Here is a 50,079-nt window from a genome sequence, read left to right as displayed (position 1 = left end):
CTTGCGCAGGGTGGGCGCGCGCTCGACGACGGTGACGGAGAAGCCGTGCCTGATCAGCCAGTACGCCAGGACGGGGCCGGCGACGCTGGCGCCGGAGATGAGGATCCGCATGAGCCTGCCTCCTCGTCATGGATCGGTCTCCTCCACTGTCGCCCGGATGCCCGCCGGCGGCTTGAACGAATGTTCCTCCCACCCGAAACTGACCAAAAGAACCGATCTGGTCAGTTCGTCGGATAGCATCGTGTTCACGAGGCTGTGAGAGGAGTCGTCATGACACACAACGGCAGGACCGGGCGCCGCGCCCTGGTCGTCGGCCTGGGCATCGCCGGCATCGCCACCGCCCTGCGGCTACGGCAGGTCGGCTGGGAGCCCGTGCTGGTGGAGCGGGCGGCCGGGCGCCGCTCCGGCGGGTACTTCATCATGCTGTTCGGCACCGGCGTCGCCTCGGCGCGGCGGCTGGGCGTCCTGGACGCCATCGGCGACCGGAGTGCCGCGAACCTCACCATGCACGAGGTCGACCGGGCCGGGCGCCGCCGCCCCGGCATGAGCCCGGCCGCGCTGCCCGGGCGCCCCCGCCAGCTGCTGCGCGGCGACATCGAGCAGGGCCTGTTCGCGGCGCTGCCGGACGACGTGGAGATCCGCTACCGCACGGTGCCCGACGCGATCGTCCAGGACGACGCCGGAGTGGACGTCACCCTGCGCGACACCGCGACCGGCGCCGCCGTCACCGAGCGGTTCGACCTCGTCGTGGGCGCCGACGGCATGCGCTCCACCGTGCGCGCGCTGGCCTTCGGGCCGCAGGAGTACCTGCACCCCCTCAACTACATGATCGCCGCCACCGTCCTGGACGAGCCCGTCGAGGGGTTCGCCCGCCACGAGGGGCTGGTGCTGGCCGAGCCGGGCCGCTCGGTGTGGACGTTCCCGTTCGCCGACCACGCCCCCGGCCTGCTGTTCTCCTACCGCACCGCGGACATCGACGCCGAGTTCGCCCGGCCGCCCGTCGCCTCCGTCCGCGCCGCCTTCGGCCCGAGCCCGCCGGGCCCCTCCTGGAGAGCCTGCTGCGGCGTTTCGAGCAGGCGCCGGAGTTCCTGTTCGACTCCGTTCACCAGGTCAGGATGCCGCGCTGGCATCGCGGCCGCGTCGTCCTCATGGGCGACGCCGCCTGGTGCCTGACCCTGTACTCCGGCATGGGCGCCTCCAGCGGCATCGCCGGCGGCGAACTGCTCGGCACCATGCTGCAACGCCACGGCGACGACCTGCCCGCCGCCCTCGACGCCTGGGAGGCGCGGATGCGGCCGTTCATCGGCCACCAGCAGGACACCATCCTGTCCATGCGCCGCCTGTTCACCCCCGACGACCGCAGGGAGCAGCTGCTGCGCACCGGCATGCTGCGCCTGATGCGCGCCCCGGGCATCGGCCGGGCGATGAGCAAGATAATGGCCAAGGACATGCAGGCCAAGAACCTGGACGTCGCCGCGGCCTGACCGCACGCGCGGCCCGGTTCGCCGCCACCATCCGAGCATCCGAGCCCCCGAGCATCCGAGTTTCCGAGGAAGAGGACCACCGGTGACCACCCAGCTGATCGAGCTCCAGTCGCGCAAGGCCGCCCGCATCCTCGACAGCGCGCGCGAGCTGGTGGCCGAACACGGCGTCCGCAAGGTCACCGTCAGCGAGATCGCCGCCGCGGCCGGGTCGGCAAGGGCACCGTCTACCTGTACTGGGCGACCAAGGAGGACCTCATCCTCGGCCTGTTCGCCCGCGAGCTGCTCACCTTCCTCGACGAGGTCATCGCCCGCCTCACCGCAGACCCCGCCGCCGTCCTGCCGCACCGCCTGGCCCCGCTGCTGATCCGCACCGGCCTGCGCTCCCCCCTGGCACCCCGCCTGCCCGTCCGCGACGCCGAACTGCTGCGGCTGCTCACCGGACGCGACGACGACCGCGCCCTGTTCGAACGCACCCGCCCCAGCGCCATGTGCCAGGCCGTCATGCCGGTACTGCGCCGCCACGGCCTGCTCCGCCAGGACCGGCCGCTGGCCGACCAGTCGTACGCCATGCACGCCATGCTCGTCGGCTTCGGCACCGCCATGGCCGAGCCCGGCTCCGCCCCGCCCAGCGCCGGCGACCCCGCCACCGTCCTCGCCGACACCGTCGCCCAGCTCCTCGAACCCGCGGACGCGCCCGCCGAGCAGTCCATCGCCGCAGCCGCCACCGATACCACCGCCGTCTTCCACGCCACCAGGAACGCCGTCCTGGACCTCATCGCCCGCAGCCAGGCACCCCAGCAGTAGCCCGCCCCGCCCCCGCATGGCGATCCTAATCAGGCTGCATGCCGCCACCCAGGGGGTGCCGCACCCATTCTGGAAGGGCCTCACCGACCTCGATGCTGTTCTCATCCAGGCCGTTGGCGATACAGAAGCGGCCCCTGTCGAAGACGAACTCCACGGCGACGGTGCCACCCGCCATGTCGTCACGCGACGATGGATGCCACACGAGCAGAGCGACCTCGCGCAGTTCCTGGCCGACGAACGGCTCAAGCCGTTCGTCGGTGCTGGACCAGACCGGGGTGGGGGCGTCATCCTCCTCCCAGCCGGTGATCGCAGCCGCTGTGTCGATGGTGTTCCAGCTGATCGACAGCTCATCGAACTTCCAGTGGCTGATCTCCACCTGGACGCCGTCGAAGTCCAGGACGACGGGACAGTCGGCATACCAGTCCCCGTTCTCGATGAAACGTACGAGCGCGAAGCCCGTCAGACGCCGACCGCCGAGCGCGGCCAGGCCCTGCCCGTGTTCATCGCGGATGGCTTGGAGCCCGACGAGAAAAGTCGGCTCGAAGCCGGAGATACCCATCATGACAGGCGATTGTCCCGGCTACTCGATCCAGAAGTGAGCTCCCGCATGGGCGGGAAAGACCCGGTGAACCGTGCCGGCCCGGCCCCGGTCCTCAGGCGATCGGCGGCCACGGATCCGGTTCGCGGACTATGTCCGGAGGGTCGCCAGGCTGGCCAGGAGCTTGAGCCATTCCTCAGGATTTGCATGGTCGATGGTGAAACGAGTAACCGCCTTTACGATGTAGATCAATTTGCCTCCATCCGATTGTTGATCAGGCGGTCGATCGCTTCGTCCCGGGGCAGGCCGGCGCCCCGCTGATAGGCGGTGGTGTAGCCGGTGTGGCCGAGCCGGTCCACGAGGGTGGATACGAGGGCGCTCAGTTCCAGGTCGCCGCGGTCGAAGGTGCCGCGGATGGCCTCGCTCATGCCGAGCGCGGTGGCCGCGCCCGCCGGGTCGTCCTCCAGCAGCAGCAACCGGGCCAGGAGCTGGGCGGCCAGCGGGAGGTCCATGTTGACGTGGGCCGCCTGGATGGCGGCCGGCAGGCTCTGGCGCGCGCGGGTGGCGTCGCCGGCGGTCAGGAGGTTCGCCGTCCTGGCGGGCAGCAGCAGGCTGCGGCTCGTGTCCGGGGGAAGGGACGACGCGCGGGCGGCGCTCTCCAGCCGGCCGAGTTCGCGATCGGCCCGGTCGATCTCGCCGCGGCGGCGGTACAGCTCCGCCGCGCACGCATGGACCTGGATCTCCAGCAGGGGCAGGCCGCGCTCCCAGGCCGCCTGTCGCGCGGTTTCGAGGTCGTGCTCGGCGCCCTTCATGTCGCCGGCGCGCATGCGCTCCACGGCGAGCCCGAGCCGGGACGAGATCTCCTCCTGCCAGGCGAGGCCGGCGCTGATCGCGATGCCGCGCTCGTAGTCGGCGACCGCTGCGTCGTGGCGGCCCTCGACGGCGTGGATCTGCGCCGTGCCGTTCAGCATCATCGCCGTCCACCACCGGTCGCCCGCCTCCTCGAACGCGCGCAGCGCCCGCACCGCCGCGCTCGCCCCTCCCTTCCAGTCTCCGCGGGTACGGCTGCGCAGCGCCTCCACCACGTGGGTGTGCGCGACGGCCCAGCCGTCCGAGCCGGACCGGACCCGGGCGATCTCCCGGTCCACCAGATCGTCCAGGCCGGCCATGAAGGCCGCCGTCAGCGTCATCGTCAGCAGCATCGGATAGCGCAGCAGCGCGCCCGTCCGCGCGCAGTCCTCGACCGCCGCCCGCAACCGCCCGGCGTCCGCTTCACCGGCCAGCAGGTGGATCACGGTGAACGCGGCCCTGGCCGCCGGGGGCAGCGCGTCGCCGAACTCCAGCACCCTGGCCACGTAGCCGTCGGCCCGGCCGTCATAGCGCAGCGTGTCCCAGTACCAGTACAGCGGGCCGAGGATCCGGGCCGCCGCCTCGGCGTCGCCGTCGTCGATGGCCGACTGGAGGGCGTACAGGAGGTTGTCGTACTCGAGGTCGAACACCCGCAGCGACTCCGCCTGCCGGTGCGAGCGCAGCAGCGGCTCGTGGCGGCCGGCCAGGCCGGCGTAGTGGCGCGTGAGCTCCTGACGGACGGCCTCGTGCTCCCCGGCGGCGCGGAGCTGCTCGGCCGCGTACGCCCGGATGGTCTCCAGCATCCGGTAGCCGTCACCGGCCCGCTCCACGATGGACTTGTCGACCAGGCAATCCAGCAGCAAGGCGACATCTTCCGCGGGGTCGTCCGAGCACACGGCCGCGATCGGGCCGAGTCCCGTCCGCGCCGGGAAGATCGACATCCGGCGGGCGAGCGTCCGCTCCTCGTCGGTGAGGAGGTCCCAGCTCCAGGTGATGACCGCCCGGAGCGTCTGCTGCCGCGGCTGGGCCGTCCGGTTGCCGGTGGCGAGCAGGCGGAAGCGATCGTCCAGCCGGCGGGACAGCTCGTCGGCGTTCATGGTGCGCAGCCGCGCCGCGGCCAGTTCCAGGGCGAGGGGCAGGCCGTCCAGGCGGCGCACGATGGTCACCACCGGGCCCGCCGTCGACGCGTCCAGCGTGAAGCCGGGCCGCACGGCGGCCGCCCGGTCGAGGAACAGCCGCACCGCGCTCCCCTGGGCGGCGCGAACGGGGTCGGCGTGTGCCGGAGGCAGGGCGAGCGGCGCCAGCCGGCACAGCGCCTCGCCCATGACGTCCAGCGGCTCCCTGCTGGTGGCCAGGACGGTCAGGGACGGCAGGCGTTCGAGCAGGTGGCAGGCGAACTCGGCCACGGCTCCGGCGATCTGCTCGCAGTTGTCCAGGACGAGCACGCCCTCGCCGCCGGCCAGCAGGGTGACCGACCGATCGAGCGGTGTGCCCGGCGGCAGGGCCTCCGTCGTGGCGATGGCGCCCAGCACCGCCTCGGGCAATCCGTCCGGCGTGGCCACCCCGGCCAGGGGGACGAGCCAGACGCGGCCTCGCCGATGGGCCGGGTGCCGGCGCGCCGCCTCCACGGCCAGGCGGGTCTTGCCCACTCCCCCGGGACCGACGACCGTGACCAGCCGCGCGTTCTCCAGCAGGCCGGCCAGCAGGCTCAGCTCCTCCTCCCGGCCGACGAGTCCGGTCAGCGGGGCCGGCAGCCGGCCCGGCGCCGCCCGCCGGTGCTCCGGCGGCCCGCTCCTGCCGCGCGGCACCGCCAGGTGCTCCGGCGGCCCGCTCCGGCCGCGCAGCACCGCCAGGTGCGTCCTGCGCAGGTCCTCGGAGGGGTCGACGCCCAGGTCCTCGGCGAGCGTGCGGCGCACCTGCTCGTACAGGGCCAGCGCCTCGGCCTGACGGCCGGCCGCGTGCAAGGCCCGCATCGTCAGGACGGCCAGCCGTTCGCGCAGCGGATGCGCCGCGGCCGCCGCCTGCAGATCGGCCAGGATCTCGCTGTGCTCGCCCAGCAGCAGCTTCGCCTCGAACCAGTCCTCGGTCGCCGCGGTACGCAGCTGCTGCAGCCGGGTGGCGGCCGCGGCGGCGAAGGGAACGTCGAGCACGTCGGCCAGCGCGTCGCCGCGCCACAGCGCCAGCGCCTCGCCGAGCAGCGGGGCCGCCTTCCGTCCGGCGCCGGCGGCCAGCTCGCCGCGGCCTTGCCTGGCCAGCTTCTCGAAGCGGCGGGCGTCGACGTCCTCGGCGCGCACGTGCAGCCGGTATCCGCCGGAGGCCAGCTCGACGACCTCGCCGTCGCCCAGTGCCCGCCGCAGCCGGTACACCAGCGCGTGCAGCGCTCTGACACTCTCCCGCGGCGGGCGCTCGCCCCACAGCGCGTCGATGAGCGCGTCGGCGGGCACCACCTCGCCACCCGCCAGCGTCAGCCTGGCCAGCAGCGCACGCACCCTGACCCCGCCGACGTCGATCGGCGTCCCGCCGTCGCCGTAGGCCCGCACCGGCCCCAGCACCTCGATCCGCATGGCCACCAGGCTATGAGGGCCCGCTCACAACGATCACGCCGCCTGTCGTAGCGCTGTAAGAGCGCTGTCACCGGCGGCCCGCATCGTGGAGACCGTCCAACGACGGATATGTGAAAGGCAGGACATGCACGACAAGACGCAGCAGGTGCTCGAGTGGGCCGTCTCCGAGGTCGGCGTCCCGGGGATCGTCGCCGAGGTCAGCAATCCCGACGGCACCACCTGGTTCGGCACCGCCGGCGTGGCCGATCTGACGACCGGCGCCCAGCGGGTGCCGGGAGAGCTGGTGCCGATCGGCAGCGGCGACAAGGCCTTCATCGCCGCCGTGATCCTCACCCTGGAGGCCGAAGGCCGGCTGGACATCGAGGACCCGGTCAGCACGTGGTTGCCCGGCGTGCTGGACACCGGCGGCTACGACGGCACCGAGATCACCATCAGGCATCTGCTCAGCAACACCGGCGGCCTGTTCTCCACGGGTCTGGCGCCGGAGCTGGTGGCCCGCTACACCAGCCGGTCCGCGTTCGCCCGGCACCGCTTCGACGCCTGGACCCGGCAGGACCTGCTGCGCCTGGCGGTCTCCCAGCCGCCGGTCGGCCGGCCCGGTGAGCGCTTCGTCTACTCCAACGGCGGCTTCGCCGTGTGCGTGGCGCTCATCGAGCAGGTCACCGGCAACACCTACGCCCAGGAGGTCGAGCGCACGCTCTTCCAGCCGCTCGGCCTGACCTCCAGTTATGTGCGGCCCGAAGGGGAGACCACCTTCCCCGGCCCGCACCCGCGCGCCTACTCCACCCAGTTCTACAAGGACGGCGTGGACCCGGCCGGCGTCACCCCGGAGAACTGGGAGTCGATGGTCGAGGAACCCGGGCTCGCGCCCCTGGACGTCACCGAGTTCGACACCTCCTGGGAGCCCGGCAACATCGTCTCGACCACCGGCGACATGCTGCGGCTCATCAGCGCGCTGGCCGGCGGGTCCCTGCTGCCGCCCGCGCAGCACCGCAAGATGTGGACCACGGTCTCCACCGAGGGCGCCAACTGGCTGCCGCACACCCGCTACGGGCTCGGCGCCTTCGAGCTCGACCCGGCGGCGACCGGCGGCATCCCGGTACGCGGGGTGGCCGGCAGCTACTGGGGACACATGTTCGGCGCCCTGGCCACCCCCGACGGCGAGCGCGCGCTCGCCTTCCACACCAACACCGAGGCCAAGAGCTGGGAGCTGCTGTTCGAGCTCGCCCGGACGGGCCTCGCCGGCTGAGCCCCAGGCGCTCCTCCCGCCAAGGTGCCGGACGCCCGGCGGGCGTCCGGCACCTTCAACAAGGACTCAGGCCGGCTGGCCGGCCAGGTTCTCCTTGCCCGCCTCCTCCGCGCTGCGCTCGCCGCCCTGCGCGCCGGAGGCGTGCCGCGGGCCGCGGTCGCGCTGCCTGGTCACCACCACGTACAGGGTGGGCACGCGCAGCCTTGCGACAACCGTAATCGTGATGTGATCCGGCGGTGCGCCGGTACACGTCAGCCGAGCATCCCGTGTGGAAATGTGTCATTTGTGTGAGATAGTGACGGTGTGACTACGCGCGCCGAAGCACTCTCCGCCGCTGGCCGCACACTCGCCCAGGCGCGGCCCGGCGCGACGCCCTCTCTCCCGAAGACGCCGCACGCGCCGCCTACGCACCTGGGGGACCTTCCCTTGAGGAACTCGCGATGCTGATCCGTCAGCATCGGGCTCTTGCCTCTGCTGCGGTCTTTGCTGCTTGATCAAGTGATCAATCAATAACGAACTCGGCACCTTTACAACGTAGATCAATTCCGACCGCTCTCTCCTGCCGCGCCCTCGCCACAGCCGCCTCCGCGACAGCTCCCGCGCACCGATCGGCCTCTCATAGGCCGACGACAACAGGCCCCAGCGGCGGCCGCACCTCCGGACTGTCGTCGGTCATCATCACCACCGCCCGCTGAAGCTCATGGGACCGTCGAGCCTGTTGTTTTGGCTGGCCCGCTTACCCGCTTCGCGGCGGGCGCGCTGCTCGGCCAGCAACGCCGCGTGCTCGGCTGCCCGCCGCTGGACGGGCCACGGGGCGACGAGCCGCCCAGCCGGGGTGATCCACGCGGTCAGGCGGTGCCGGACCCAGCCCGGCAGCGATCGCGGCCGGTGGGTATTGATCCATGCGGTCCCGTCAGGCCGATGATCGAGCGCATGCCGGATGTCGCTGATGGTCGCGCCGAGGTCGAAAACGTCCCGCAGGACGCTGCGCAGGTGCCGAGCTGAGATCTTCCGGAAGGGCGGTAGCTCCGCGATCAGCCGCTCGCACGCTGCGAGCCGGTCTCTTCTGCTGACCGGCGTGACGGTCGCGGGCCACAAACTGGCCGGTGTCGCTGGCGCGGCCAACTGTCTCGCGCGCGCGGTACGGGGAGTCTCCTCACCTACAGAAGAGAGTGGGGGTTTGGGGATGAAAGATCTTTCCACAGGGTCGTGAGCTGAGGAAACATCGGGCACTGCTTCTGGGAGCGGGCGGGTCAGCCCGGTCACGCACGGCCAGGGAAAGTCTGCCTGGCTCTCCACGGTCGCGCTCGGGGGCGGTGTCTCCTCGCCATCCTCGGCCTCGAGGATCGCCTCCGGGATGATGAGGAGGTACTGAGCGGCTTCGTTGCCGCGACCGTCGTCGTCCAGGCCGCCCCGCGTTCCTTTCCGGTAGCGGACGGTCGTGCCGGGCACGGCGCGGGCCAGGAGGCCGGCATCGATGAACCACGCGTACAGCGCGCCGATCGTTCGCTGCGACAGGCCGAGGTCGGTGGCAAGGTGCCGCCAGGTAGCGCCCTTCTTCGGCGCGGTCAGCATCTCCCGCGTCGAGCGGCGTATCAGCTGCCAGGCGAACCGCAGCGCGTTTCGCGTCCAGTCTGCCCGCCGGTCGGCGGCTTGCACCAGGTAGTCGGCGTCGTGCCACAGGGTGACCTGGGGCGCGCGGATGTGCCGGGCCGGGACGGGCGGAGTCACTCCGGCGCCGGGGAAGGAGGGCATGGCTGTCTCGCATCCCGGGGTCACGGATTCCGGGCATGCCGAGATAGCCGCTTGAGCGCGTGCTATGGTCAGCTCCAAGCGTCACGGTTTCGGCGCGCAGAAGCCCCCCGCAGCGGCGTGGGGCCGCTACGCGAGATCCGCCTCAGGCGCGTGTGAAGTTGAGAGGGCCGGACCGGCGACTCGACTGCTCAGCTCGTAGGTTGGTTGCCAGGGGGCTGAGTGATCCGGTCGGTGGTATCGACCTCCGGGAAGGCCGCGCGCTGCGCGGCTTTTCTCATTTCCGGGGCTGCTCCTCCCGTCCCCTGTCGGGCATCACCGCGCGGCAACCTTGCCAGAGGACGGCGATCCTCGGCGCGCGTGCCCGTCGCGTGCTGGGCGCGACGTGGTCACTCACACGCTCTCCCGTCCGCACGCAGCATTCTCGGACCGGCCGAAGGGTCCGTAAGGACGCACACTAGCGCTCCGAACGTACACACACCACCCGTAGGGACACAGTCCACACAATCGCACACCACGCATTCGGGTGGGCTCGGGTACTCCCAGGATGTGAGCGATCTCGATATTGAGCAGCCCCGTGCTCACGTAATTGACCAGGTCCCGGTCTGATTTCTGTTCTATCCGGTGTTCGTCTTGCCGGGGGTCACGGCGCGCCCGGGGCGTTTGTTCGGGCGGTAGCTTGGTCCGTTCATGAAGACTTGGTGGCTGTTGTTGATCAGCCGGTCCAGGAGGGACTCGGCGACGACGGGGTTGGGAAACAGCGGATACCAGTCCATCGGCTGCCTGTTCGAGGTCAGGATCAGAGACTTGCCGGTCCGTTCGCTGATCAGCTCATAGAGGTCGTCAGCCTGGGCTGCGGTCAGCTCACGCATCGCGAAGTCGTCGAGGATCAGCACGGCCGGTCGGGCGAGTTCAGCCAGGCGGCGGGCCCAGCTGCGGTCGGCGTGTCCGCCGGCCAGCTCTGCCAGCGCGCGGCTGGTCTTGGCGAAGCGGACGTCGGCGCCGTGGCGGATGGCCAGATGCCCGAGAGCTTGGGCGATGTGGCTTTTGCCAACTCCGACCGGGCCATACAGGACGACCGACTCGCCGGCGTGCAGCCAGCGCAGCGCGGCCAGGTCGCGGATCTGGGCGGCGGGCAGTTTCGGGCTGGCGCCGAAGTCGAAGCCTTCCAGGGTGGCCTGCTGCTCGAAGCGGGCTTTGCGCAGCCGCCGCTGCATGGCCACGCTGTCGCGGCGGGAGATCTCGTCCTCGCAGAGGACTTGGAGAAAGTCGACGTGACCGAGTTCTCCGGCGCGGGCCTGGGCCAGGCGGGCATCCAGGGTGTCGAGCATGCCGCCAAGCTTGAGGGCGCGCAGCGCCTTGTCCAGCGCGCCGGTCTCGATCGCGGTGACGGTGGTCATGAAGGAGCTCCTGTTCGTGGTTCGTGGTGCGCCGCTTCAGCGCGAAGGTGATGGCCGTACTTCGCGGTGAAGGTGCTCACCACGAGCGAGTGATCGGGCAGGTGGTCAGCTGGCGGCTGGTGTGCTGGCGCCGTGCAAGGGGATCACCTCGGCGAACAACGCGTCGGGCCGTGCAGGAACGCCTCCGCGCCGCCGTCGCCGCGGCCGCCGGGCGGGATCGGACTCGGTGCCTGCCACCAGGATGCCCTTGACGGTCCGATAAGAAGGATCACCGACCGCGAGCGCTCTGGCGCAGGCGGCCTCCAGCCGTTGGGGTCGTGTTTGTCGGCCAGGCCGAGCACGCCCTGGGCAGCTCGAAGCCGATAGAGGGCGCCTTCGGCAAGCAGCACGTTGACCACCTCGATGCAGGCCGGGCCGATCTGTTCGGCTTGTCTGCGGCACCAGGCCGGAGTGCGCTGGTGGAAGGCGACCCGCTCGGGCGGGTAGTCGCCCAGATCGGTCTGTTTGCCTGACAGCTTGCGCGGATGGGTTTTGATCAGCTCGCCGCCGCAGAAGAACTGCACCATGGTCGCGGTGGAGCGGACATCGAGCTGACGGCCCAGATACCGCCATGGGATCGAGTAGAGCACCTTGTCCACGCGGGCATGGATGTCCGGGCCGACCTTGGCCCTGCTCCAGCGTGACAGCACGAACGGCGCCTGCGGCAGCGCCTGCAGCTGCCCGGCCTCGACAGCGTTGAACACCACCAACGGTGCGGCATCGGCCAGCGGCCGGCATGCGCGAGTCCCGGCGACCTCCAGGCACCAGCGCACCGCCTGCTCGCGCATCTCCTCCAGACTGGCGAAGCTGCGGCCGCGCCAGAAGCTGTCACGGATATAGGGCATCGGCCGCTCGACGCTGGCCTTGTCGCGCGGTTTGCGGGAGCGGGCGGGGTCGACCAGCACGCCGTAATGCGAGGCCAGCTCGGCATACGCGCGGTTGATCTTCGGATCATAAAGATCAGGACGATCGACGCCGGTCTTGAGGTTGTCCGGTACCAACCTGGCCGGGCAGCCGCCGAAGAAGGCGAACGCGGCCACATGCGCACTGCTCCACGCCTGCTGATCCATCTTCAGCACGGGGTAGACGAACATGTGCCGGGAGGCGGGCAGCACCATCACGAACGCCTGCACCGTGTGACGGCGACCGCTCCTCGGGTCCGTCCAGCGGCCCAGCTGCCCGTAATCGATCTGCGCCTCGGCGCCGGGTTCGGCCTCGCGCAGACGCAGCACCCGCACCTGCGAAGCCCGCACCTCCTCGGGCAGGTTCGCGTGCACATAACGGCGCATCGAGGCGATACTGACCGCCAGCCCTTCCTCATCGCGCAGCCGCTGATGGATCGTGGTGACCGTCACCCCCGCCTTGAGCTGCCCGACGATGTAGTCGCGGTGTTGCTCGATGGTCGGCCACGTCACCTGCCGCAGCCGACCGTCGGCCACCTCGGGAAACCACTCCCGCACTCGCGCTGCCCACTCGGCCGAGCTGATCGCCGCGCCGCCCGGCACGATCCCGGCCTCCTCCGCCGCGGCCACGTACTTGCGCACCGTATTACGCGCCAATCCCAAACTCGCCGCGATCTCGTTCTTCGACCGGCCGGCATGCCAGTGCACCAAGATCTCGGTGATGTCCACCACGTCGAACGTCCTCCTCGCCATCGGCCCCCCGTCCCGTGACGAGGGCAAGAATGCTGATCTTCCGATGACCGGGTCCATCCCGACACGCACGCCCTGACCAGGGTCAATAACGTGATCGTGGTGCTCAATTACGTGATGGCGGAAGCCTCAAACTGATCAATTCCGTGATCGTCGACACCCAGGACCCAGGACCCCTGTTCGGGCCGTCCATGACCCGTACAACCCCGAGCAGACGCCCTCCCGCGTCCACACAACCCGGGGCGTGACTTCCCTGGTCAGCGCGCGCGCCACCCACGACATGACGGCCGCCCCTACCGCGAGCACACTCCCCCAGCCAGGCCCCACGAACCGGCGGACCACATCTAGATCGGCATCCAGATCAGCACGAGCCCGCTCCCCCGCACGCCGACCCAGACCAACGGCATCAGCCCTGCGCCTGTGACCGTTATGCTCCGCGCCCCCATCGGCCGGACATCATCTTGACGGAGTTCCAGCGCCACACGCTGGAACTGGCGGCCGCAGACGAAGGGCGGGCGCCGCCCTACCAGCACAACGCGGGTTGATCAGACGCGGGCACCAGCCCGCCCCTCCTTCCCATCTGTCACTCCTCGGGCGGGTCAGCAGCCTGTAGCTCCACCGGCTCGGACGCCAGGCTCAGCGCCTGCCACCCGTCCACGCCGGCTTCCTCCCGCCAAGCCGTGGGCCACCGTCGCGCCACTTCCATGCCCGCTGGAGCCACGCGTGCGCCTTCCACCTGCGCCGCCTCCAAGCCTGTTGCCGCCTCGAACCATGCGTGACCAGAGAAGGTGACACCGTCAAACTTGGCGTGGCCGCAAAACGTTGCACCGTCGAACCCGGCCCGAAAGGCGAAGATTGCGGCACCGAATTCGGCGAGACGAGAGAAAGTAGCGCCGTCGAATCCAGCATTCTCAGCAAAGGTCGCCTTGCTGAACCTAGCTGCCTCAGCAAAGGTCGCCCCACTAAACCTGGCTGCTCCTGAGAAGATTGTCTCGCTGAACCTGGCATCTCGGACGAAGACGGATCGATTGAAACTGACATCACGAGCGAAGGTTGCAGTCCCGAATCCCGAATGGCCCATGAAGGTTGCTCCGCCAAACGTCGCCCTATCGGAAAACACAGCCCCGTCGAACCATGAGTCTCCGGAGAAGACTGCTCCATTAAATTTGACCAGGCCGGAGAAAGTTACCCTGCCGAATAGGGCGGGACCAGAGAAGGTCGCCCTAGTGAAGCGCGCTTCACGGAGGGAGCAGCCGGTAAGGTCAAAGTTTAGTAGAGTGGCGCCGGTAAGATCGAGCCGGACGTCCGGCCAAAACTGAGTATTTATGTCAGCTTCACGTCGCTGCCACCAGCGCCGTCGCATTGGCGGGTGGAAGCGAAGATGCGTGGCGATAATACGTTGCGCGGTAAGACGGACCTCGTGCTCCTCATGCGGATCCCGTGTAGCGGAAGGAGGTTCCGACACGCCGGAGATACTTGCGCGCGGAACAGCGGACTCGCTGGGGCGACTTTCGTCTGAGGGCAGAACGTAGGGCATCCGAAGATACGCGCAGATTACGTCAACGATAGTTTGCTGCAGTATGGGAGCGTTCTGCCCGAGGCGTTCCAGGGCGTACAGTCCGCCGAGACGAACCGGCGCCTGATCGTTGCCGAGCTGCTCGACGGCTTTGGTGTATAGCTCGGTGACCCGGCGTTCGGCGGCGTCGTGCGTGGTGTGCGCGGTAGCCAGTTCCTGGTGCCGCTGTCGGCGTACGGCCAGCAGCAGGGTGACGGCGGCACCGACGCCGGCCGCTGCACCGAGTGCAGTACGAGCAGCTTCGATGCGAGCGGAGATTTGCTTGTCGATGGGCAGCTTGTCCAGGTCCTGCAGCAGCCAGGCGGACGTGGCCCAGGCCGCAGCGCCGATCAGTAGAGCTGCTGGGATGATCCACCACCACATTGACCGCGGCGGGTGTAGCTCGGGCGGGCCTGCTTGTGATTGGGGAGAGCGTAAGAAGAGTCCCATGACTCATTCCACCGCTCCCCCACGGGCTCCGCGAGACTCTTACCCCCACCGGTCAGTTGCGGCGGGTGCCACAACTCCCTATGAGTGCCATGATGGAAGCCGCCACTGGTTGTCTCCGCCAAGCGCGACTGGCCCTGTGGTTGCTCTGTTTCGGGAGCGAGAAGGCGGTCTCCGGGCGCGGGTAGGCGCAGGTATCCGGAGGCCGCCCCCTACCGGTCTGTGGCTATCCCTCCTCCCGCCGCTACCATCGAACGCGTGAGCGAATCGCAGTGCCGCCGGGTGGTGGCCGAAACGCGCATCGCGGCCTGCGCCGCTACCGCCGCCGGAGAGGTTTTCCCCACCCTGCTGTGGCAGCACCGCCAATTCGCCCAAGCAGTGCTGCGCCTCGCCGGCCTTGCCGACCGGGCCGAAGGAGAGGACCTGCAGCAGCTCACCAACGAGTTGCTGGCGCTGATCCACGTCCTCAATGAGGCTCTATGAACCACTACATCTCCGCCGCCGAACGACACGCGCGACGGCTCGGCATCTCGACTGCCCAGCTCAACGACCGCCTCTCCCCCGACGACCCCGGCGACGACGCCACCGAGCAGGCCCGCAGGGCATGGGAGCTCAGCATCTCCGGCGCCGCCGACCGGCTCCGCCGCGCGGGCTTCATCGGCCTCGGTCAAGAGCGTGGCCACGTCCTGCACGAGATCATCCGTGTCGTCTGGGTCACAGCCGAACGCCGAGCCGACATCGACGTCTTCCTGACCCGTCTCGACGAGCTGGGGCGCGAACTGATCCCACCCGCACCGCAGCGGTGACCACGGTCACACGAAACCGGTTCGCTTATTCGCTAGCGACTCCGCTATCTTTTCTCTCGCGACGATCTCCACCCCTCCCGGTGCGCAGGCTCCGGTTACTTCTTTGTCAAGGAAACCGATCCGGTGCCGTCCCGATCTCGGGAGGTCTACAACTTCACCCTTCCCCGGTGCGCAGGCAACGGTTCCTTCGCCTCTGGAGCGAGTAGTCCGGGTTCGAGTCCCGGCAAGTCGCCACCTCCATGCGGCTTGTGGTGTAACTGGCTAGCACGCTTAGGGCCTGCAGAGAAATAACTCGTAGCATTCCGGGTTCGCGGTCGATGGTCTGGTATGAGCGTGTCGGCGGAGACCGTAGAGATGCTGGCTGCGAAACTTGAGGTGATCTTGCCGCATCTGGACGAGCGGCAACGCCGGCTGCTGCTCGGTGCCGAGGCGCGCGCACTGGGGCACGGCGGGATCCGGGCGGTGGCCCAGGCGGCGAGTGTCCGCGAGGCCACGGTGTCACGGGGCGTGGATGAGCTGGAGGCGGGCGCCGAGCCGTTGGGACGGGTCCGTCGGCCAGGCGGAGGACGGAAGCGACTGGTCGACATCGACCCCCAGTTACGGGCCATGCTGCTGGCGCTGGTGGAGCCGGATGAGCGTGGGGATCCGACCTCGCCGCTGCGCTGGACCACCAAGTCCACCCGCAAGCTGGCCGGTGAGCTCACCGGCCAGGGGCACCGGGTGTCGGCCGACACCGTCGCCGACATCCTGCGCACTGAGGGGTTCAGCCTGCAGGGCAACGCCAAGACGCTGGAGGGCGGCCGGCACCCGGATCGCGATGCGCAGTTCCGCCACCTCAATGAGCAGGTCCGCGCGTATCGCGATGCCGGACAGCCGGTGATCAGCGTGGACACCAAGAAGAAGGAACTGCTCGGGCCGTTCAAGAACGCCGGACGGGAGTGGCGGCCGGCCGGTGAGCCGGTGCTGGTCAACGTCCACGACTTCGCCGAGTCCGCATCCGGGAAGGCGATCCCGTACGGCATCTACGACATCGCGGCCAACACCGGCTGGGTGAACGTCGGCACCGACCACGACACCGCCGCGTTCGCGGTCGCCTCCATCCGCCGCTGGTGGCATGCCCAGGGCAGCGCCGCTTACCCGCAGGCCACCCGGCTGCTGATCACCGCCGATGCCGGCGGCGCGAACGGCTACCGCACCCGCGCTTGGAAGAGCGAACTGGCCGCTCTGGCCGCCGAGACCGGCCTGACCATCACCGTCTGCCACCTGCCGCCCGGAACCTCGAAATGGAACAAGGTGGAGCACCGGCTGTTCGCCCACATCACGATGAACTGGCGCGGCAGACCGCTGACCAGCCACGAAGTGGTGGTCAACAGCATCGCCGCCACCACCACGAGCACCGGATTGCAAGTGCAGGCCGCACTTGACACCGGCGTCTACCCGCTCGGCGCCCGCGTCAGCGACGCCGAGCTGGCCGCCCTGCCCCTGACCCGGCACCTCTTCCACGGCGACTGGAACTACACCCTGCACCCCACCCTGGACACCGACCCCGACGCCACCGGTCACGACCAACCGGCCGAACGGTGGGACCCGCAGGTCCTGTCCGATCCCACCCTGACCGGCATGCCCCGCCCGGAACTGGACCGCCTGACCATCAACCTGCAAGCCCGCGATCAGCAACGCCCGCGAATCAAAGCGGGCCGGCCGCCCACTGTGGCGTTCACCGACCAGGTCCTGCTCACGGTGCTGCACCAGCGGCTGGGCCTTGCCATCGAACCCCTGGCGGTTCTGTTCGGCACCAGCCGGACCACCGCCTACCGCACCACCCGAAGCATCGGCCTACTCCTCGATCAGCACGGCACCCACATCCCACCCGCACCCACCCCGCCTGGGCTGCTGCGCGTCCTGCACGCACGCGTCCTCGCCGAAGACACCAAGGCCGCCAACAAGATCAAACCCGCGTGTTAATAATCTGCAGGTCCTTAGTGTCCCGTCGCCGGTTCGACCTCGGGGAAGACCCAACTTGACCCCTTTGCACCTCCCGGTGCGCCGACAGCGCCTACTTCACCACCAGAAGGCCGGTTCGATTCCGGTAGAGGCACCCTGACAGGTCCTCTACAGCCCTTCGAGGGCACCGCGCCGTCACCACGACCTCGGGAGGAACCCACAACTGAAGACGCGCCCGGTGCGCAGGCAACGGTTCCTTCCGTCTGATAAACGGCTGGTTGCGAGTTCGAATCTCGCCGGATCCCTCGGGGTCCGTAGTTCAACTGGCAGAGCAGCTGGCACCGTCGCCGACCTCGACCTCGGGCGCGACCTCATAAGGCGGGCTCCTCCCTGTACCTCCCTCAGGTAGGAGTCCGCCTTTCTCATGCCCAAGTTCAACACCGCCGCCGCCCGATCGGCCGTCACCAGCCCCGTCAAGACCACCACGGCGACCGGCCGCACCCACGAGGGCGGCGCCGACTATGCCCGGGACACCAAAAGCGAGCTCTTCCTCCTCGCCATCACAAACATGGTCGGCGAGAACACGCACTACGAGCCCGGCGCCGACCGTGACGCCCGCTTCATCAAGCTGGTCCGGGCCATCGCCGTCGAGGACTTCGACTGGCTGACCCGATTCCTCCCGTGGCTGCGCTCCGAGGCCAACCTGCGCAGCGCCCCCATCCAGGCCGCGCTCGAAGCCGTGCACGCCCGACTCGCTAGCGGAATCGCAGGCGGCAACCGGCAGCTCGTCGCCTCCGTTCTGCAGCGCGCCGATGAGCCCGGCGAGGCCCTGGCCTACTGGACGTCCCGGTACGGCCGGGCCGTGCCAAAGCCGGTCAAGCGCGGCATCGCTGACGCCGCAGCCAGGCTGTACACCGAGCGGAACCTGCTCAAGTACGACGCCGAGTCGAAGGGCTACCGGTTCGGCGACGTCATCGACCTCGTGCACCCCTCGCCCGACCCGGCCACGCCCTGGCAAGGGGCCCTGTTCCAGCACGCCCTCGACCGGCGACACGGACGCAACAACGAGATTCCCGAGACGCTCGCCATGCTGCGACGGCGCGCGCACCTCATGTCCATCCCGGTCACTGAGCGCCGTGCGATTGTGACCGACGGGGTGGCCGACGCCGTGGCTGCAACCCTCGCCGACGCGGGCATGACATGGGAAGCGCTGGCCGGCTGGCTCCAGAGCCCGATGGACGCAGCCGCGTGGGAGGCGATCATCCCGTCCATGGGGCTGATGGCCCTGACGAGGAACTTGCGGAACTTCGACGAGGCGGGCGTCAGCGACATCGTGGCCGCCACCGTGGCGGCCCGGCTGGCCAACCCCGACGAGGTCCGCAAGTCGCGGCAGTTCCCCTTCCGGTTCCTCTCCGCGTACAAGCACGCCCCATCGCTGCGCTGGAGCTACCCGCTGGAGCTGGCGCTCGCTCACTCCCTCGCCAACGTCCCCGCCCTGCCAGGCCGCTCCCTGATCCTGGTGGACCGCTCCCCCTCCATGTGGTTCCAGACGTTCAGCAAGAATGCGTCCATGGCCTGGGCCGACGCCGCTGCGGTGTTCGGTGCAGCCCTCGCGCTGCGCGCCGCCGAGGCTGATCTCGTGGAGTTCGGCATCCAGAACCGGCGCGTCGACTTCGGCAAGAACGAGTCGGTGCTGAAGGTGATCGAGCGGTTCAGCCAACTGGACGGCACCGACATTCCCTCGGCTGTCCGCGCTCATCTGCGTCCGCACCACGACAGAGTCGTGATCATCACCGACGAGCAGAGCCGGCCGGGCTGGCTCCCCTCCAACGGCCACGGATACGGAGGCGGCCGCGAGGCTCGCATCGACGACCTCATCCCGCCGCACGTGCCGCTGTCCATGTGGAACTTCGGCGGCTACAAGCACGGCGCAGCTCCCTCTGGCGAGGGCAGCCGGCACACCATGGGCGGCCTGTCGGACTCCGCGTTCAAGCTGATCCCGATTCTCGAGGCTCGGCGCTCGGCGAGCTGGCCGTTCTGATCGGCTTTCCTCCTTGACGGGGCTCACGCTGCACAATGCGGCGCGAGCCCCGTTTCTCTCCACCGCGCGGCCCACCAACCGGCCATTTCAGCGCCTTAGCGCTATAGCGCTACAGTCGGACCGTGGCGCGAACGAACATCTTCCGCAGTCAGGGCGACGGCCAGGTCCTCGACGGGTGGTTCGACCCCGACAAGGCGCAACGCTACGACGAGGCCACCCGCCTGGTTGGCATCGACTGCGTCAGCCTCCTGACCGGCGATCCCGCCCAGCATCAGACCCTCTACCGCACCCCCGAAGGCAGGTGGGTGCTGCACCGCTGGTCTCAGTGGGAAGGCGACACCGACACCTACGAGTTCATCCCCGCCGACCAGGCCCGCATCTGGCTCCTCACCTGCCAGCATGACGATGCCGTCGAGGAGCACTTCGGGCCCCTGCCGAACGAGGTCGGCCCCTGCCTGTAGTTCAGCGGGACATACGCATGTCACGTCCCCGCTACTGCTGGTCCTCCGAGCACCTGTGATTACTTAACGCATGCAATAGATACGCTAAGTAATCGCAGCTGGTTGGAGGACCATGTCGCTCTTCCCCCGCACCGCCGCCCTCGCCGGCCTTCCCCTCCTCGCTGTAGCCGCTCAACCCGTCCAGGCTCACGCCGCCCCGGCCGCCCCGCCCCCGCTGCTACGACAGGCCGTCGCCGACCTGGCTGTCGCCGAGGAAGCCAGGACGGGCTACAAGCGCACCAGTTTCAAGCACTGGACCGACGGCGACAAGGACGGCTGCTCGGCCCGAAACGAAGTCCTTATCACCGAAGCCATCGACGCTCCCGAAGTCGGGCCGGGCTGCAAGCTGAGCGGCGGTACCTGGTACAGCTACTACGACGACGTCATCGTGCACGAGGCGGGCCAACTCGACGTCGATCACCTCGTACCCCTGGCAGAGGCATGGGACTCCGGAGCGTCTTCCTGGGACGCCGCCAGGCGTGAGAAGTACGCCAACTACCTCGAACACCCCGAACATCTGGTCGCCGTCACGGCGCGCTCAAACAGGCAGAAGGCAGACAAGGACCCTGCGGAGTGGCTGCCGATCGAGCAGGTCCGCTGCCGGTACGCCGCCGAGTGGGTAGCCGTGAAGCGCCAATGGCAGCTCAGCGTGGATGCAGCCGAGAAGGCCAAGCTCGACGAGATCGCCCAGCGCTGCCCTAACGCTCCACTCGCCCGAGCCTCCTGATTCGCCCGCCATACAGAAGTGCCCCTGCCGCTCCGCGGAGGCGGCAGGGGCACACATCATGGGCACCACAGGAACGAGTTTCGCCGACTAGGTGGAACTCTAACTAGCCCCTAGTTAGAGTTAGAGCATGGGTAAGACGCCCCGCATGACCATACCAACCCAACTCGTCCTCCGCGCCCTCCTCGAAGACCCCACGCGCGAGATGTACGGACTGGAAATCTGCCAAGCAGCTGGCCTCGCGCCCGGCACCATCCACCCCATCCTCGCCCGCTTCGAAGGGCTCGGCTGGCTGGAATCTCACTTCGAGGATATTGATCCTCGCAAGGCCGGTAGGCCAAGACGCCGCTACTATCGCGTGACGCAGCACGGCGCAGAGCAGGCCCGTCTTTCTATGGGCCAAGCACGCATCAAAGTAGGTGACCTGCTTAGCTTCCCTGTCAAGCCTGCCCGGGGGAATGCATGAGCGAGACGGCATTAGCCAGCCCATCGGAGCGCGTGCTTATCGGAGTGATCATAGGAAGGTCCGAGGTTCACAGTAAACTTGGCCTTGCCGATGCTGCTGTTAAACTCCTGATATGCGGCATCGACAATGTCCACGTGCCGCATGGCTGCCCAGAAGACGGTTTGGCCAACGCCTCAGAATACGCCCGACGCGTCGCAGTCTATCTGGATGCAGCCAACGCCGCTTTGCTCAAGGGTGCGCATGATTCCGTCGCTACGTTGGTCGAACTTGCCCTGCACGAAGTGCCCGACGCCTACTTGAGACGGATTAGTGCGCACGATTCAAGGCTATGCAAGCGTCTAGATTCAGTTATTCGGCAGGCTTGTCTGATCAGGTTCCATCTTGCTGAGATACATCGCACCGTGACTGCGATATGGGCGAGGAGGGACCTAAGCGAGCATGCCACTGCACCCGAGCGACAGAACGCAACGGAAGTGTCCGTGCCTCGGCTCGCAAGATGTCTGATTCACTGGCAGATTAGACTATTACCTGCTCACAAGCGGGCACGGTACGCCGAAGAGTTGTGGGCTGAACTGTACGAATTGGCTCAGGCAAGAGTTACCAAGGCCACGCTGCTCCTGTACGCCGTCCAGCAGTTGGGGCGTGTCTGCCAGCTTCGCGCTGCCCTGCAGGCACCTGATCGACCTCCCTTGAACCGTCTCCATAGGACAATACGCTGGGTTCTTGCTTCGGATTGGCGGACATGGGGACTGCTCGGTCCGTTGATGGCCGTCGCACTGGTGAATGTGTTCCTACAGCAGGGCTGGGGGTCCGCGTTCTATACCTTTCCCGCCGTCGTGGCCTTCTACGCGGGCGTCGAATGGCTACGGAAGCACTTCGGTGTGGAGGTCAAACCGTGGAAACGCAACCGCAACAGCTCCTCTGCACAGTGAGCAGGTGAAAGGCACGGCGCAACCATAGTAGTCAAGTATCCCCCAGATCGGACTCCTTGCTGACACCGCCGGAAATCTCCCTCTTGAAGGTCCAGCCAAAGAACGCCCCACCGACATGGAATTTGGTCAGCAATAGCCGTCTATCTCGAATATGAATACGCTTTAGGCGTCCATTGGTATTACGCATCCAGCGTCTACCGAGTGCGTCCCTAAATGTTATCTCTGGAAGATTTACAACCTCAGTAACCCAGTGCACCTCTCCGCTCAGATGGACAAGAAAATCCATGCCAATAGTGTGTGCCTTTGCGCGAGGCGCAGTCAGCCCTCGTACATGACTTTCCGCCGTTTGCATAGCGGGAAGCTCCGCGAGAGTCAGTGCCTTTTGTGGCGCAATAGCAACGGCTAGGTCGAAGATGCTGGCATCGCTCCTATTGGCTATATGTACCACTTGATAATCGGGCTCGATATCAGGCGTAGCCCATGCCGCGACTCGGCTCGCCTGCTCTTGCTCCTTATCCAGGGTACTGCGCCTGTAGACCATTGCGGCAACGGCTGCTGACGTACCCGTCATCACTGGTCCTATATAGTCCGGCACACGTCCCCACTCAAGGCCAAGCCACCCCGCAGACATCGGCGACCCTCCCTTTGCACGCCTATGGGTCTTATCTGTGTCGATCAGGGAAACGTTGCACCAAGCACCGCTGTGCCGCCAAGGAGTAGGACGTGACACGGTCTCGTCACCCGAAGGGTGGCGGGTCTGCAGAGGGACGAGGCCGGAAACGTGTCACTGGTCAGCTGATGTGGTTGATCCAGATGCCGATGGGGACGGACACCAGGGCACCGGCAACGAGGCCGACGAGGAGCAGCCACCACTCGCGGCGGTGCTGACGCGGCCGATCGAGGAGAGCTTGTGCTTGCGCGCGGGCGGCGACAGCTTGAGCGATCTTGTCGATGTGCTCGTCGCTGATCGCTGACCTGTCAGGGACAGCGTCCCGGATTGTGTCGCGGAGACCCGGTTCGACAGTGCTTCGCAGGTCGAGATGCCGGAAGGTTCGGTGAAGGGACCGAAGGCTCTGCCCGCATCGGTTGATAGCCACGGTGAGATTGGCCAGGCTGGCGCTGAGCCGAACGAGCCCGGAAAGGGGCGGGCGGCGGGTGTAATCCGGCCGTGTCCCGGGATGGTCCCCACTCACGTGTAGAGGCGGTTTCATCGAGTCCTTTCTTGCAACAGAATGGCCCCCACCATCCCGGAGCGGGATGGTGGGGGCCGTTATCGCTGAACATCAGCGCTGGTCAAGCGGGAGATCGGGCCTTGCCGTGTGCTTGGCGACGTAGCCGGACACGTACGTGATGAGGCCGGGCAGGAGTGGGATCGCCAGCGTCTCAATCACGTCAGGGAGGAACGAAATAAGGTCGAGGTCATCGCTGACGGCCTGAAGGACAACCAGGATCGCGAGCAGACCGAGGTACGAGCCGACCGCAGACGCGGTGACCTTCCGCTCGACGGGCACCTTGCCGTAGGTGATGTGCTCTCCGTGCATGATCTTCATCCTTAAAGGAGGGCGGACATGTAAAGGCGCCCATCCGGGCTGATTGGACGCCAAAGATCCATGAAATGTGTCCACATAATGACAATCCGCGAGAAGCGCTAGACGTCGCTCTCGTATGGAGGACGATTGGGAGACGAGCCGGATCGGAGGCCTTTATGTCTCTTGGGACCTGTAACACGATCGAGGGCATCCTCCTGCTCATCGCCGTAGGAATGATCATTTGGGCGGTAAGCGGTCTGGCCCGGGGATGGGCAACCTTCGGAGGCTGTCTCTTTATCGTTGTGATCGCCGTGATAGGTTTCGTGGCGCTTGCTGCGATATTGATCGGTACAGGGCTATGCCCTGCGACTCCTGGAAACAGCGGATAAATATCCACGTCGGATTTCTCCAGCAGGAGATCGGCATAGCAACTTACACGTTAGAGGCTCCCACGACCAGGTGATGTTCCAGGTGCCCTCGTCGATGACGCCGGTCGACTTCACGCCCACCTTGTTCTGATAGCTGACGCACACGGCCTTCGACTTCGGGCTGTAGATGCCGTCCACGTCGATCGTCCAGCCCCGCTTGCGGAGCTTGGCCTGCCATGTCTTGACGTCGTTGCCCTGCATGTACGGGTCGGCCAGCTTGATGACGCGGCCCGGCCAGAGCGGGATGCCGTCCTCGTAGATGACCTTGATCGGCTTCTCGATCGGCTTGTCCGGCCGAGGAGCGCCCTTCTTCACCCACGCGTACAGCGCGCTCCCCGGGCATGAGGTGGAGTAGCCGTCGCGGTGGCCCTTGATCTCGTTCCCAGCGTCACCCTCTTCGCGCAGGTACTCGATCGCGTCCCGCAGCGCGTGCAGCATCGCATCGTTCGGTTCGGTGAAGCCGGAACTGCCGACCAGACCGAGCACCGCGTAGTGCTGGCTGTTGAGACCTGCCCCGTTCGCAGCTGGCAGCCGGTGGGCGCCGCGGCCGATGAACACGTATCCGTGCGGGCAGCAGATCAGGTTGTAGCCGATGTCGATGTACTTCTCGCCGCGGCCGCCGTCCATGTGCATCTGCTGGATCTGGTGGACGAGCTGAACGCACAGCTTGTGCTTGGTCGGGCCGGCGATGTCGGCGGGTACGGGCCCGCCGGTGTAGTGGATCTTCACACCGCGCGTCGAGTCCACGCGGGTGTAGGGGGCGGTCGGCGCGAGTGCGTTCCACGCGGCGCGCGAAACTTTCTTCACAGGGTGACCTCACTCTCGGAGTCGAGCCAGATGATGCGGGTGGCGCCGGCGTGGCCGTGGACTTCTTCGGCGTCATCGAAGCGGTCCCAGTGGACGGCAGAAGGGCGGTCTCCGCGCCAGCGCAGCGAGGCAGATCCGTCCGGCCACAGCACGCCGTCGGCGACGCGGCCGGTCCCGGAGACGCCCGACACGTCGTGGTCGCGCTGGAGGTAGAAGCGGCGGGCATGAGTGCTCATAGAGGCATCTCACTTTCGTTTTCGCCCTGCACACGGGCGAGGTCGAGCCATTCGGCCACGGTCAGGCCGAACGCATGGGCGGGGATGTGGATCGGGAGGACTGCGGGCACGAGCAGCACGCCGTCCTGGCACGGAAACACCGCACCGGCGGGAAGGGAAGCCAAGGTGCCGGATCAGCCTCGGGTGAGCTGTATCAGCGCGATCACCGCACCAGCCACGGCGGCCAGCACGGTGACCACGGCGATGAACTGCCGTGTCCGCTCGGAGAACTGCGTGCGAGTCACAGCTTCACGCTCAACCGCATCCAGGGGGGCCTCCAGAGCGGCATACCGCGTCTCGGCGGCGGCGCGGTCCTGCTCAACCCGCTTCACCAGCTCGGCGTGCCGGTCATCGACCTGGTCCAACCGCTGCAGAATGAGAGTCGTGGAGCCGTTCGTACGCTCGAACCCCACCTCGACCAGGCGGCGCAGTGTCTCCAGCGCGAGCGCCAGGTTCGGGGACTCGTCGCTCACGTCACACCTCGTTGGGCTTCATGCCCACGAACGTGGCCGGAGGCTTCACGAAGAACGACGGCCGGGCCGGCTCCTCCGCTGTCGCCCGAACCCAGTCGAGGAACGCGCGCTTGCCCGCCACCCGTACTGGGTCGATCCGTGTCAGCTCCTTGATCGGGGTCAGCGGGTCCGCAGGCGCGACGCGGGCAGAGCCGACGAACTCTAGCGCGCCCTGCCGCTCCGGCTGCGGAGCGGGCGCGATGAGAAGCCGATGCCGCTTCACCGCGGCGATACGCGCGAGGCACGCCTGACGGCGCGTCTCATCGGCGACTCCCGGTGTGAACACCCGGGCAGGTTGTACGTCTCCCGCAGAACGGCGAGCGCGCCCGGGTCGTCGTGCACGAGCGCGTCGTCGCGGCTGGGCATGGCCACCTCGTGCAGGATGACGTCCAGCAGCGTGTCAACGTCGTCGGGGTCAAGAGAGTGCTCGGCCGCTCGCCACTCGAACGTGGAGTGCGGGAAGACGTGCACTCCCACCTCGTCAGCGGCATTGACCAGATACACCCCCCACAGCGGTTCTGCTGCCCCATCGGGGCCCCGGCCGCGGCCTCCGCGCCTGGGCGCATGTAGGTGTGGCTGTAGCCGAGTTCGGCGTCCCACGTGGTCATGATCTCCGGCACCGTGTCCCCTGTTCAGTGTCGATGGCTCCAGAAGTAGTACGCCTTGCTCGTCGTGGTGCTGCTCTTGGCCGTGAACCCGGTGTCGGACGACGCGATCACGCACCAGTAGGCGTTCGGGTTGAACGACGAGCCGCCGCTGTTACCAGCAGCTCCGTCGCGCATGACGCAGACCGGCCCCATGTTGGAGGCCATCGTGGCGCCGTAGGAGAAGGACGCGAACTGGCCGGACCCGAACGTCACCGATCCGGCGAAGACGCCCGCGGTGTTGCCCTGCTGGGTGTAGTCCCACCACTTCCCGACGTGCCTGGTCCTGCCGCTGTTGTCGAACCAGAAGTACTGCTCCCTCGCGGCGTCCTTGAAGTAGCCGTAGCGGGCGTAGCCTTCGGCGATCTCCATCAGCCCCCCGTTGGGGGTGGACAGCGAAGAGTTCAAGACCTGCATCGACAAGAACCCAGCGGCCACCACCGTGGACGACGCCGCGGTCTGCCCCTGATTCGTCCCCGAGGTGATCTCGAACGTCGCCTCTCCAGCGAACCAATCGTCGCGGGTCGTCAGCCTCGTGTAGTTCGTACCGCTGCCCGGGTAGAACCGCATCTCGGGGAACGTCGTACCGGGCGGCTGCAAGTCGATCCGCCGGCCTGTCGCCGCAGTCCTGATGTTCGAGCCGGTGATGGTCTTACCGTCGATCGCTGTGGCCGCCAGCTTGTTCGCTGTGACCGCCCCGGCAGAGATGGATCCCGCCGTCACCGCGTTGGCCGCGATGTGCCCGGCCTGGATAGCCCCTGCTGCGATCTTGTCAGCCTCGACGGCGTTGGCCTGGATGTGCCCCGCCTGAATGGCGCCGGATTGGATGAGCGCCGCAGTGATAGACCCGACGACGATCTTCGCTTCCGCCGGGATCGACCCCGTGATGATGTGCTCCGCCCCGTCGATGACCTCCCCGATCAGGTCGGTGTCCACCAGCGGAGTGACCGCCACGATGACATGCGCCGACGGCGCGGACTCGTTTCCCGACCGGTCTGCGGCGCTCAGCCAGATCTCCCGATCCGCCTCGTACGGCTGCCCCGGGATCACCTCCGTTCCGGCGCTGGTCAGGTAGCCGACACGGGTTCCGGTGTCGGCCGGGTCAAGCGGGTCACGCATCCAGACGTGGACCCGGTCGAGGTCGAGCGGCATCGCCTCGCCCGCGCTGCCCAGGCCGTCCCACGTCACGTGGATCACTCCGAGCCGGGCGGCGACGAGCGGCGTTGACGGGGTCGGCGGCGGCGTCGCATCGTCCGGGACGAGCACCACGAACTGGCTACTGAACACGCCCTTGGTGCCGTCGTTCGTCGCTCGCACCTTGAAGCTGTACTCCCAGCCGACGACCAACGGAGAGATCGTCGCCGTGCGATCGGCCGAGTCGGTCTGCGCGACCAGCACCCACGGGACGTTCGCCTCGTTGCGGCGGGCGTACACCTCATACCCATCGACGCTCAGGTCCCCGCCGTTCACATCCGCGGTGACCGCGCCCCACCCGAGTGTGGCCTGCCCGTGCGCGTAGCCATGCTCGTCCAGATATGCGGCCGGCTCGACAAGCAGGCCACCCGGCGCGGCCGGGACGCGGCCGTCGGTGTCCGGCGCCGGCGTTCCCCCGCCGCCTCCCGAGCTGATGCCGCCGTCCAGGATGCCCAGACTGCGCCGCGCCAGCCTGAGGTCCCGCTCCAGAAACCGATCGTTCAAGACGAGATTGCCGCCGATCGCACCGTCCGCGTCGCACGACAGCGTGATCTGCCGGACCCTCAGGCCCTGCATCACGCCCTGGTCGCCGGGCGCGAGCACGGTGTCGCCCGGCCGGTAGTCGCGCAACGCCAGCCAGCGGGCAGCGTACGGCGTGACCTGCCGGGTGTGCTGCACCCGCTCCCTCGATGCCCGGTCCAGTGCGTACTGGGCCAGCACGCGGGCGGTCCCCTCGTCCGACACTCCGGACTGCGACTGGTACGTCTCCCAGCGGCCCCACGGGGCGAGGGCGGCCGGGTTGGTCACCTCGACCTGCAGCCCGTTCTCGCCGACGATCAGGATGGCGGTGGAGACGTCCTCCAAGGTCGCATCGTCCGGCGCGTCGGTGACGTCGCGTCCCATCCGCAGGTCCACCGGAGCGGGACCGGTCGCGAAGTCCCGGGCCAGCGTCGTGCCCTCGTTGAAGGCGCGCAGCACCCGGCCCTGCATGGTCCAGTCGAGCACGCCCTGCTCTGCCAAATTGATCATCAGAGTGAGCAGGTCCGCGCCTGGGTCCAGCCCGATCGTCAGCAGCTTGTCCCACGGCTGCCCCGCGCTGTCGTGCGTCGGTGTGAAGTCCACCGCCAGGCCCGGGAGCGTCCCCCGCGCCTGGCCCTCATCGACTACCGTCCGCAGGATCGCGCCCGGAGTGGCCGCGTTGAACGGCCGCTTCCCGTCCACCATCCCGGCACCCGGGTACAGCACCAGCTTACGTAGCTGCCACGACCAGCCCGGCGCGTCGAACGACAACGGGCCCGCGTGATCGCTCGCGTCCGAACCGCGCTTGATCCGCAGGAACCGGCCCCCCTGCGGCTCCGTCCACGCCCCGCCCGCAGACCACTCGATCGCGATCTCACACGGCTGCGCCAGCCACTGCGCGCCGGCCGCGTGCGTCGAGTACGTCAGCCGCAGCGCCGGAATATCGTTCAGCGGCAGCGCGGCCTCGAACCCGAGATGCTGCCCGAGCAGGCCAAGACGCGGCCCGTTCGGCTGATAAGCAATCAAGCGCAGCCCGTAACGCATCGGCTCGCTTGGAATGATGATCTGCACGACCTACCCCTTTGCGATGCCGTGCCTCGGCATGGCCTCCAACTGATCAAGTCCGCGACGGACATTCACGTCCATGAACCTGAGCCCTTGGGACGACAAGGCTTTCGCTCCAGCGAAAGTTGTAGATTATGTGTCCTATATCGGCCAGAGGTGCACGTCAGCACAGGTCAGGCATGATGGCGTTGCCTGAGTAAGGATGTCTTCTGCACCTGCGCTTGCTCGTTGGCATGCAGCGCGCTACTTTGAACGCATCCAGCTAACTAAGCGGCTAGATCAAGCCTGACATGATCTAGCGCCTCAATGGATCGTCGATTCCTGAGAAGGTGCATTCGCAATGAATGTCGACGAGGAGCGTACAGATCTGCAGCATTATCTCGATGGCCACCGGCAACGGATCGAGCACCTGCAGGCAAGAATCGATCGGGCAGTCCACGAGTTGCGTCTGCACGAAATGATCGTGAAACTCATCCAAAATCCGCGACTACCCCAAGCGGTGCGCGGACTCGCGGAGATGTCAAGCACTGCCTCGCGTACATCCATAGACACTCGAGACTTCCTCGCCAGAGACGGCGTGAGCGTCCCTTCAGATTTCGACATAAGCATGCAAGGTGAGGGTGACGATTTCTCCGTAGTCATCACCCGCCGTGACCAATGGTACCCAGCCGAACTGTCGTGGAGCCCCAGAGACGGTTTCCAGGGACGGATCCTGAATAACGCATGGCGGGAGGCCAAAGACGCTATCCCGACCGAGGAGGCATGATGCTATGGGAGCGATCAGCGAACTCCACTTCGTGAACAACTTCTCAACTAACGCCCTCACCCTTACCAACCTCGAGCCCGATCCAGATTACGAGAAGACCTGCTCTCCAGGACGCTCAACTTTCGTCAACTATCAATGGATCCCGTGGTGCAGCAAGGGATCCGACTTTCCCGCCCACCATATCAGGATTACGCTGGGCGGCGTGATCTTCTTCGTGTGGCAGCACACAGATACAGACGGCAACTGGGTACGCCTCTCGACGACTGGCTTTACTTCGAGCGATATCCCCCCATTCACCCCGGCGCCGAAGTTCCCTGGGATCGCGTTCGAAGGCGGCGATAGGAATATAGATGTCGCATCCGATGGCACGATGAGGCTGATCGATGCCGCACCCTGACATCTGCGCTTTTCTGAAGCAGCACAGCTCGGCGATGCGACTTCAAAGGCCGGGGAGTCGCTTCTCGTCACCCATGGCCTAGCTGTCACAGGTCCTCAATTATCCTCTTGCTGTCCCTCTCTCGCGAGAAGGGCTCGGTCAATCTCCAGCCGCATCGCGGTGGTACGCACGACGTCGATCCGTGTTCGCTCCCTTATAACCGTCAGCGGGTCGGCCCGCCCCGTCCGCACGTTGCTTGCTGGCTGCTGGATCACGCCGTGCTGTTTCTTGCATGTGGCCAGCAGTTCGGTGACGTGTGCGTGGGCCTGCTCGACCGGCATCGCGGACGGGTTGAGCATGTCGAGAGTCCCGGCCGCCTGACCGGGCGCGAGCAGCGGCAGGTACAGCTGTACCTCCAGCGCCTCATCGACCGTGGTCAGGCCGAACTCCGCCGCTCGCCACTCCAACGCCTCCTTCGGCACGTACGCGACGAACGCGTCACGCAGGTCACCGTCGATCGGGTCGTAGTGGATCAGCCAGGCGTCCTCGTGCTCGTTGACGACCTCGCGAACCTGTGAAATAGACCAATGTTGAACCATTAGCTAAGTGCGCCTACCCCTCCGAAGAGGATCTCTATTTCTCGATCATGCGAAGCGCCATTGACGACGCTGAAAATTGAGCAGATACTCGCCACACGCCTAGAAAATCGGGATCTGTTATGGACGTCAGCGTCATACGCTTAAGGGTAGCCGAAAAGCTCAGTTCCGTTGCTACACCTGAGTCGATCGGGCAAGCACTGATCAATGAGATCTTGCGTCAAATTGCTAGCCGCGACAAGTGGAGCGGTGAAGAGTCTCTCACTCTGCGAGCGACCATCGAGATCAAGCCTCTGCTTACGCGTACAGCGTCGGCGGATGGTGCATTCTGCGTCGATGCGGAAGTCTGTATCGAGGATGAAGTCAGACAGGTCAGTAGGTGCCTTCCTGTCACTATTTGCATGTGATGCGACAACCCCCAGTTTTAGGCCCCGCCACGCCCAGATATCCAACAGGACTGCGAAGACCGTTGGCGTCCCAAGAGATGACTCGTTGGACCGTAGTTCGAATCCGGATGTGCTTGGGTTTCGCAGGTAAAAGTGCAGTCTGTCTGGAATAGGGTTGTCTGGAGTAAACACCGCGCGCGGGGTGGTCTGCATGATCGGACCGCCCCACGTCACGTTGTAGGCCGACCCGCCTGACAGCGACACCGCCCGCATGATCAAACCCGCGCCGGATGTGCTGTACGACCACTTGCCGATGAACCCCGTGCTTGCGGCGGAGAAGCGGAACCGGTTGAGGTTGCCGCCGATGTCGTTGTAGCCGACCTCGAGCTCATCAGGCTGCGCGAACATGTAACCGCCGCCGGCGAGCCCGTCGGCGGTCTGCACCATGTGCATGCGCCACTCGTCGCCGCGCTGGATCACCTCCGAGCGGCGGGTGCCGTCAGGGCTGTTGCCGGAGTTCAGCCGGATCGCGGCGTCGGTGTCGGTCCAGATGCGGGCCGAGTTCGTGCCGGTCCCCGGCATGAACCTGATCTCCGGGTCAGCTGCCCCGGCCGGATTGACGATGATGCGGCGGCCGGACACGCCGGTCGCGAGCTGGCCGACGATGCTGACGGCTCCGGACGCCGACGAGACCGACACGGTCTGCACGCTGGAGTTGTTGTACGCCTGCAGCCCGTCAGCGTTGAGCTCGACTCTGGCCCCGGTGGCGACTCCCGCGACGATGCGGGTGGCCAGGGTGAGGATGGCCTCCAGCTTTGCCGCCGTGATCTGGTTGGCGGCGATGTGCCCAGCGAGGATCTGCCCGGCCGCGATCTTCGCCGCGGTGATCGCGTTGGCCACGATGGCGCCGGTGGTGATCGACTCGTCGGCCGCGTCGCCCTCGACGAGCCGCACCGCGGCGATCATCCCGGTCGCCGACCGGGCCGAGCTGTTCCCGGACCGGTCGATGCTCGTGAACGAGAACTCCCGGTCCAGGTCGTACGGAAGGCCGGGAACGACGAGCGACCCGGCCGCGTCGAGCGCCCCGATCTCCTGCCAGCCCGGAGCGAGCGGGTCCTGCATCCAGACGAGCACCCGGTGGAAGTCGGCCGGCATCGGCACACCACCGACCCCAAGACCATCCCATGCCACGTGGACGACACCAAGACGAGACTCCAGCGCCGGGGCAGTCGGCACGGGCGGGGCATCCACGTCGTCCGGGATCGTCACCGCGACCGAGCTGGAGAACGGGCCCTTCTTGCCCAAGTTCACGGCGCGGACCTTGAACTGGTACTGCTGGCCGACCACCAGCGGCGAGTAGGTGGCGTTGGTATCGGCGGCCTCCGTCGCGGTCACCAGGAACCACGGCGCCCCGACCTCGTTGATCCGCATGAACAGCTCGTATCCACCCACGGTGAGCGCGACGGCGTTGACGTCGGTGATGACCGCGCCCCACGCGGCGGCCACCTGCCCGCGCGGCAGGCCGTGCTCGTCGATGTAAGCCAGCGGGTTCACGATCAGCCCGGCCGGGGCCGCGGGGGTGCGCGGCGTCGGCGACTCCGGCGCGGGCCGCGCACCCGACCCGCCCTCGGCCGTACTCCCGCCGACGATGCCGGCCGTGCGGCGAGCCAGCCGCAGGTCCCTTTCCAGCAGACGATCGTTGAGCACCAGGTTGCCGCCGAGGACACCCTTCTCGTCCCGGGTGACGGTCATCTGCCGGACCCGCAGGCTCTCCATGGCCCCAGCCTCGCCCGGCGCGAGGATCCGATCGCCGGGCCGGTAATCCCGCCACGGCAGCCACCGCGCGGTGTGCGGAGTGATCTGCCGCGTCCGCTGCACCCGCTCGTGCCCAGCCCGCAACAGCACCGCTTCGGCCAGGAGCTGCGCCGTACCCGGATCGCTCACGCCGCCCTGACCGATATAGGTTTCCCACCGGCCCCAAGGAGCTTCGGCGGCCCCGTTCGTGAACGACATGCGGAACCCGTCATCGCCAACCACGAGCGCCGACGTGGCCGCATCTTCGTAGGTGCCGATATCGGGAGCGGCGACCACGTCACGGCCGAACCGCAAGTCAACCGGCCCGCTACCGCTGGCCAGGTCCCGCCCCAGCTCGGTGTCGGCGTTGTACACCTGCAACGTCCGCCCGGCCATGCGGAAATCGAGCGTGCCCTGTTCGGCCAGGTTGATCAGCGTCGTCAGCGCGTCGATGCCCGGCTGGTAGTAGATCGTCAAGATCTTCGCCCACGGCTGCCCAGCGCTGTCGTGGGTCGGGGTGAAGTCCCACGAGAAGCCAGCCGCCGCGCCGCGTGCCTGCCCCTCTTGCAGGAACGTGGCCAGGATCGCCCCCGGCGTCGCGCTGAGGAACGCCCTCTTCCCTTCCACCAGCGGAGCCGCCCCAGGGAACAACAGCAGCTTGCGGAGCTGCCACACGTAGCCGGGCAGCTCGAACCGCTTCATCCCGGCCCGGTCCGTCCCGTCACCGCGCTGCTTGATCCGCAGGAACCGCGCGTCTGGCCCTTCCATCCAGGTCTGCCCGTCGATGCTCCATTCGACGGCGACCTCGACCGGCCCGCCCAGCAGGTCCGCGTTCACCGCGTTCGCGCTGTAGGACAGCGTCAGCGCGGGCACGTCATCCAGCGGGCACGCAACCTCCACGCTCTGCGGGTGCGGAAGAACCCCCAGACGGGCCTCATTGGGGGTATGAACGACTAACCGCAGCTCCAGCATGGTCGTGTCACCTCCCCTCATTCGGGAAGCGCCGCAGAAGATCACACGCGTGCCGCTCGCAGGGTCTCGTCGCGAATGACCTGCCCGAGTCGAAAGGACGGGGCATTATCGGGGGTGCCTGGTGCCGGACGGCTGGCGCCCTGGACCCGCCTTGGCGGGGAGGAGGCTGGTATGCCTCGTCGCTCGTCGCGCTGGAGTCGTGCGCCCTCGCCGCTGCGTCAGGCGCGGCTGGCGCGTAACTGGACGCTGGAGGACGTAGTCGAGGAGATCGACTTGCGGACGCCGGGCGGCCAGTCGGGGGTGACGCCGAGCATGGTGTCGGGCTGGGAGCTGGCCCGGCACACGACCAGCATCGGTCATCGCAAGACGTTGTGTGAGATCTACGGACGATCACCGCGGCAGCTGTTCGCCTTCCAGGACGAGCAGTTGCCGGAGCAGGCCGGGCTGGGCCTGCTGACTGGGTTCGAGGAGCTGCAGCAGGCGATGCTGGCGACGGTGAGAGGCGCGCAGCGGTGCTTGGTGGTGACCGGATCGCGCTCGCGCGATGCGGGGTACCTGAAGGCGACTGAGGCGGTGCTGGCCGAGCGACCGGGGCTGGTCTATTACCGGGTGCTGTTCGGCCCGCCGCACCACCAGGTGCTCAAGGATCACCTGCTGCGGCTGCTGCGGTTGCGTGACCCGCGTGATCGTGGCCTGGGGGTCAAGACGCTGCATCTGGGGCTGGTGGAGGACACGGTGGCGATGCCGGAGCGGTGGTTTTGCGCCAGCGAGCAGACGGCCGTGGTCCCGATCCCGTCGCTGACCTCGCACGAAGCGTTCGACTCGGGGGTGATGCTGGGGGCGGCGCCGGCCGCCCGGCTGCTGGATCATGGCAGGCAGGCCTACGCCGCCGCGCGCCGGGTGGAGACGACGACGGAGGTCGCCGCGTTGGATGTGCTGGTGCCGGAACGGAGCGGGTGAGGCTGGATGACAGGGCGCGTGGATGACACCGTGGGGGACGCCGGTGGCGGCCCCGTCGATCCGGTGCGGGCGGCGCACCAGGATCACGACAGTGTGGTGGAGCTGACCCGGGAGCTCGTGCGTGTTCCCAGCCGGGGTGGCATCGACGCCTACGAGCCGGTGCTGGACCACATGGCCGGATGGCTGGCCGCTCACGGCCTGCCGTGCGCGCACCTGGCCGGACCGGGCGGAGGCGTGGTCGCGCTGGTGTGCGAGGTGGCCGGCGACGCCCCCGGCCCTTGTTACGTGCTGGACGCCTGCCTGGACACCGCGCCGTTCGGCGATGACGCGGCCTGGGCCTACCCGCCCACCTCGGGACGAATTCACGACGGATGGCTGCATGGCCGGGGTTCCTCGGACTCCAAGGCGGGGGCGGCAATCTTCGCTCATATCGCCGCCCGGCTCCACCGGGCGGCCCGCACCTGGCGGGGCAGCGTGGTGCTGCTGTTCGACATCGATGAGCACACCGGCGGCTTCGGCGGCGCGAAAGCCTTCTTCGAGCGAGAAGACGCGCCGCACCGCGTCGATGGGGTGATGATCGGCTACCCCGGCCTGGACCACGTCGTGACCGGTGGCCGCGGCGTGCTGCGCGCCCGCGTGCAGGTGCACGGCATCGCCGCCCATTCCGGCGGCAGCAGGGCCGCGCCGTCGGCCATCCACAAGGCGGCCGAGGCGACCTCGCGACTGCACCGGGCGCCGCTGCCCGGTCCCGGCGGGCCAGGCTTCCCGCTGCCGCCGAAGCTGACCGTCACCGCGATCCACGGCGGCGAGGGCTACTCCACCATCCCCGACCTCTGCATCCTTCACGTCGATATCCGCCTCACCCCGGCATTCGAGGCCGAGCAAGCGCTGGCCCTGCTGCGCTCGACGCTCGCCGGTCTGGACGCGGATTGGCCGGACACCCCGCCGACCAACCTGACCGTCACCACCCGGTGGCCCGCCTTCGCCCTGCCCGAGCACGAGCCGCTGCGCGCGGCGCTGCTGGCGGCGGCCCAGGCAACCGGGCTCCACCCGCAGGCCAAGGTGGCCGGGCCGTCCAACATCGGCAACTACCTGGCCGGGCTGAACATCCCCGCCATCGCCGGGTTCGGCGTGGACTACCGGGGCCTGCACGCCACCGACGAGCAGATCCGCCTGGACTCCATCCCGCCCGTGCAGGCCACCTATCACCGAGCCCTGCTGTCGCTGCTGCCGGCCTGCTGACCGGCGGCCCACCCGGTGGCGACGCCAACGCATCGACAAAGGGTGGACAACGCGTAAGCTGGCCCGCTCGCGGCCCATGGGTGACGGTGTTCCTACAGCGAGTAATCCCCGCTCGCTCGGTGCAGGCGACTGCGCCACCCCGTCACCTGGAGGATGACCATGGATCACCCCACGCCGGCCGGCTATGAGGCTCCGCACCTGAGCCCCGTCGGCTCGTTCGCGACCAGCACGCTGGGTAGCTACAGCAAGGACACCAGCGACGACTCCGACGCCGGCCAGTACTACCCCAGCTGAGCCGATGACCACCGCCGCGCACAGCGCCTGGTTCGTGGCCCTGCCCGACGCGGCCATCGCCCGGGCGGCCAGCGATACGCTGCTGGCCGCCCGTGGCGGCGTGCTCGCCCGCCACGCCTCGGGACGGCCCTGGATCATCGGGTACGGCTACCACACCCCCGCCCCGCCCCAGCGATACGGCGACGAGCTGCGCACGGCCGCCGCGGGAAGGCTGCGGATCGCTATCGCCGGATTCTGCCCTGCCCCCGACCGGGAACTCCGGCGCGCCGCCGCCCAGGCCGGGCGCGGCCGTGTCGAGGACCTGCTGCGGCTGCCGGGCAGCTTCCACCTCATCACCTGTGCCGAGGGGCAGGTGAGCCTGTACGGGGACGTGGCCGGTCTGCGACGCCTGTTCCACAGCCGCCTCGACGACGGCCTGCCCGTGGCGGGTGACCGGGCCGCCGCCCTGGCGGCGCTGACCGGCGGCGCGCTTGATGAGCGCTGGCTGGGCGCCCGGCTGCTGAACCCGGAGATGCCCGCCGATCTGCTGTGGTCGCGTCTGTCACCCTACCGCGGCGTGGTGCCGGTGCCGCCCGGCCACCGCCTGCGCCTGGACCATGACGGCGTCAGCGCCGCCTGCTACTGGCGGCCGCCGGCGGCGGTACTGACGCTGACCGAGGGCGCCGAGCTGCTGCGCACGGCACTGTCGCGGGCGGTCGAGGCCGCCGTGTCCCAAGCCGGCCGCGCCAGCGTGCAACTGTCCGGCGGCTGGGACTCGGCCGCCTTGGCCGCCCTCGCCTGCCGGGCCCGCCCGAAAGGCGGCACACTGCTGCTCACCGTGGCCTCGGCCACGGCCGACAACCCGGACGTGCGCTGGGCCCGCCACACCGCGAACCGGCTGCGCCCAGCCGAGCACCAGGTGCTCGAAGCCTGCAGCTACCCACTGCTGTTCGACGGCCTGGCCGAGCCGATCGTGACCGACGAGCCGGCCTCGTTCATGGTCTCCAGCGCCCGCATCCGGCACCTGACCGGCGTGCTGACCCGGTACGGCAGCGCCGCCCACCTCAACGGCCAAGGCGGTGACGAAGTACTCCTCGCGCCCCTGGCCCACCTCTTCGATCTGTGGCGGCGGCCCGGACTGGCCTGGCATCACCTGCGCGGCTACGCCGCCCTGTCCGGCGTCGGCACGCTGCCGCTACTGGCCGCCCTGCTACGCGCCCGCCCCTCATGGCGGGGTCCACGGCGGGATGCGGGTGGCGCGTCGCTGCGGTGGGCACCGGCTTCTGCCCGGCCGACGTTCCGGCCGACGCTGGTCACCGGCTCCGAAGCCGTGCCCCTGCTACCGCCGTGGGCCACCGCCGCCGCCACCGAACAGGCGGCCACCCTGCTGGACATGCTCGACCCGCCCGAGGGCGATACGGTCACGCACGCCACCGTGACCCGGATCCGCGCCTGCGCCCGCCGCGCCGCCGCCTACCGCGACGCGCTCGCCCAGCACGACGTGCCCGCGCACTTCCCGTACTTCGATCAGGCGGTCATCGACGCCTGCCTGGCCACCCGGCCGGAGGTGCGCACCACCCCCTACCAGCCCAAACCGCTGCTGGCCGCCGCCCTGGCGCCGATCGCCCCCGGCCTGCTGGTGCGCCGCGACAAGGGCCACCACAACCACGACCTGCACGCCGGGCTGGCCGCGCACGCCCCGCACCTGCTGGAGCTGTTCGGCGACGACTGCGCCCTGGCCCGCGCCGGCGTCATCGACGCAGCCCTGCTGCGGCGAGCCCTGACCGGCACCGGCCCGTCCAGCGTGGCCGGCGGGCTGCCGCTGGCGTTCCTGACCGAGACCCTCGCCATGGAGTTGTGGCTGCGCCACCGAACCGGAGGTAGTGATCATGTCCTGGAACCTGGCCCCGGCCGTGCGCCGGACCGGCGCGCTGCTGTTTGACGGCGGCCGCGGCGGCTACTTCGCGCTCAACCCCACCGCCACGCAGACGCTGGAGGTCCTGCTGACCGGCGGCACCTGCGAGCAAGCCGCCCAAGAGCTCGCCGCGGCCTACGCCGTCGGCACCGAACGCGCCCTCGCCGACGTGGCGGCGCTCGTGGCCGACCTGACCAACCGGCAACTACTGAGGCAGGCAGGATGAGCACGCTGGTCGCGCTGCCCGAACCCATCGCCCTGACCGGACGCGAGCAGTTGCGCGGCCGAACGGCGCTGCTGGCCACCCGGCTGCTGCTGGCCCGCCACCGCTCCCACCCGGACCGGCTGGCCGCGCATCTGGCCGTCCGAGCCCGAGGCTTCAGCCGGGCTACGGCGCAGCAGGCCCGCCACGCTCAGACCGTCATCACCACGCTCAGCCCACGCTGCGGCAGCGGACGCGGCTGCCTGCCCCGCTCCATCGCCACCGCGCTGGCCTGCCGCGCACTGTATCTGACATGGCCGACCTGGCGCGTTGGCATGCGCTACCCGCCGCTGATGTCCCACGCTTGGGTGCAGGCCGACGGCCAGCCCATCGGCGATGACCCCGAGGTCATCGCCGCCTACACGCCGACCTACACCGTCGGCCCGGAAGGAGCCCCATGACCACCGCCCCCGCCACCGAGAGCACGGCTGGCCGGATGGCCCGCCTGGCCGAGCAGCTGCGCGAGCTCGGCGCCATCCGCACCGACGCCGTCCACCACGCCTTCGCCACCGTGCCCCGGCACCTGTTCATCACCGGCTTCTACACCGGCGGCGACGCCTACACCCGCCTCGGCGACCCGCCTGGCGACGACCTGCTCGACCAGATCTACTCCGACGTCGCGCTGATGACGCACCGGCCCAGCGACGCGGCCGGACGCCCGTCCTCGGCCTCGATGCCACGCGTGGTAGCCCGCATGCTGGAGGCCCTCGACCTGCGGCCGGGCCTGCGGGTGCTGGAGATCGGCGCCGGCACCGGCTACAACGCGGCGTTGATCGCCGCCATCACCGGCGCCGACGTGGTCAGCGTGGACGTCAGCGAGGTCATCGTCGCCGAAGCGCAGGCGGCCCTGCAGCGCGCCAACGCGAGCAACACAGCCGCGTACGTCGCCGACGGCTACCTCGGACACCCCGACCGGGGCCCGTACGATCGGATCATCGTCACCTGCGGCATCACCGGGATCTCGCCGCGATGGCTGGAGCAGCTCGCGCCCGGCGGGCTCATCCTGGCCCCTATCGCTCACGCCGGATTCCACCCCACCCTGGCCATCACGCTCGATGGCGCCGGGCGGCCCATCGGCCGCGGGATACTGTCCAGCGACTTCATGGCCGCTGGCGGCCCTCTCTACGGCCGGCCCGCCGACCAGACCTCGCCGCCCGGCGAGGTGCCCGCCGACGGTGGGCTAACCGTCTGGCCCGGCACTGTTCCCGCCCTGGCCGATGACCGCTACTTCGACCTGTGGTTCGCCCTCGGCGCCGCCGACCCGCGTACCATCCGCGCCTACACGCCCGGCCTGGACGCCGCCCTGGGCATGGTCTGCCTGCACGAGCCCGGCCGCGGCACCGCCTGGGTGCAACGCGACGGCGCCATCCGCTTCACCGGCCACCAAGACCTCGCCCACCAACTGACCGCCCTCACCCAGCAATGGGACAGCGCCGACCGGCCCCGCATCAGCGACTGGACGGCCGGCTTCGTCCTGTCCGAGGCAGCCGACCCGCTCTGGCATCCGGCAGCCTGGGCACGATGAGCCCAGTCCGCCCACTAGCCATGCCTGACCTGCTCGCTGCCGCCTGACCTCGCGCCCCGTGCATGCCTGCGGATATCTGGTGACCGGGAAGCTCAACCGTTCGCCAGATGTCCCGGCGGCCCGGGGCAATACTCCCTGCATGACGGACCCAACTCCCTTCTCCCGAGTCAAGATCCGTCACCCGGCCTCGATCGCCAGCATCGAACGCAGGTCCGCGACAGCCGGGCGGGCCTGCTGCTCGACGGGCACCGCTTGCAGCACCATCCGGGCCGTCTCCACCACGTGGGTGCTGCGGAACCGAGCCGGCACGGCGGCCAATACCTCCGTCGCGCGGCCAAGCCCCTGATCGACACCCCCCCTGAGCGATGACCGCCCAAGCGCCATGAAGCTCAACGTTCACCTGGTAGACGTAGTCTCCCGCGTACCCGCGCACGGCCTCACGAGCCTGCGCCGCAGCGTCCTCCATCCCTGCGGCGCTGTACACCCAGGACCGGGTGAAAGCGATTGCGTCCGGCTGCCAGAATCCCAACCTGTCACCGTGCGCCCCCTGCTCAGCAAGAGCCACCAGTCGACGGAGCACGTTGAGGGCTTCCTCATGGCGACCCATCATGGACAGGGCCTTGGCCTCGGCTCCGATGAGCTTGAGCACCGGTTTTCCGCCAGTGAGGTGGCCGGCCTCGGCCACACGCCGCAGGATGGTTTCTGGCGACTGCTGCCCGTACAGGCCATGACCGGCCTCCTCCGCGCGAACCAGCAACCGCAGCGCCAGGTCTCGTGAGGCGTCGGCGGCCCAGCGCGCGGCCTCCCACCACCGGATGGCTGCTCCGTGCTGCCCCATGCGGGTGAGCACGTTGGCGTGGATGGCAGCGAGCATCGCGGTCGCCCTATGCAGCTCGCGCCGTTCCTCGACGCCCGCGCTCTCCATCTGCCTCGCCAGGGTGTCCAAGTCGACGGCGACGTCGCGGGCGACCTGGAGGGCCGGACGGGTCCGAAGCGCGTGGAGATGCCCCTCGTGGACGACGGCCCATTCCTCGGTGCTGCGGCGAGCGCCTATCACGGTGTTGAGCCGTCGCCGGACGACTTCTCCGTCAAGGGCCGCTCCCAAAGCAGTACCGGCGGCTATCTGCAGCAGGCGACGGCGTTCCGTGGTGTCCTCCCCGTCATCGACGTCATCGAAGCCCAGAGTACGCACCGAGCCCATCTCGTGGGTAGGGGGGCGAAACTCCGCATGCTGTCCGAGAACCTCATATCTCTCGTGAACAGCAAGAAGCTCGCCATTCGCACACAAGGCCGTATCGAGCGCGACGGCGATTCGCCGTGTCGGGTTTCTACGGCCTTTCTCCAGATCGTCAATGGTGGATTTGCCCACCGCTGCTCGTTGCGCGAGGGCACGAAGAGGAAGATCCGCATCCTGCCGCAGACGGTGGAGCACCTGTCCGAAGGTCTCTGCCATCAGTGTCCGCCCACCTGACCTGTGTCTGCTAGTGTCCGCGGACACCTGCGGACATCTGCGGACGTGCCGACTCTAGCCCCGACCTGCTGTGGTGGTCAGGCTACTCGTACGCCCCATGAACGCCCATCGAATCGGGAAAGGCGTTCCACGAAAACCGCCCGACCCCCATCCCGGAGATTCCCATGCTGCACGCGAAGGCACCCTTCACAACTGTTTTCACTTGGCGGCTCACCAATGACGCCAACCGGGAAATATCCGGCGTGACGGGCGACCAATTGCGGGCCACGCACCACCTCCTCGACGCCTTCAAGCTGATGCCCGGTGTTCCCCTTCGAGGGGAGCTCCGCATCGCCGGAGTTGACCCCCGGGAAGTCTCAGTGTCCTACCTCCGCACGCACCTGCTGATCCGTGTGCGACGTGACATGGAGACGGGTGCCGTCATCTGCGCACCTCAGCCAGGATTCGCCGCACCCATATACCGGCGTCGCCCCACGAGGGCGTATCCCTCCCGGACAGCCCCCGGCCTGCCAGCTCGGAGGTGCGCACGGCTGGCCGGGGGCGCCAGTTCGGAAGTCGTCGCCTCATGAAGGCGTTGCGCGACTGGCGCAACCTCGACGGCCACTCATTCGATGAGGAGCTCTTCGCCCCCATCCGGCCTGGTGAGGAGAACGGGCTGGAGTTCGTGCCGATCGCCGGAGCGGAAGGAGTCGCGGCGCTACGTCGGCCCAGTCAGCCGCACGCCGTGCTGCTGGTCACCGCCCTGGAACTCGACACCCTGCTCCACCTGCTGCGCTGCCGCTAAGCTCCGGCGCCCCGTCGCGGCTCACGCCGGATGCTCGTCTCTTCCGAGATGAGATGAACACCTCCACCAACGTGGAGCAGGTGGCCAGGGCTACGACCCTCGTCCGGGCCTTGGCCACCTCTGGAACTCGCCACGTCTGCTGCTGGCGAGCACAACCGCGGACGGCCGGTTTCACCGGGATGGCGCCGGCCGTCCACGACTCCTGGAAGACACCACCAGCCGAACGAGAGGACTGCCATGACAGCGAAAGACAGATGCCCGGCCGTGGTCGAGCGTGTCAACGACCACGTGGAGATGCGTGTCGATGAGCGCGTGCTGACGGCGAGCCTGGACGGCTGGGCGCAGTTCCTGCGCGCCGTGCAGGACGGCAAGCCGACGGACGGGTCCGTCCGCTTGCGGACGGACGTCGCGCACGCGGCGACGCTGTGGAACGTCGAGGCCGACGGCGACCCGCTGAACCTCAACGCGGAGGAGTGGGCGACGGTCAGGGAGCACATCGAGCGCGGCGACTTCGACCTGGAGAAGCTGCCGCGTCAGGCGCAGGAGCCGGACACCGTCGCCTGACGACGTCGCCTCCGCCCGGCGCGATTGTCCCGCCCTTTCGCGCCAGGCATTCCCGCCCTGGACACGGGCCCGGCCAGGGCGGCTGGGGCCGAGACCGCTCACTGATTCCGGCGGTCTCGGCCCTCCACCGTCTCCGAGCACACCACATCCGAACACACGAGCCAGGAGGATCGCATGACCGGCACGACGCTCATCCGGGCCGCTACCTTCAACCTCAACGATGGAGGCATCGACGACGGACAGGACGACAGGTGGTGCAGGCAGCTCGACATGCTGGCCACGCTCGACCTGCACGTGCTCGCCCTGCAGGAGCTCAAGAACGACGACCGCGACGGGTGGCGGCGGCTGCGTCAGGCCGAGCGGGCGCTGGGCATGCACGGGTACGCGGTGCCCTCCAACCATCACGGCTGTCATCCGCAGAAAGTACGATCGGCGCCCGGCGGAAGAACTCGAAGGGACGGGGTTGCACGACGTCGGCGCGATCCTCGGCGACAGCGACCCGACCGTGGGACATGGCAACGGCCCGGCCTACCGGTGCGACCGCATCCACACCACTCTGCCGCGCACGTCGATGGTCAGCCACCGGGTCATCCACGAGGAGCACCCGACGTCAGATCATCGGCCGGTGGTGGCCGAGTTCGAGGTCTGATCGTGGCTCTGGTCACAGGAACGAGCGCCGAGCCCGGACCTCCAGACCCGAGGCCGCGGTGGTCGACGTGGCTGCCGCGGTGATCAGGACCGTCCGCGAGTGTGGATCGCCTACCGCGATCGCGGGCGTGAGGTGGAGCCACCGAGACGCGCTTCCAGGGCCAGCGGCGGTGATCTGGCCGGTCACGTCCGCGCCGCCCGTGAAATCCCACGTGTCTGTCGTGACGAGCCGCGCCCGCATCTGCCCGCAGTCGATCAGCAGCCGCTCTCCGGCGAGCAGGCCGGAGGGCCGACCGACGGTCGCGCCGGTGGCAACGTCGGTGACAACGTCGGTGACGCTCAGGTTGACGGCTGGACCGGTGACGCGCACGAGCGCGTCCACGATCCGGCCGGTCGAACCCGCCAGCGGCGTGATCGGCTGGCTGGCGGCGTTCGCCGATCCCGTCCACACTGCTTCGATGGGGTCCCGCCAGTACACGGCGGGGATCTTGACGACTGCGGTGAGCCGGGCTCGGGCCGCCGAGGTGTTGATCTCCGGCTCCGACACCGCTTCGACCGTGACCTGGGCGACGCGCACGATCGATCCGGCGGTGTAGGTGAGGTCCATCAGCCGGTGGCGGACGCCGAGCATGGCCGAGATGGCTTCGAGGTTGCGCTCCAGTTGTTCGAATCCGCCGGCCCCGCCCGACGGGGTGCGGCCGGTCACTCCGATCACCAGCGGCAGCGTCGTCGTTTCCAGATCCAGCCCGTGCACCGGCAGCTCACCGGCGACGCCGGGCACTTTGACCGACACCGAGCGCACGCCCGGCAAGGGGCGGCGCTTGGTGCCGACCTTGGTCCGCCAGCACCCGGCCGGGTGGTCCAGGGCGACCCCGTCGAGCAGGTATGTCGGCATCAGCTCCTCCTACTTGTCCATCTCGACGCAGAAGTCCTGTGATCACGCCCTAGGCAGACACTTTCGCCGCTTCTAGGCTGCGCTCGTGACCGACATCAGCTACTTCGACGCATGGCAGCTATGGTTGGACGGCAGGTCCACCCTCGGCAACGATCTCCTGGGCATGCAGATGATCTGGTGGGGACGCGGCGGGAAGATCCTCAGCTTCCTCAGCGGTGTCACTATCGTGGTTGACCTCGTCGGCCCTGAGAAGTTCTCCCGTTACGGTCATTGGATCCAGCGTCTTTTGAACGTGCAGGTGTGGCATTTTCCCGTCGTACCGTTTGTGGTGGGGGGCGTGGTCGGCGTCCTTACGCCGTCCCGCCTCGACACGGAGTCGATCGTCGCGAACCTTATCGGCTGGGCGATCGGGGTATCACTCGTGCTGCTGCTGCTTCGGTTTTCCTTCCTGCTGATCAATCCGCAGATGGCGTTGATCATCCGGTGGATGTCGCTCGGACTCTTCGTCGTGGGCTTTCACTTCGATCTGCTCGCTTCATAGCTGAGAACGCGCGCTCCATGCGGCGCCTACAGCACCCCGAGCATCCCGGCGTAGGCGAGGCCGCGGTTGACGGTCTCGCTCGCGGGTTCTGCGACCGGATTGATCGCCGTCACCTGGATGGTTACGGACCCTCCGGCGCGGTTCGGCGCTCCTGTGACAATGTGGCCAGCCGAACCAAGATCCACGGCCAATCGCGGCCGGAACGATCGCTCAATGTCCCCGGAGATCCGTGTCACGGTGGCCAGTACCGTCCGAGCGGAGGTCTGCATGCCCTCCGCCATGCCTAGCATCGTGAACTGGCCGATCTCGGCGAACAAAGTGGACGGCGAGCTGATGCCCATCGCCGCGCGCACCCAATCCGGCAGGATGTTGCGGAAGAAGCCCCAGATCACGTCCCGGAACCACCCGGCCGCCGCTTGGATTCCGTTCCACAGCCCTTGCAGGAGCTGCCAGCCGAGGTTGTCGATGACGACGAGGAAGTCGAGGATCGCGCGCCCGGCGGTCGCGAGCGCGCCGACGAGATCGCCGCGCAGCAGCAGCGCAGCCGATTGCACCAGGGTGATCAGCGGCTGCTGGTACAGGCCGCGCGGAAGGTGGATGCGAACGGCATGCGGAAGCTCGACGAACTCGGCCTGAAGGTCGTAGGCACGCTGCATCGTGGCGTCATGCTGGGCTCGGTCGCCCTCGTCGAGATCACGCGCGACAGCAGCAGCCCATGGGCCAAGCCGTCCCAGCACCATTGGCAGCTGTCCGACCCGGAGCCGGCCGTGCGGTTGCTGGGGGTGAAGGGGCAGCAAGGTCGGCTGTTCGACCCGCCGGCGGACTGGCGGCGCGGGTTCGCGCAGCATGATGCGCACGGAACCCGGCTGTCGCGAGTGCGGGAGATGCCGCCAGAGGAGCGAGGGTCGCCGTTCAGGGGCGAAGGTAGACCCTGCCGCTGCGCTGCTGGCCGCGATCAGCTGGCCTTGACCGGCGACGGGGCCACGTACTCGAACGAGAGCACGCCGAGCCGCCGGGGGTCGAGGGACTGTTCATGCATCCAGGCGTGCTTGCTGGTGGTGCCGAGCTTGCGGTCCTGGCGCTGCACGCGCCAGCGAGGGCTCCGGGCCCGGTAGGCGTTCAACGCGGGGTGCGAGGAGACGGCGCGCATGCGGTAGCCGCGTTCGTACAGGTATTGGCCCATCCACTCCGTCATCCGGCCGCCCAGCGACAAGCCCTGATAATCCGGCAGCACCACGGTACGGTGCGCCATTTTCAGATTCCTCGTACGGGGGTGCTGGAAATGACGGTAGCTGGTAAACGCGGCCAGCTCGCCGTCCACGTAGCCGACGAAGCATTGCGCGGCCGGGTGCAAGTCGGCCGTCAGATAGTGATGGCGGCTAAACACGGACCAGAGGGAGCGGTCCGCCTGGTGAATGGCGAACTGGAGCGGGGGCCGGGGTTGAACCGACCTCCAGGTGAACTCGGCGGCGGCAACGTCGTAGGTCCAGTCCGGCTGCAGCCACTCCTCGACGTCGTAGTGGCAGGTGACGGCGACGAGCTGCCGCTTGCGACGGCGGACCGCCTTCTGTGCCGCGTGCGACGCGATGCGCGCGACCTGCCGGTCCACGACGCTGGTGAACTCGTCGATGACCACGAGGCCCTCGTGCTCGGCCAGCGCCCGCGCCAGCCCAGCGCGGAACGCCTCCCCATTCGAGAGCGTCGCATAAGACCTGAGCCATGCCGGCGGCGAGTTCAGGCCAACCGTGCCGAGCAGGCCGACGACCTCCTTGATCGACATGTTCTTCGGGAAGTCGTCCACGAGCGCTCGGTCACTCCAGCACTGACTGCCGACCAGCGCGTCGGGCCAGAGCTTGCGGGCGATGGTGCTCTTACCCGCTCCGCTGGGGCCGACGAGCAGGCCGACGTTCCACGTCCGTTCCTCGATGGGCAGGTTGACGCTCCACGAGCCGGCCAGCTTCTCGCTGATGGGCACGTCGAACAGGCCCTGCAACTGGAGCACCCGCGCGCTCCGCTTGACGGACGACGACAAGGTGATCTCAGCCTGCACATCGATCCCCTCTCTCGTAGCCGATAGGAAGGAGCAGAATGCGGATGCGCTAAACGAGCCACATCTCTAGCCTCGGCAGAGTGACGACCCTGAACCATGATCAGCTACTGGCTTCCGCAAGAGATTTCGCGCATAGGGCGCTGCGGGCGTACGTCGAAGATGACCAGCGTGTGATTCTGATCAATGCAGCCTTCTCCTTGGAGCATCTCAGCAAGGCATACCTGTATGCCCAGCATCCAGCCCTCCTCATGGAGGTACGCAACGGGCAATTCGACTCGTTGCTGCATCTCACTGGGCTGGGCGGCAAGGCGCGTAAGCTCAAGGCGCCTCGTACGATCAGCGCGAAGGAAGCCCTGGCGAGAGTCGAGCAACTGATGACTCTAAGGACACCGCGGGCAGCCCTCGATGAACTCATCGATGTGCGTGATGGCGTCGTGCATGTGGGGTACCTGAGCCAGACCAGTACTCGGGAGATCTTGACCGTATTCCTGCGGTTCTCCAACGAGCTCTATGAGGAGCAAGGCGTAGATGAGTCCGCTCGTTGGGGTGATCACTCAACTCTGGTCACCTCTCTCATTACGCAAGCCTTGTCCGAGATCGAGCACGAGGTTCAGCGCAAGATCGCAGCGGCCAAGCGGCGCATCGGGGAACTGATGAGCAAGATCCCCGAGTCCGAACACGTCGCTGTGGGGGACGCGAGGCAGGCGATGACGCCTTTCCAGCGATATCTCGACCAGGAAGCCAGCGCAAGCGGCTCTCGTGATCATCGGATCACCATTCGATGCCCCGCGTGCAACCATCCGGACGCCTCTTGTATCGGCCACATCGAGTGGGACTTCGACATGCCAGCTGAGATCGGCTCGATGGACCGGATTGAGGAGGTGGCCGGACAGGAAGAGTATTTTCTCCCACGGGCTCTGCTCTGCGGCTCCTGCGATCTTCGACTGGATTCCGAAGACGAGCTGCAGGCGGTGGGGATACCGCGTCGCGTGGTGTTCGGAGGCAGAGGACTTCAGCTCCAGTGAGAACCGGGCGCTGCCCACACGTCAGGAAGTTCAGCAGTTGCCACACACTTCTTATTTCATCTAGGTATGATAGTGGCATGGCAGGTCTCGAACGGATCACCCAGCCCACCCTCGACGTGCTCGAAGTCCTCGTCACGGCCCACGACCGGAACGAGCGAGTTCACGGCTGGGCAATCATGAAAACAACCAAACGTGCAGGTCCGACCGTCTACAAGGTGCTCGACCGGCTGGAGGATGCTCATTGGGTCGTCGGCGAGTGGGAAGAACTAGGACCTGACCAACCTGGCCCGCGTCGCCGCTTCTATCAGCTCACGGGCGAAGGGGCACCTGCTGCTCGCGCTCTACTCATAAAGCGCCGCCCATCCGCACTTCAGCCCCGCCCCGCTACCGACTTTGCTTCGCTCTCGAAGCTACTTGGCTTAGCGTTCGGAGGCACGCGTTGAGTGACCTAGAGATTCTCCTCAGCGTCGTGCTTGGTCTCCTGGTGAATGAGACATGCGACGTCTCTCCATGGCTCGCGCGAAAGCTCGTTGTAAGAGCCGCCAATCTGCAGTACCGGGACCAGGAGCGGGCGACGGTGCGTGCAGAAGAATTGGCCGCAGTAATCGAGGAGCGTCCAGGCAAACTGCTCAAGCTCGCCACCGCTTTGGCCTTCATCGCTGGCGCGCTAGCAGCTCGACTGTTGCGTGTAGCACAGATTTCTACAAAGACAATACGTCTGTGGATTCATCTCTCGGTAGCTTCGTGGAAGGTTCTCTATCTGTCAGTCCGCACGAGTAGGACAGAAAGGAAGATGAAGAAGCTTCTTTGTGAACTGGCCAACAGAGAAGGTAAAGGTAAATCTAGCGCTGCTGCGGCAGCAGCTCTTCTAGTCCTTGAAGGTGGCAGAAAAACGGCTATCACTATGCCGGAAGTAGCTGGCTCGCAAGAGGCGCTCAAGCGCGCCGAGCTTCTTTTGCGGAGGATACCGCCCAACGACGCGGATGATCAAATTGGCGAGGGCGCTTGATGACCGCCCTCGAACTCACCCTCGAAATCATCCTGGTGCTGATCGTCAACGAAACATGCCATGCCTCCGCATGGCTAGCGTGCAAACTCGTTCGCAGGGCTGCATATTTCCAATACCGAGACCCGGAACGCGCGGCGATACGAGCCGAGGAATTTGCTGCTCTCATCAACGACCGCCCCGGACAACTTTTCAAGATCTGCACAGCGCTTATCCTATTGATCAGTGCGCTGGCCACGCGGTCCATAAGCCGCACGCCGACTCACGGGCGCAACGTTGCCGCCGTTGTCAGACGCATTCGGTTTGGTGTTGAAAATCTCAAGCTCCTGCATCGCGCGAAATCTGAAGGAAAGTCATACTTTGTGCTTATATTGCCTGATAGGCGGCTCGTCATGGAGTATGACAGAAATAGCCGGATCGACTCCGAGCTCATCTGGCATATGGTGATCGGGGCAGTCGGAAAAGGACTTCCCTACAGATTCCTGAGCTAGCGCGGCAAGTTACATTAGTGCCCTGACTTGCCATCCCTCGTCCGTCAAGCGCTCCAGTAGGCGAGTCTGCTCGTCCTCGTTGTCGCAGGTGACGATGATGCCCCACACCTCGGGGCGGGCGTCCTCGTCGGCGTCGCCCGGCTCGGGCAGCTCCTCGACGCGCTCGGGCTGGTGATCGTCGGCCGCGGCCAGCCGGGTGAGGTCGTCGGGGGTGTAGCCGGTGGCGGCGAGCAGGTCCGGGTCGGCGTCGCGAACGTCGGCTAGGACCTCGGCGAGCATCCGCTTTTCCCAACCGCCGCGTTCGGGGGTGCGGTTGTTCGCGATCAGGTACGCTTCGGCGTCCGCGTCGCTGCGGCTCGACCAGCCGCGCACGATCGGCACCAGCCACGTCCCGTCGTCGTCGACCAGGACGCCTTCGGGCGGGGACTCCTGCTCGGCGGACATCTCCTCCAGTACCTGGAGGCGGCCGTGGCCGACAACGAGCCGCCCCGTCCGCTCGTCCAGCTCGCCGGCGATGACGCAGCCGAACTCCTCGATCGAGGTGCGGATGGCGGGCAGGTCGTGCTCTTTCGGGTTGCGGACGGCGCGCGGAATGTCGTGCAGCCGCATGTGCTCGATTCGGCGCATTGGCCCCTGTCCTTCGTGTCTTGGGCGGGCGTACAGTCGAGCCCGGTGTAAAGCGCGTACCGGCGGATGGATCACGGCCGTGGTCAATGACACTGCATGGCAGACACTGATCGGGACCCTGGGCGGAGTCGCGGTCACAGCGGTCTTCGGCCTCTTGACGGCCTACTTCACGCACCGCTGGCAACAAGATC

At 67.7% G+C, this 50,079-nt stretch carries 55 protein-coding genes and 1 pseudogene; 32 read left to right on the top strand and 24 right to left on the bottom strand.

Annotated elements, in window-relative coordinates; genetic code table 11:
- The first annotated feature begins 270 nt into the window (after window positions 1–270).
- The 4 genes from KIS93_RS10600 (at window position 271) to KIS93_RS10590 (ending at window position 2,288) form a co-directional block, all read left to right on the top strand.
- A complete protein-coding gene (locus KIS93_RS10600) occupies window positions 271–1,173 on the top strand; it encodes an FAD-dependent monooxygenase (protein ID WP_222107389.1) in 903 nt (300 codons plus the stop codon).
- Window positions 1,149–1,484: an FAD-dependent oxidoreductase gene (locus tag KIS93_RS63265; RefSeq protein WP_222107388.1), complete on the top strand. Its 336-nt coding sequence runs from the start codon at window positions 1,149–1,151 to the stop codon at window positions 1,482–1,484. The genes KIS93_RS10600 and KIS93_RS63265 overlap by 25 nt, the downstream gene beginning before the upstream one ends.
- Window positions 1,485–1,566: 82 nt before the next feature.
- Entirely contained in the window at window positions 1,567–1,848 is a 282-nt protein-coding gene (locus KIS93_RS10595; RefSeq protein WP_186404083.1) for a TetR family transcriptional regulator, read from the top strand.
- Window positions 1,849–1,985: 137 nt separating this feature from the next.
- A complete protein-coding gene (locus KIS93_RS10590; RefSeq protein WP_186404082.1) occupies window positions 1,986–2,288 on the top strand; it encodes a hypothetical protein in 303 nt (100 codons plus the stop codon).
- Window positions 2,289–2,313: 25 nt separating this feature from the next.
- Here the strand turns inward: KIS93_RS10590 and KIS93_RS10585 are convergent, their stop codons facing one another.
- Together KIS93_RS10585 and KIS93_RS10580 are read right to left on the bottom strand one after the other, a co-directional pair.
- A complete protein-coding gene (locus KIS93_RS10585; protein ID WP_222107387.1) occupies window positions 2,314–2,850 on the bottom strand; it encodes a hypothetical protein in 537 nt (178 codons plus the stop codon).
- Between the two features lie 224 nt (window positions 2,851–3,074).
- Window positions 3,075–6,239, bottom strand: a complete 3,165-nt coding sequence (locus KIS93_RS10580; protein WP_080046760.1) for an ATP-binding protein — start codon at window positions 6,237–6,239, stop codon at window positions 3,075–3,077.
- Window positions 6,240–6,363: 124 nt separating this feature from the next.
- Here KIS93_RS10580 and KIS93_RS10575 point away from each other — a divergent pair, with 124 nt between their 5' ends.
- A complete protein-coding gene (locus KIS93_RS10575) occupies window positions 6,364–7,488 on the top strand; it encodes a serine hydrolase domain-containing protein (protein ID WP_080038907.1) in 1,125 nt (374 codons plus the stop codon).
- Between the two features lie 66 nt (window positions 7,489–7,554).
- On the opposite strand, the gene KIS93_RS67400 is transcribed toward KIS93_RS10575, so the two are convergent.
- From KIS93_RS67400 to KIS93_RS10555, 5 genes are all read right to left on the bottom strand, one after another.
- Window positions 7,555–7,683 (bottom strand): hypothetical protein, encoded by a 129-nt coding sequence (locus KIS93_RS67400; RefSeq protein WP_268966961.1) that lies wholly within the window; start codon window positions 7,681–7,683, stop codon window positions 7,555–7,557.
- A 483-nt stretch (window positions 7,684–8,166) separates the two neighbouring features.
- The gene (locus KIS93_RS10570; RefSeq protein ID WP_080038908.1) at window positions 8,167–9,243 is read right to left on the bottom strand and encodes a hypothetical protein; all 1,077 of its coding nucleotides are present in this window, start codon (window positions 9,241–9,243) and stop codon (window positions 8,167–8,169) included.
- A 614-nt stretch (window positions 9,244–9,857) separates the two neighbouring features.
- Entirely contained in the window at window positions 9,858–10,640 is a 783-nt protein-coding gene (gene istB, locus KIS93_RS10565; protein ID WP_186404081.1) for an IS21-like element helper ATPase IstB, read from the bottom strand.
- Window positions 10,641–10,783: 143 nt separating this feature from the next.
- Entirely contained in the window at window positions 10,784–12,313 is a 1,530-nt protein-coding gene (istA, locus tag KIS93_RS10560; protein WP_186404080.1) for an IS21 family transposase, read from the bottom strand.
- 601 nt (window positions 12,314–12,914) lie between these two features.
- Window positions 12,915–14,270, bottom strand: coding sequence for a pentapeptide repeat-containing protein (locus tag KIS93_RS10555; protein WP_186404079.1), 1,356 nt, complete (start codon window positions 14,268–14,270; stop codon window positions 12,915–12,917).
- Window positions 14,271–14,591: 321 nt separating this feature from the next.
- Here KIS93_RS10555 and KIS93_RS10550 point away from each other — a divergent pair, with 321 nt between their 5' ends.
- From KIS93_RS10550 to KIS93_RS10515, 8 genes are all read left to right on the top strand, one after another.
- The gene (locus KIS93_RS10550; protein ID WP_155127291.1) at window positions 14,592–14,816 is read left to right on the top strand and encodes a hypothetical protein; all 225 of its coding nucleotides are present in this window, start codon (window positions 14,592–14,594) and stop codon (window positions 14,814–14,816) included.
- Window positions 14,813–15,139 carry a hypothetical protein gene (locus KIS93_RS10545; protein ID WP_080038911.1) on the top strand — a complete coding sequence of 109 codons (327 nt, stop codon included), beginning with the start codon at window positions 14,813–14,815 and terminating at the stop codon, window positions 15,137–15,139. Before KIS93_RS10550 ends, KIS93_RS10545 begins: the two co-directional genes overlap by 4 nt.
- Window positions 15,140–15,466: 327 nt before the next feature.
- Window positions 15,467–17,104, top strand: coding sequence for an ISAzo13 family transposase (locus tag KIS93_RS10540; RefSeq protein WP_080038912.1), 1,638 nt, complete (start codon window positions 15,467–15,469; stop codon window positions 17,102–17,104).
- A gap of 403 nt (window positions 17,105–17,507) precedes the next feature.
- Window positions 17,508–19,124, top strand: coding sequence for a TROVE domain-containing protein (locus KIS93_RS10535; RefSeq protein ID WP_080038913.1), 1,617 nt, complete (start codon window positions 17,508–17,510; stop codon window positions 19,122–19,124).
- Between the two features lie 122 nt (window positions 19,125–19,246).
- Entirely contained in the window at window positions 19,247–19,585 is a 339-nt protein-coding gene (locus KIS93_RS10530; RefSeq protein WP_080038914.1) for a hypothetical protein, read from the top strand.
- Between the two features lie 112 nt (window positions 19,586–19,697).
- Window positions 19,698–20,351 (top strand): HNH endonuclease family protein, encoded by a 654-nt coding sequence (locus tag KIS93_RS10525; protein ID WP_080038915.1) that lies wholly within the window; start codon window positions 19,698–19,700, stop codon window positions 20,349–20,351.
- 127 nt (window positions 20,352–20,478) lie between these two features.
- Window positions 20,479–20,814, top strand: a complete 336-nt coding sequence (locus KIS93_RS10520; RefSeq protein ID WP_230466181.1) for a PadR family transcriptional regulator — start codon at window positions 20,479–20,481, stop codon at window positions 20,812–20,814.
- Window positions 20,811–21,746, top strand: coding sequence for a hypothetical protein (locus KIS93_RS10515; protein WP_155127294.1), 936 nt, complete (start codon window positions 20,811–20,813; stop codon window positions 21,744–21,746). The genes KIS93_RS10520 and KIS93_RS10515 overlap by 4 nt, the downstream gene beginning before the upstream one ends.
- A gap of 31 nt (window positions 21,747–21,777) precedes the next feature.
- Here KIS93_RS10515 and KIS93_RS10510 read toward each other — a convergent pair whose 3' ends face one another.
- Window positions 21,778–22,317: a hypothetical protein gene (locus tag KIS93_RS10510; RefSeq protein WP_155127297.1), complete on the bottom strand. Its 540-nt coding sequence runs from the start codon at window positions 22,315–22,317 to the stop codon at window positions 21,778–21,780.
- A 229-nt stretch (window positions 22,318–22,546) separates the two neighbouring features.
- Here KIS93_RS10510 and KIS93_RS10505 point away from each other — a divergent pair, with 229 nt between their 5' ends.
- Entirely contained in the window at window positions 22,547–22,720 is a 174-nt protein-coding gene (locus KIS93_RS10505; RefSeq protein WP_155127300.1) for a hypothetical protein, read from the top strand.
- A gap of 309 nt (window positions 22,721–23,029) precedes the next feature.
- On the opposite strand, the gene KIS93_RS10500 is transcribed toward KIS93_RS10505, so the two are convergent.
- The 8 genes from KIS93_RS10500 to KIS93_RS10470 all read right to left on the bottom strand — a co-directional run bounded on the left by KIS93_RS10500 (window position 23,030) and on the right by KIS93_RS10470 (window position 28,725).
- Complete coding sequence (locus KIS93_RS10500; protein ID WP_080038917.1) at window positions 23,030–23,296, bottom strand: hypothetical protein; 267 nt, start codon at window positions 23,294–23,296, stop codon at window positions 23,030–23,032.
- 335 nt (window positions 23,297–23,631) lie between these two features.
- Window positions 23,632–24,510, bottom strand: a complete 879-nt coding sequence (locus KIS93_RS10495; RefSeq protein WP_155127303.1) for a peptidoglycan recognition protein family protein — start codon at window positions 24,508–24,510, stop codon at window positions 23,632–23,634.
- Entirely contained in the window at window positions 24,507–24,746 is a 240-nt protein-coding gene (locus tag KIS93_RS10490; RefSeq protein ID WP_080038918.1) for a hypothetical protein, read from the bottom strand. The genes KIS93_RS10495 and KIS93_RS10490 overlap by 4 nt, the downstream gene beginning before the upstream one ends.
- Window positions 24,743–24,865, bottom strand: a complete 123-nt coding sequence (locus KIS93_RS67395; protein ID WP_268966962.1) for a hypothetical protein — start codon at window positions 24,863–24,865, stop codon at window positions 24,743–24,745. Before KIS93_RS67395 ends, KIS93_RS10490 begins: the two co-directional genes overlap by 4 nt.
- A gap of 54 nt (window positions 24,866–24,919) precedes the next feature.
- The gene (locus KIS93_RS10485) at window positions 24,920–25,258 is read right to left on the bottom strand and encodes a hypothetical protein (RefSeq protein ID WP_080038919.1); all 339 of its coding nucleotides are present in this window, start codon (window positions 25,256–25,258) and stop codon (window positions 24,920–24,922) included.
- Window position 25,259: 1 nt separating this feature from the next.
- The gene (locus KIS93_RS10480) at window positions 25,260–25,520 is read right to left on the bottom strand and encodes a hypothetical protein (RefSeq protein WP_186404078.1); all 261 of its coding nucleotides are present in this window, start codon (window positions 25,518–25,520) and stop codon (window positions 25,260–25,262) included.
- Window positions 25,517–25,801: a hypothetical protein gene (locus KIS93_RS10475; protein ID WP_186404077.1), complete on the bottom strand. Its 285-nt coding sequence runs from the start codon at window positions 25,799–25,801 to the stop codon at window positions 25,517–25,519. Before KIS93_RS10475 ends, KIS93_RS10480 begins: the two co-directional genes overlap by 4 nt.
- A gap of 128 nt (window positions 25,802–25,929) precedes the next feature.
- A complete protein-coding gene (locus KIS93_RS10470; protein ID WP_080038921.1) occupies window positions 25,930–28,725 on the bottom strand; it encodes a fibronectin type III domain-containing protein in 2,796 nt (931 codons plus the stop codon).
- Between the two features lie 334 nt (window positions 28,726–29,059).
- Between KIS93_RS10470 and KIS93_RS10465 the strand changes: the two genes are divergently transcribed.
- Complete coding sequence (locus KIS93_RS10465) at window positions 29,060–29,485, top strand: hypothetical protein (protein WP_155127306.1); 426 nt, start codon at window positions 29,060–29,062, stop codon at window positions 29,483–29,485.
- Window positions 29,486–29,489: 4 nt separating this feature from the next.
- The gene (locus KIS93_RS10460) at window positions 29,490–29,882 is read left to right on the top strand and encodes a hypothetical protein (protein ID WP_155127309.1); all 393 of its coding nucleotides are present in this window, start codon (window positions 29,490–29,492) and stop codon (window positions 29,880–29,882) included.
- Window positions 29,883–29,977: 95 nt separating this feature from the next.
- Here the strand turns inward: KIS93_RS10460 and KIS93_RS10455 are convergent, their stop codons facing one another.
- Both KIS93_RS10455 and KIS93_RS10450 read right to left on the bottom strand, forming a co-directional pair.
- Complete coding sequence (locus KIS93_RS10455; RefSeq protein ID WP_080038922.1) at window positions 29,978–30,460, bottom strand: hypothetical protein; 483 nt, start codon at window positions 30,458–30,460, stop codon at window positions 29,978–29,980.
- A gap of 140 nt (window positions 30,461–30,600) precedes the next feature.
- Window positions 30,601–33,609 (bottom strand): hypothetical protein, encoded by a 3,009-nt coding sequence (locus tag KIS93_RS10450; RefSeq protein WP_080038923.1) that lies wholly within the window; start codon window positions 33,607–33,609, stop codon window positions 30,601–30,603.
- Window positions 33,610–33,780: 171 nt separating this feature from the next.
- Here KIS93_RS10450 and KIS93_RS10445 point away from each other — a divergent pair, with 171 nt between their 5' ends.
- The 7 genes from KIS93_RS10445 (at window position 33,781) to KIS93_RS10415 (ending at window position 39,786) form a co-directional block, all read left to right on the top strand.
- Window positions 33,781–34,569: a helix-turn-helix domain-containing protein gene (locus KIS93_RS10445; RefSeq protein WP_080038924.1), complete on the top strand. Its 789-nt coding sequence runs from the start codon at window positions 33,781–33,783 to the stop codon at window positions 34,567–34,569.
- An 18-nt stretch (window positions 34,570–34,587) separates the two neighbouring features.
- Window positions 34,588–35,811, top strand: coding sequence for a M20 family metallopeptidase (locus KIS93_RS10440; RefSeq protein ID WP_230466182.1), 1,224 nt, complete (start codon window positions 34,588–34,590; stop codon window positions 35,809–35,811).
- A 159-nt stretch (window positions 35,812–35,970) separates the two neighbouring features.
- Window positions 35,971–36,105, top strand: coding sequence for a lasso RiPP family leader peptide-containing protein (locus KIS93_RS10435; protein ID WP_186404076.1), 135 nt, complete (start codon window positions 35,971–35,973; stop codon window positions 36,103–36,105).
- 4 nt (window positions 36,106–36,109) lie between these two features.
- Window positions 36,110–38,026: an asparagine synthase-related protein gene (locus KIS93_RS10430; RefSeq protein ID WP_080038926.1), complete on the top strand. Its 1,917-nt coding sequence runs from the start codon at window positions 36,110–36,112 to the stop codon at window positions 38,024–38,026.
- Window positions 37,974–38,225 carry a PqqD family peptide modification chaperone gene (locus KIS93_RS10425; RefSeq protein ID WP_080038927.1) on the top strand — a complete coding sequence of 84 codons (252 nt, stop codon included), beginning with the start codon at window positions 37,974–37,976 and terminating at the stop codon, window positions 38,223–38,225. Before KIS93_RS10430 ends, KIS93_RS10425 begins: the two co-directional genes overlap by 53 nt.
- The gene (locus KIS93_RS10420) at window positions 38,222–38,662 is read left to right on the top strand and encodes a lasso peptide biosynthesis B2 protein (protein ID WP_080038928.1); all 441 of its coding nucleotides are present in this window, start codon (window positions 38,222–38,224) and stop codon (window positions 38,660–38,662) included. The genes KIS93_RS10425 and KIS93_RS10420 overlap by 4 nt, the downstream gene beginning before the upstream one ends.
- Entirely contained in the window at window positions 38,659–39,786 is a 1,128-nt protein-coding gene (locus tag KIS93_RS10415; RefSeq protein WP_080038929.1) for a protein-L-isoaspartate O-methyltransferase family protein, read from the top strand. The genes KIS93_RS10420 and KIS93_RS10415 overlap by 4 nt, the downstream gene beginning before the upstream one ends.
- A 177-nt stretch (window positions 39,787–39,963) precedes the next feature.
- On the opposite strand, the gene KIS93_RS67390 is transcribed toward KIS93_RS10415, so the two are convergent.
- Window positions 39,964–40,095: a hypothetical protein gene (locus KIS93_RS67390; RefSeq protein ID WP_268966963.1), complete on the bottom strand. Its 132-nt coding sequence runs from the start codon at window positions 40,093–40,095 to the stop codon at window positions 39,964–39,966.
- Window positions 40,096–40,324: 229 nt separating this feature from the next.
- Between KIS93_RS67390 and KIS93_RS64940 the strand changes: the two genes are divergently transcribed.
- On the top strand, window positions 40,325–40,564 hold the full coding sequence (locus tag KIS93_RS64940; RefSeq protein WP_230466183.1) for a hypothetical protein: 240 nt from the start codon (window positions 40,325–40,327) through the stop codon (window positions 40,562–40,564).
- 543 nt (window positions 40,565–41,107) lie between these two features.
- Here KIS93_RS64940 and KIS93_RS68940 read toward each other — a convergent pair.
- Window positions 41,108–41,239 (bottom strand): annotated as a pseudogene (locus KIS93_RS68940) (helix-turn-helix domain-containing protein); the annotation flags it as partial.
- 583 nt (window positions 41,240–41,822) lie between these two features.
- Between KIS93_RS68940 and KIS93_RS10405 the strand changes: the two are divergent.
- The 3 genes from KIS93_RS10405 (at window position 41,823) to KIS93_RS10395 (ending at window position 43,254) form a co-directional block, all read left to right on the top strand.
- Window positions 41,823–42,041, top strand: a complete 219-nt coding sequence (locus tag KIS93_RS10405) for a hypothetical protein (protein ID WP_080038931.1) — start codon at window positions 41,823–41,825, stop codon at window positions 42,039–42,041.
- Between the two features lie 264 nt (window positions 42,042–42,305).
- Window positions 42,306–42,605, top strand: coding sequence for a hypothetical protein (locus tag KIS93_RS10400; RefSeq protein ID WP_080038932.1), 300 nt, complete (start codon window positions 42,306–42,308; stop codon window positions 42,603–42,605).
- A gap of 463 nt (window positions 42,606–43,068) precedes the next feature.
- Window positions 43,069–43,254 carry a hypothetical protein gene (locus KIS93_RS10395; protein WP_080038933.1) on the top strand — a complete coding sequence of 62 codons (186 nt, stop codon included), beginning with the start codon at window positions 43,069–43,071 and terminating at the stop codon, window positions 43,252–43,254.
- Window positions 43,255–43,266: 12 nt separating this feature from the next.
- Here KIS93_RS10395 and KIS93_RS10390 read toward each other — a convergent pair whose 3' ends face one another.
- Complete coding sequence (locus KIS93_RS10390; protein ID WP_155127315.1) at window positions 43,267–44,055, bottom strand: hypothetical protein; 789 nt, start codon at window positions 44,053–44,055, stop codon at window positions 43,267–43,269.
- A gap of 178 nt (window positions 44,056–44,233) precedes the next feature.
- Between KIS93_RS10390 and KIS93_RS10385 the strand changes: the two genes are divergently transcribed.
- The gene (locus KIS93_RS10385; protein WP_080038935.1) at window positions 44,234–44,689 is read left to right on the top strand and encodes a hypothetical protein; all 456 of its coding nucleotides are present in this window, start codon (window positions 44,234–44,236) and stop codon (window positions 44,687–44,689) included.
- Window positions 44,690–44,715: 26 nt separating this feature from the next.
- Here the strand turns inward: KIS93_RS10385 and KIS93_RS10380 are convergent, their stop codons facing one another.
- The gene (locus tag KIS93_RS10380) at window positions 44,716–45,546 is read right to left on the bottom strand and encodes a phage tail protein (protein WP_155127318.1); all 831 of its coding nucleotides are present in this window, start codon (window positions 45,544–45,546) and stop codon (window positions 44,716–44,718) included.
- A gap of 98 nt (window positions 45,547–45,644) precedes the next feature.
- Window positions 45,645–46,739 carry a GNAT family N-acetyltransferase gene (locus KIS93_RS10375; protein WP_080038937.1) on the bottom strand — a complete coding sequence of 365 codons (1,095 nt, stop codon included), beginning with the start codon at window positions 46,737–46,739 and terminating at the stop codon, window positions 45,645–45,647.
- Between the two features lie 80 nt (window positions 46,740–46,819).
- Here KIS93_RS10375 and KIS93_RS10370 point away from each other — a divergent pair, with 80 nt between their 5' ends.
- From KIS93_RS10370 to KIS93_RS10355, 4 genes are all read left to right on the top strand, one after another.
- Window positions 46,820–47,764, top strand: coding sequence for a hypothetical protein (locus KIS93_RS10370; protein ID WP_155127321.1), 945 nt, complete (start codon window positions 46,820–46,822; stop codon window positions 47,762–47,764).
- Window positions 47,765–47,841: 77 nt separating this feature from the next.
- Window positions 47,842–48,207: a PadR family transcriptional regulator gene (locus tag KIS93_RS10365; protein ID WP_080038939.1), complete on the top strand. Its 366-nt coding sequence runs from the start codon at window positions 47,842–47,844 to the stop codon at window positions 48,205–48,207.
- Between the two features lie 134 nt (window positions 48,208–48,341).
- Window positions 48,342–48,773: a hypothetical protein gene (locus KIS93_RS10360; protein WP_155127324.1), complete on the top strand. Its 432-nt coding sequence runs from the start codon at window positions 48,342–48,344 to the stop codon at window positions 48,771–48,773.
- Window positions 48,773–49,261, top strand: a complete 489-nt coding sequence (locus KIS93_RS10355) for a hypothetical protein (RefSeq protein WP_155127327.1) — start codon at window positions 48,773–48,775, stop codon at window positions 49,259–49,261. The genes KIS93_RS10360 and KIS93_RS10355 overlap by 1 nt, the downstream gene beginning before the upstream one ends.
- Before the next feature lie 9 nt (window positions 49,262–49,270).
- On the opposite strand, the gene KIS93_RS10350 is transcribed toward KIS93_RS10355, so the two are convergent.
- Entirely contained in the window at window positions 49,271–49,888 is a 618-nt protein-coding gene (locus KIS93_RS10350) for a ParB N-terminal domain-containing protein (protein WP_080038940.1), read from the bottom strand.
- Window positions 49,889–50,079 lie beyond the last annotated feature (191 nt).

Origin of the sequence: [Actinomadura] parvosata subsp. kistnae, from assembly GCF_900323885.1 — a bacterium.
In the GTDB taxonomy this organism is placed as follows: domain Bacteria; phylum Actinomycetota; class Actinomycetes; order Streptosporangiales; family Streptosporangiaceae; genus Nonomuraea; species Nonomuraea composti.
Note: the sequence above shows the minus strand (reverse complement) of the source record. Positions and strands in the feature narration are given on the sequence as shown.

What these genes read in the sequence shown, in the direction of transcription:
- KIS93_RS10585 (WP_222107387.1), bottom strand. Translation starts at nt 2,850, where the DNA reads ATGATGGGTATCTCCGGCTTCGAGCCGACTTTTCTCGTCGGGCTCCAA.
- KIS93_RS10455 (WP_080038922.1), bottom strand. Translation starts at nt 30,460, where the DNA reads ATGGTTCAACATTGGTCTATTTCACAGGTTCGCGAGGTCGTCAACGAG.
- KIS93_RS10365 (WP_080038939.1), top strand. Translation starts at nt 47,842, where the DNA reads ATGGCAGGTCTCGAACGGATCACCCAGCCCACCCTCGACGTGCTCGAA.
- KIS93_RS10515 (WP_155127294.1), top strand. Translation starts at nt 20,811, where the DNA reads ATGAGCGAGACGGCATTAGCCAGCCCATCGGAGCGCGTGCTTATCGGA.
- KIS93_RS63265 (WP_222107388.1), top strand. Translation starts at nt 1,149, where the DNA reads ATGGGCGACGCCGCCTGGTGCCTGACCCTGTACTCCGGCATGGGCGCC.
- KIS93_RS10465 (WP_155127306.1), top strand. Translation starts at nt 29,060, where the DNA reads ATGAATGTCGACGAGGAGCGTACAGATCTGCAGCATTATCTCGATGGC.
- KIS93_RS10405 (WP_080038931.1), top strand. Translation starts at nt 41,823, where the DNA reads ATGAAGGCGTTGCGCGACTGGCGCAACCTCGACGGCCACTCATTCGAT.
- KIS93_RS10435 (WP_186404076.1), top strand. Translation starts at nt 35,971, where the DNA reads ATGGATCACCCCACGCCGGCCGGCTATGAGGCTCCGCACCTGAGCCCC.
- KIS93_RS10555 (WP_186404079.1), bottom strand. Translation starts at nt 14,270, where the DNA reads ATGTGGTGGTGGATCATCCCAGCAGCTCTACTGATCGGCGCTGCGGCC.
- KIS93_RS10525 (WP_080038915.1), top strand. Translation starts at nt 19,698, where the DNA reads ATGTCGCTCTTCCCCCGCACCGCCGCCCTCGCCGGCCTTCCCCTCCTC.
- KIS93_RS10540 (WP_080038912.1), top strand. Translation starts at nt 15,467, where the DNA reads ATGAGCGTGTCGGCGGAGACCGTAGAGATGCTGGCTGCGAAACTTGAG.
- istB (WP_186404081.1), bottom strand. Translation starts at nt 10,640, where the DNA reads ATGACCACCGTCACCGCGATCGAGACCGGCGCGCTGGACAAGGCGCTG.
- KIS93_RS10570 (WP_080038908.1), bottom strand. Translation starts at nt 9,243, where the DNA reads ATGCCCTCCTTCCCCGGCGCCGGAGTGACTCCGCCCGTCCCGGCCCGG.
- KIS93_RS10450 (WP_080038923.1), bottom strand. Translation starts at nt 33,609, where the DNA reads ATGCTGGAGCTGCGGTTAGTCGTTCATACCCCCAATGAGGCCCGTCTG.
- KIS93_RS10420 (WP_080038928.1), top strand. Translation starts at nt 38,222, where the DNA reads ATGAGCACGCTGGTCGCGCTGCCCGAACCCATCGCCCTGACCGGACGC.
- KIS93_RS10415 (WP_080038929.1), top strand. Translation starts at nt 38,659, where the DNA reads ATGACCACCGCCCCCGCCACCGAGAGCACGGCTGGCCGGATGGCCCGC.
- KIS93_RS10350 (WP_080038940.1), bottom strand. Translation starts at nt 49,888, where the DNA reads ATGCGCCGAATCGAGCACATGCGGCTGCACGACATTCCGCGCGCCGTC.
- KIS93_RS10535 (WP_080038913.1), top strand. Translation starts at nt 17,508, where the DNA reads ATGCCCAAGTTCAACACCGCCGCCGCCCGATCGGCCGTCACCAGCCCC.
- KIS93_RS10510 (WP_155127297.1), bottom strand. Translation starts at nt 22,317, where the DNA reads ATGACGGGTACGTCAGCAGCCGTTGCCGCAATGGTCTACAGGCGCAGT.
- KIS93_RS10355 (WP_155127327.1), top strand. Translation starts at nt 48,773, where the DNA reads ATGACCGCCCTCGAACTCACCCTCGAAATCATCCTGGTGCTGATCGTC.
- KIS93_RS10580 (WP_080046760.1), bottom strand. Translation starts at nt 6,239, where the DNA reads ATGCGGATCGAGGTGCTGGGGCCGGTGCGGGCCTACGGCGACGGCGGG.
- KIS93_RS10590 (WP_186404082.1), top strand. Translation starts at nt 1,986, where the DNA reads ATGCCGGTACTGCGCCGCCACGGCCTGCTCCGCCAGGACCGGCCGCTG.
- KIS93_RS10490 (WP_080038918.1), bottom strand. Translation starts at nt 24,746, where the DNA reads ATGAGCACTCATGCCCGCCGCTTCTACCTCCAGCGCGACCACGACGTG.
- KIS93_RS10500 (WP_080038917.1), bottom strand. Translation starts at nt 23,296, where the DNA reads ATGAAGATCATGCACGGAGAGCACATCACCTACGGCAAGGTGCCCGTC.
- KIS93_RS10600 (WP_222107389.1), top strand. Translation starts at nt 271, where the DNA reads ATGACACACAACGGCAGGACCGGGCGCCGCGCCCTGGTCGTCGGCCTG.
- KIS93_RS10460 (WP_155127309.1), top strand. Translation starts at nt 29,490, where the DNA reads ATGGGAGCGATCAGCGAACTCCACTTCGTGAACAACTTCTCAACTAAC.
- KIS93_RS10445 (WP_080038924.1), top strand. Translation starts at nt 33,781, where the DNA reads ATGCCTCGTCGCTCGTCGCGCTGGAGTCGTGCGCCCTCGCCGCTGCGT.
- KIS93_RS10575 (WP_080038907.1), top strand. Translation starts at nt 6,364, where the DNA reads ATGCACGACAAGACGCAGCAGGTGCTCGAGTGGGCCGTCTCCGAGGTC.
- KIS93_RS10425 (WP_080038927.1), top strand. Translation starts at nt 37,974, where the DNA reads ATGTCCTGGAACCTGGCCCCGGCCGTGCGCCGGACCGGCGCGCTGCTG.
- KIS93_RS10430 (WP_080038926.1), top strand. Translation starts at nt 36,110, where the DNA reads ATGACCACCGCCGCGCACAGCGCCTGGTTCGTGGCCCTGCCCGACGCG.
- KIS93_RS10545 (WP_080038911.1), top strand. Translation starts at nt 14,813, where the DNA reads ATGAACCACTACATCTCCGCCGCCGAACGACACGCGCGACGGCTCGGC.
- KIS93_RS10520 (WP_230466181.1), top strand. Translation starts at nt 20,479, where the DNA reads ATGGGTAAGACGCCCCGCATGACCATACCAACCCAACTCGTCCTCCGC.